Source organism: Flavobacterium sp. SH_e, from assembly GCF_025717045.1.
Lineage (GTDB): Bacteria > Bacteroidota > Bacteroidia > Flavobacteriales > Flavobacteriaceae > Flavobacterium.
Genome location: NZ_JAOVZN010000007.1, coordinates 1 through 57,671, shown reverse-complemented (window position 1 = coordinate 57,671; position 57,671 = coordinate 1). Strand labels below are relative to the sequence as shown.

Annotated in this window: 53 protein-coding genes and 1 tRNA gene; 21 read left to right on the top strand and 33 right to left on the bottom strand. The window is 33.3% G+C overall.

Annotated features, from left to right (window positions below):
- Positions 1-71: 71 nt before the first annotated feature.
- Positions 72-148: transfer RNA gene (locus OD917_RS17260), tRNA-Ala, on the bottom strand.
- Between the two features lie 104 nt (positions 149-252).
- On the opposite strand from OD917_RS17260, the gene OD917_RS17255 reads away from it, so the two are divergent.
- The 4 genes from OD917_RS17255 to OD917_RS17240 all read left to right on the top strand — a co-directional run bounded on the left by OD917_RS17255 (position 253) and on the right by OD917_RS17240 (position 2,600).
- Positions 253-1,017 (top strand): enoyl-CoA hydratase/isomerase family protein, encoded by a 765-nt coding sequence (locus OD917_RS17255; RefSeq protein ID WP_263524628.1) that lies wholly within the window; start codon positions 253-255, stop codon positions 1,015-1,017.
- Between the two features lie 90 nt (positions 1,018-1,107).
- Positions 1,108-1,284 carry a hypothetical protein gene (locus OD917_RS17250; RefSeq protein ID WP_204251683.1) on the top strand — a complete coding sequence of 59 codons (177 nt, stop codon included), beginning with the start codon at positions 1,108-1,110 and terminating at the stop codon, positions 1,282-1,284.
- A 33-nt stretch (positions 1,285-1,317) separates the two neighbouring features.
- Positions 1,318-1,770 carry a 6-pyruvoyl trahydropterin synthase family protein gene (locus OD917_RS17245; RefSeq protein WP_129746573.1) on the top strand — a complete coding sequence of 151 codons (453 nt, stop codon included), beginning with the start codon at positions 1,318-1,320 and terminating at the stop codon, positions 1,768-1,770.
- Positions 1,771-1,856: 86 nt separating this feature from the next.
- A complete protein-coding gene (locus OD917_RS17240) occupies positions 1,857-2,600 on the top strand; it encodes a UDP-2,3-diacylglucosamine diphosphatase (protein WP_129746572.1) in 744 nt (247 codons plus the stop codon).
- 1 nt (position 2,601) lies between these two features.
- Here the strand turns inward: OD917_RS17240 and OD917_RS17235 are convergent, their stop codons facing one another.
- From OD917_RS17235 to OD917_RS17190, 10 genes are all read right to left on the bottom strand, one after another.
- Complete coding sequence (locus OD917_RS17235) at positions 2,602-3,813, bottom strand: cytochrome c3 family protein (protein ID WP_263524627.1); 1,212 nt, start codon at positions 3,811-3,813, stop codon at positions 2,602-2,604.
- An 83-nt stretch (positions 3,814-3,896) separates the two neighbouring features.
- Positions 3,897-4,253, bottom strand: coding sequence for a hypothetical protein (locus tag OD917_RS17230; RefSeq protein WP_129746570.1), 357 nt, complete (start codon positions 4,251-4,253; stop codon positions 3,897-3,899).
- A gap of 87 nt (positions 4,254-4,340) precedes the next feature.
- Positions 4,341-5,204, bottom strand: coding sequence for a carboxypeptidase-like regulatory domain-containing protein (locus tag OD917_RS17225; RefSeq protein WP_263524626.1), 864 nt, complete (start codon positions 5,202-5,204; stop codon positions 4,341-4,343).
- Positions 5,205-5,327: 123 nt separating this feature from the next.
- The gene (locus OD917_RS17220) at positions 5,328-5,684 is read right to left on the bottom strand and encodes a hypothetical protein (protein WP_263524625.1); all 357 of its coding nucleotides are present in this window, start codon (positions 5,682-5,684) and stop codon (positions 5,328-5,330) included.
- Positions 5,685-5,815: 131 nt separating this feature from the next.
- Positions 5,816-6,730, bottom strand: a complete 915-nt coding sequence (locus OD917_RS17215) for an alpha/beta fold hydrolase (protein ID WP_263524624.1) — start codon at positions 6,728-6,730, stop codon at positions 5,816-5,818.
- Positions 6,731-8,014, bottom strand: a complete 1,284-nt coding sequence (locus OD917_RS17210; protein WP_263524623.1) for an MFS transporter — start codon at positions 8,012-8,014, stop codon at positions 6,731-6,733. It lies immediately after the preceding gene.
- A complete protein-coding gene (gene recJ / locus OD917_RS17205; RefSeq protein WP_263524622.1) occupies positions 8,001-9,704 on the bottom strand; it encodes a single-stranded-DNA-specific exonuclease RecJ in 1,704 nt (567 codons plus the stop codon). Before recJ ends, OD917_RS17210 begins: the two co-directional genes overlap by 14 nt.
- A 213-nt stretch (positions 9,705-9,917) precedes the next feature.
- Positions 9,918-10,262, bottom strand: a complete 345-nt coding sequence (locus OD917_RS17200) for a HopJ type III effector protein (protein ID WP_008465164.1) — start codon at positions 10,260-10,262, stop codon at positions 9,918-9,920.
- A 97-nt stretch (positions 10,263-10,359) separates the two neighbouring features.
- Positions 10,360-11,079 carry a 16S rRNA (cytidine(1402)-2'-O)-methyltransferase gene (rsmI, locus tag OD917_RS17195; RefSeq protein WP_250834968.1) on the bottom strand — a complete coding sequence of 240 codons (720 nt, stop codon included), beginning with the start codon at positions 11,077-11,079 and terminating at the stop codon, positions 10,360-10,362.
- A 42-nt stretch (positions 11,080-11,121) separates the two neighbouring features.
- Positions 11,122-12,165: a hypothetical protein gene (locus OD917_RS17190; RefSeq protein ID WP_263524621.1), complete on the bottom strand. Its 1,044-nt coding sequence runs from the start codon at positions 12,163-12,165 to the stop codon at positions 11,122-11,124.
- Positions 12,166-12,401: 236 nt separating this feature from the next.
- Between OD917_RS17190 and OD917_RS17185 the strand changes: the two genes are divergently transcribed.
- Complete coding sequence (locus OD917_RS17185; protein WP_263524832.1) at positions 12,402-12,992, top strand: thymidine kinase; 591 nt, start codon at positions 12,402-12,404, stop codon at positions 12,990-12,992.
- Between the two features lie 43 nt (positions 12,993-13,035).
- Positions 13,036-13,455, top strand: coding sequence for a hypothetical protein (locus OD917_RS17180; RefSeq protein WP_263524620.1), 420 nt, complete (start codon positions 13,036-13,038; stop codon positions 13,453-13,455).
- A gap of 61 nt (positions 13,456-13,516) precedes the next feature.
- Here the strand turns inward: OD917_RS17180 and rpoN are convergent, their stop codons facing one another.
- The 3 genes from rpoN to OD917_RS17165 form a co-directional block, all read right to left on the bottom strand.
- Positions 13,517-14,977, bottom strand: coding sequence for an RNA polymerase factor sigma-54 (gene rpoN / locus OD917_RS17175; protein ID WP_263524619.1), 1,461 nt, complete (start codon positions 14,975-14,977; stop codon positions 13,517-13,519).
- Positions 14,978-15,239: 262 nt separating this feature from the next.
- Positions 15,240-16,685: an asparagine--tRNA ligase gene (gene asnS / locus OD917_RS17170; protein WP_263524618.1), complete on the bottom strand. Its 1,446-nt coding sequence runs from the start codon at positions 16,683-16,685 to the stop codon at positions 15,240-15,242.
- A 197-nt stretch (positions 16,686-16,882) separates the two neighbouring features.
- Entirely contained in the window at positions 16,883-19,249 is a 2,367-nt protein-coding gene (locus OD917_RS17165; protein ID WP_263524617.1) for an efflux RND transporter permease subunit, read from the bottom strand.
- Between the two features lie 198 nt (positions 19,250-19,447).
- Between OD917_RS17165 and OD917_RS17160 the strand changes: the two genes are divergently transcribed.
- The 3 genes from OD917_RS17160 (at position 19,448) to OD917_RS17150 (ending at position 23,276) form a co-directional block, all read left to right on the top strand.
- Positions 19,448-20,209, top strand: coding sequence for a sensor histidine kinase (locus OD917_RS17160; RefSeq protein WP_263524616.1), 762 nt, complete (start codon positions 19,448-19,450; stop codon positions 20,207-20,209).
- A complete protein-coding gene (locus tag OD917_RS17155; protein ID WP_263524615.1) occupies positions 20,172-20,891 on the top strand; it encodes a LytR/AlgR family response regulator transcription factor in 720 nt (239 codons plus the stop codon). Before OD917_RS17160 ends, OD917_RS17155 begins: the two co-directional genes overlap by 38 nt.
- A gap of 114 nt (positions 20,892-21,005) precedes the next feature.
- Positions 21,006-23,276: a cation:proton antiporter gene (locus tag OD917_RS17150; protein WP_263524614.1), complete on the top strand. Its 2,271-nt coding sequence runs from the start codon at positions 21,006-21,008 to the stop codon at positions 23,274-23,276.
- A 227-nt stretch (positions 23,277-23,503) separates the two neighbouring features.
- Here the strand turns inward: OD917_RS17150 and OD917_RS17145 are convergent, their stop codons facing one another.
- The 3 genes from OD917_RS17145 to pyrH form a co-directional block, all read right to left on the bottom strand.
- Positions 23,504-25,996 carry a DUF5686 and carboxypeptidase regulatory-like domain-containing protein gene (locus OD917_RS17145; protein WP_263524613.1) on the bottom strand — a complete coding sequence of 831 codons (2,493 nt, stop codon included), beginning with the start codon at positions 25,994-25,996 and terminating at the stop codon, positions 23,504-23,506.
- Between the two features lie 118 nt (positions 25,997-26,114).
- On the bottom strand, positions 26,115-26,678 hold the full coding sequence (gene frr, locus OD917_RS17140) for a ribosome recycling factor (protein ID WP_263524612.1): 564 nt from the start codon (positions 26,676-26,678) through the stop codon (positions 26,115-26,117).
- A gap of 136 nt (positions 26,679-26,814) precedes the next feature.
- The gene (pyrH, locus tag OD917_RS17135; protein ID WP_111287076.1) at positions 26,815-27,522 is read right to left on the bottom strand and encodes a UMP kinase; all 708 of its coding nucleotides are present in this window, start codon (positions 27,520-27,522) and stop codon (positions 26,815-26,817) included.
- Positions 27,523-27,715: 193 nt separating this feature from the next.
- Between pyrH and OD917_RS17130 the strand changes: the two genes are divergently transcribed.
- Positions 27,716-28,333 (top strand): thioredoxin family protein, encoded by a 618-nt coding sequence (locus OD917_RS17130; RefSeq protein ID WP_263524611.1) that lies wholly within the window; start codon positions 27,716-27,718, stop codon positions 28,331-28,333.
- A 344-nt stretch (positions 28,334-28,677) separates the two neighbouring features.
- On the opposite strand, the gene OD917_RS17125 is transcribed toward OD917_RS17130, so the two are convergent.
- The 8 genes from OD917_RS17125 to OD917_RS17090 form a co-directional block, all read right to left on the bottom strand.
- A complete protein-coding gene (locus OD917_RS17125; RefSeq protein ID WP_263524609.1) occupies positions 28,678-29,976 on the bottom strand; it encodes a DUF2268 domain-containing putative Zn-dependent protease in 1,299 nt (432 codons plus the stop codon).
- A gap of 57 nt (positions 29,977-30,033) precedes the next feature.
- Complete coding sequence (truB, locus tag OD917_RS17120; RefSeq protein ID WP_263524608.1) at positions 30,034-30,720, bottom strand: tRNA pseudouridine(55) synthase TruB; 687 nt, start codon at positions 30,718-30,720, stop codon at positions 30,034-30,036.
- Positions 30,720-31,517, bottom strand: coding sequence for an undecaprenyl-diphosphate phosphatase (locus OD917_RS17115; RefSeq protein WP_263524606.1), 798 nt, complete (start codon positions 31,515-31,517; stop codon positions 30,720-30,722). The genes truB and OD917_RS17115 overlap by 1 nt, the downstream gene beginning before the upstream one ends.
- A 90-nt stretch (positions 31,518-31,607) precedes the next feature.
- On the bottom strand, positions 31,608-31,865 hold the full coding sequence (locus tag OD917_RS17110; protein ID WP_129746548.1) for a DUF3098 domain-containing protein: 258 nt from the start codon (positions 31,863-31,865) through the stop codon (positions 31,608-31,610).
- An 84-nt stretch (positions 31,866-31,949) separates the two neighbouring features.
- A complete protein-coding gene (locus tag OD917_RS17105) occupies positions 31,950-32,825 on the bottom strand; it encodes a cell division protein FtsX (protein ID WP_263524605.1) in 876 nt (291 codons plus the stop codon).
- Between the two features lie 221 nt (positions 32,826-33,046).
- On the bottom strand, positions 33,047-33,643 hold the full coding sequence (locus OD917_RS17100; RefSeq protein WP_263524604.1) for a molybdopterin-dependent oxidoreductase: 597 nt from the start codon (positions 33,641-33,643) through the stop codon (positions 33,047-33,049).
- Between the two features lie 11 nt (positions 33,644-33,654).
- Positions 33,655-36,213 carry a TonB-dependent receptor gene (locus OD917_RS17095; protein ID WP_263524603.1) on the bottom strand — a complete coding sequence of 853 codons (2,559 nt, stop codon included), beginning with the start codon at positions 36,211-36,213 and terminating at the stop codon, positions 33,655-33,657.
- A 227-nt stretch (positions 36,214-36,440) separates the two neighbouring features.
- Complete coding sequence (locus OD917_RS17090; protein WP_263524602.1) at positions 36,441-36,788, bottom strand: winged helix-turn-helix domain-containing protein; 348 nt, start codon at positions 36,786-36,788, stop codon at positions 36,441-36,443.
- 197 nt (positions 36,789-36,985) lie between these two features.
- Here OD917_RS17090 and leuS point away from each other — a divergent pair, with 197 nt between their 5' ends.
- From leuS to OD917_RS17070, 4 genes are all read left to right on the top strand, one after another.
- Positions 36,986-39,850: a leucine--tRNA ligase gene (leuS, locus tag OD917_RS17085; RefSeq protein ID WP_263524601.1), complete on the top strand. Its 2,865-nt coding sequence runs from the start codon at positions 36,986-36,988 to the stop codon at positions 39,848-39,850.
- 574 nt (positions 39,851-40,424) lie between these two features.
- Complete coding sequence (locus OD917_RS17080) at positions 40,425-41,270, top strand: alpha/beta fold hydrolase (protein WP_263524600.1); 846 nt, start codon at positions 40,425-40,427, stop codon at positions 41,268-41,270.
- A 5-nt stretch (positions 41,271-41,275) separates the two neighbouring features.
- Positions 41,276-41,749 (top strand): RNA polymerase sigma factor, encoded by a 474-nt coding sequence (locus OD917_RS17075; protein WP_111287437.1) that lies wholly within the window; start codon positions 41,276-41,278, stop codon positions 41,747-41,749.
- On the top strand, positions 41,736-42,332 hold the full coding sequence (locus tag OD917_RS17070; protein ID WP_263524599.1) for a hypothetical protein: 597 nt from the start codon (positions 41,736-41,738) through the stop codon (positions 42,330-42,332). Before OD917_RS17075 ends, OD917_RS17070 begins: the two co-directional genes overlap by 14 nt.
- An 81-nt stretch (positions 42,333-42,413) precedes the next feature.
- Here the strand turns inward: OD917_RS17070 and OD917_RS17065 are convergent, their stop codons facing one another.
- Entirely contained in the window at positions 42,414-42,812 is a 399-nt protein-coding gene (locus tag OD917_RS17065; RefSeq protein WP_263524598.1) for an MmpS family protein, read from the bottom strand.
- Between the two features lie 348 nt (positions 42,813-43,160).
- Between OD917_RS17065 and OD917_RS17060 the strand changes: the two genes are divergently transcribed.
- The 3 genes from OD917_RS17060 to OD917_RS17050 all read left to right on the top strand — a co-directional run bounded on the left by OD917_RS17060 (position 43,161) and on the right by OD917_RS17050 (position 46,401).
- Positions 43,161-44,993: an ATP-binding protein gene (locus OD917_RS17060; RefSeq protein ID WP_263524596.1), complete on the top strand. Its 1,833-nt coding sequence runs from the start codon at positions 43,161-43,163 to the stop codon at positions 44,991-44,993.
- On the top strand, positions 44,983-45,612 hold the full coding sequence (locus OD917_RS17055; RefSeq protein WP_263524595.1) for a response regulator: 630 nt from the start codon (positions 44,983-44,985) through the stop codon (positions 45,610-45,612). The genes OD917_RS17060 and OD917_RS17055 overlap by 11 nt, the downstream gene beginning before the upstream one ends.
- 102 nt (positions 45,613-45,714) lie before the next feature.
- Positions 45,715-46,401 carry a zinc metallopeptidase gene (locus OD917_RS17050; RefSeq protein ID WP_263524594.1) on the top strand — a complete coding sequence of 229 codons (687 nt, stop codon included), beginning with the start codon at positions 45,715-45,717 and terminating at the stop codon, positions 46,399-46,401.
- Between the two features lie 458 nt (positions 46,402-46,859).
- On the opposite strand, the gene OD917_RS17045 is transcribed toward OD917_RS17050, so the two are convergent.
- The 3 genes from OD917_RS17045 to OD917_RS17035 form a co-directional block, all read right to left on the bottom strand.
- On the bottom strand, positions 46,860-47,330 hold the full coding sequence (locus tag OD917_RS17045; protein WP_035681816.1) for an Lrp/AsnC family transcriptional regulator: 471 nt from the start codon (positions 47,328-47,330) through the stop codon (positions 46,860-46,862).
- Between the two features lie 236 nt (positions 47,331-47,566).
- Positions 47,567-48,316, bottom strand: a complete 750-nt coding sequence (locus tag OD917_RS17040; protein WP_109190797.1) for a uroporphyrinogen-III synthase — start codon at positions 48,314-48,316, stop codon at positions 47,567-47,569.
- Between the two features lie 14 nt (positions 48,317-48,330).
- Positions 48,331-48,999, bottom strand: a complete 669-nt coding sequence (locus OD917_RS17035; protein WP_111287041.1) for a DUF4271 domain-containing protein — start codon at positions 48,997-48,999, stop codon at positions 48,331-48,333.
- A 106-nt stretch (positions 49,000-49,105) separates the two neighbouring features.
- Between OD917_RS17035 and OD917_RS17030 the strand changes: the two genes are divergently transcribed.
- From OD917_RS17030 to OD917_RS17020, 3 genes are read left to right on the top strand one after another with little or no spacing between them, the layout of a single operon-like run.
- Positions 49,106-49,831 carry a polyprenol monophosphomannose synthase gene (locus tag OD917_RS17030; protein WP_263524593.1) on the top strand — a complete coding sequence of 242 codons (726 nt, stop codon included), beginning with the start codon at positions 49,106-49,108 and terminating at the stop codon, positions 49,829-49,831.
- Positions 49,832-49,841: 10 nt separating this feature from the next.
- Positions 49,842-51,182 (top strand): dihydroorotase, encoded by a 1,341-nt coding sequence (locus OD917_RS17025; protein ID WP_263524592.1) that lies wholly within the window; start codon positions 49,842-49,844, stop codon positions 51,180-51,182.
- 9 nt (positions 51,183-51,191) lie between these two features.
- Positions 51,192-51,680 carry a DUF4296 domain-containing protein gene (locus OD917_RS17020; RefSeq protein ID WP_263524591.1) on the top strand — a complete coding sequence of 163 codons (489 nt, stop codon included), beginning with the start codon at positions 51,192-51,194 and terminating at the stop codon, positions 51,678-51,680.
- Here OD917_RS17020 and OD917_RS17015 read toward each other — a convergent pair.
- A complete protein-coding gene (locus OD917_RS17015) occupies positions 51,675-52,676 on the bottom strand; it encodes an NAD-dependent epimerase/dehydratase family protein (protein ID WP_263524590.1) in 1,002 nt (333 codons plus the stop codon). The two genes, OD917_RS17020 and OD917_RS17015, sit on opposite strands and share 6 nt — an antisense overlap.
- A gap of 156 nt (positions 52,677-52,832) precedes the next feature.
- On the opposite strand from OD917_RS17015, the gene tyrS reads away from it, so the two are divergent.
- Positions 52,833-54,128: a tyrosine--tRNA ligase gene (gene tyrS, locus OD917_RS17010; RefSeq protein WP_263524589.1), complete on the top strand. Its 1,296-nt coding sequence runs from the start codon at positions 52,833-52,835 to the stop codon at positions 54,126-54,128.
- Between the two features lie 78 nt (positions 54,129-54,206).
- Here tyrS and OD917_RS17005 read toward each other — a convergent pair whose 3' ends face one another.
- The 3 genes from OD917_RS17005 to OD917_RS16995 form a co-directional block, all read right to left on the bottom strand.
- Positions 54,207-55,835, bottom strand: coding sequence for a CARDB domain-containing protein (locus tag OD917_RS17005; protein ID WP_263524588.1), 1,629 nt, complete (start codon positions 55,833-55,835; stop codon positions 54,207-54,209).
- A gap of 132 nt (positions 55,836-55,967) precedes the next feature.
- A complete protein-coding gene (locus OD917_RS17000; protein WP_263524587.1) occupies positions 55,968-56,948 on the bottom strand; it encodes an acyl transferase in 981 nt (326 codons plus the stop codon).
- A 207-nt stretch (positions 56,949-57,155) separates the two neighbouring features.
- Positions 57,156-57,497, bottom strand: coding sequence for a T9SS type A sorting domain-containing protein (locus tag OD917_RS16995; RefSeq protein ID WP_263524586.1), 342 nt, complete (start codon positions 57,495-57,497; stop codon positions 57,156-57,158).
- Positions 57,498-57,671 lie beyond the last annotated feature (174 nt).

The window sequence follows — 57,671 nt, the reverse complement described above, 5'->3', positions numbered from 1 at the left end:
AGTTTCAATTGTAATAGTTTAAGGTATTTTTTAAAAGAAAAAACCGTATCGCAAATAAGAGATACGGTTTATGGTGGAGAATACCGGATTCGAACCGGTCACCCCTTGCCTGCCAGGCAAGTACTCTAGCCAAATGAGCTAATCCCCCAAAGTGTTAAACAAATAAAGTCAATTAATTCTCAAAAAACAAATTTCAAGAAGTCCGAGTGAATTATTTTTCAAAAGCGTAACTTTACCTTTAAATCTTATTTTATGAGTTTAGAAAATGCTAACGGAAGTTTAGAAACTACCTTTCAAAATACAATTGCAACAGTACAATTTGGTCATCCAGCAAGTAATTCTTTTCCACGTCAATTGTTGGACGCGCTTACAGCAGAAATTAATTCTTTAAGTCGAAATGAAGACGTTTCGGTTATTATTTTGAAAAGTGAAGGAACTAAAACTTTTTGTTCCGGAGCTTCTTTTGATGAACTTTTGAAAGTAGAAAATGAAGAACAAGGTTTAGAATTCTTTTCTGGTTTTGCACATTTGCTCAATGCCATGCGAAATTGCAATAAACTAATTATTGGCTGCGTTCAAGGAAAAGCTGTTGGTGGAGGAGTTGGAATCATTTCGGCTTGCGATTATGTTTTTGGAACTCCGCAAAGCGAAATTAAATTATCTGAATTAGCAATCGGAATTGGACCGTTTGTGATAGAACCAGCAGTTTCTCGTAAAATTGGTAAAGCGGCAATGACCGAAATGACTTTGTCGGGACACGAATGGAAATCGGCAGAATGGGCGCTTCAAAAAGGACTTTTTTCTGTTGTGTGCGAATCTCGAAATTTGGATGCTGAGGTTGAAAGTTTTGCTCAAAAATTAAGTTCGTACAATCCTGAAGCTTTGTTCGAAATGAAAAAGATTATCTGGGAAGGAACAGAAACTTGGGAATCGCTTCTTTTTGAACGCGCAGCAATTACAGGAAGATTGGTTTTATCCGATTTTACAAGAAATGCATTGCTTCAGTTTAAAAAATAGATATGATATAAGTCATTAATTTTAAATAAACAGAAACATAGTTTTGGAAATATTTTAAAAACATTTTTTTTACTATCTAAATTATTGAATATGACTATCATTTCGTTGCTACAAAAAGTTGACATTGCAGAGAAAATAAAAGACGCTCCAGACAGCGGTTATCAAATTGGTGTAGTTATCGGATCTTTTATTCCGTTTCTGATTTTAGGCGGAATTGCTTTGTGGATGTATAACCGTGCTAAAAAAAGAGACAAAAACGGTTATTAATTTGTAAATTTGCAAGCTTAAAATTAAAGATCGATGAGTAATATCAGAATTACAAAACAATTTAGCTTCGAAACCGGTCACGCTTTGTACGGTTACGACGGAAAATGCAAGAACGTTCACGGACACAGTTATAAATTATCGGTAACGGTTATTGGCTCGCCAATTACAGACCGATCGAATGTAAAGTTCGGAATGGTGATTGACTTTTCTGACCTAAAGAAAATTGTAAAAGAAGAAATCGTCGATCAATTTGATCATGCAACTGTTTTTAATCAGACAACTCCACATGTTGAATTGGCTGCTGAATTAAAAAATCGCGGACATCACGTTATTTTAGTAGATTATCAGCCAACTAGTGAAAATATGGTGGTTGATTTTGCTGAAAGAATCGTTGCGAGACTTCCAGAAGGAATTTCTCTTTTCTCACTAAAACTTCAGGAAACAGAATCGTCTTTTGCAGAATGGTACGCATCAGATAATTTGTAAAAAAGTTAAAAGTGAAATGTGAAAAGTAAATTGTAAAATGCTTTTCATTTCACGTCTTACATCTCACAATTCACATCTTACATTAAATGAAAAAAATATATTTTGCTTCAGATCAGCATTTTGGTGCGCCAACTCCAGAATTAAGCCTTCCGCGTGAGAAAAAATTTGTGGCTTGGTTAGATGAGGTAAAAGAAGATGCAGAAGCGATTTTTTTATTGGGAGATTTATTTGATTTTTGGTTCGAATATAAAACGGTTGTGCCAAAAGGTTTTGTTCGAATTTTAGGTAAGTTGGCAGAAATTCGCGACAGCGGAATTCCTATTTATTTTTTTGTTGGAAATCATGATCTCTGGATGAATGATTATTTTGAAACCGAATTGAATATTCCGGTTTATCACGATAATAAAGAATTTACTTTTAGTGGAAAAACTTTTTTAATTGGTCACGGCGACGGAAAAGGGCCTGGAGATAAAGGTTATAAAAGAATGAAAAAGGTATTTACAAATCCGTTTTCAAAATGGCTTTTCCGTTGGCTTCATCCAGATGTTGGCGTAAGTTTAGCACAATATTTATCAGTCAAAAATAAATTGATTTCTGGTGCCGAAGATGTAAAATTTTTAGGTGAAGAAAATGAGTGGTTGGTTTTGTATGCTAAACGAAAACTAGAGACCAAACATTATGATTATTTCATTTTCGGACACCGTCATTTACCAATGATAATTCCTGTTGGAGAAGATTCTAATTATGTTAATCTAGGTGACTGGATTGGTTACTTTACATATGGAGTTTTTGATGGAGAAAATTTTGAACTTAAAAAATTCGAAAAATAATCTACTTTTTCAAACTTGGGTAAATTCCAATTTTGTGCGTTCTCAAAATATAATTTGATAATTGTTTGCTGTTTGAAAGCTGAAAACTAATGGCGTTTGAAGCTTTTTTCGGCATATGGCATTCTACACAATTATCGTCTAATAATTTTTCAGGCATTGTTTTTAGGGTCGTTTGATTGTGTTTTAAACCCTGATGACAGCTCATACAAATTTTAGAATAAGAAGCCATGTTCTTAGAAGCATTTTCATGCGGATTGTGACAAGTAATACAATCCATTTTTTCGCTATTTATAAAACATTTGCTTTGTGCCATTAAACGAAATTGATTGCCGTGAACATCAAATTTTGCGGTATCTGTAATACTTCTCGTTTCACGAAAGAATTCCGATAAATTATCTCCAGGTTTAAACTCAAAACGAGATTTTAATTTCATTCCGTCATTTCCTGCATGGCACAATGCACAAGCATCTAATTTTTGCTGTCTTGTAAGGGTTTTGAAACTTGTAATGCTATTGGCAACTTTTACATTTGGATTTTTCAAATGAAATTCTGCATGTTTTTTTGCAGGTCCGTGACAGCGTTCGCAGTCAATTCCGTAAACAATAGTTTTTTTATTGATTACGTCTTCGATATCCATTGACATGAAGTTTTTTTCCGCCGAACTCTGATCAACAGTTCGCGAACTGATATTTGAACTGTGACAAGCGTAGCAATCTTTAACGACCATTCTGTCAAAATAAGGTTTATCAGCTGGAAACCCTGGACTTGTTGCCCAATTGTTTATCGAATGATAAAAAGAAAGCGGTAATTCGTAAGTATTATTATTTTTCCAATAAACAGATGTCTGTGCGTGTTTGGTTCCAAATACAATTTCGAATTTATATCTTTCAGTTTCTTTTCCATTCTTATACAAAACCTGATACAAACTGTCGCCATGTTTTTCCATCACCAGTTTGGTGTCTATATCATAAATGAAAGTATGGTTTTTAGAATCAAAATCTCCAGAAACATTTCCTAAAATAGCTGGAGCTGTAGCTTTAAAATGCGAACTTTTGAATGCCATATCTGACTGTACTTTATGACATTGCACACAGCTTTCAGAACCTGCATAATCAGTTCCGCGCGGATCAATATATTCTTCAGATTTATTGTTGCAGCTGACAATGAAAATTGTCGTAAGAATAGTGGTGAATAGAAATACAGCTTTTTTCATTGCTGTAAATATACTTTTTTTTGAATTGAATCAAAATATATTTCAATAATGAAAAAATGTTGTTAAAATATTTGGAATGCTTCTTAATTCATACCGACTCCATAAACATATTCATCCAGTTCAATTTTGAATAAAGAGCCTTCGACCAAATCTTTAATCGATTTTAATTCGGTCATATTTACAGCTAAATCTATCGAATTGCATGGTGTTTTCAATAAAAACTTATGGCAAGAATATTTCATTTCGCAAGCTTCACAACAAGAGTTTTCAATCATACTATCTTCAATCAAATCGCAAAAATGATTCAATTCCTGAACTGTAAAATAAAAGCCAGTTTCTTTAAAAACTAATTGCACTTTGTCTGAAATTGTAGTGTTATGATCTTTCCAGTAAAAAGCTATTCCAAAGTTATTATGATATATTTGTTCAATTTCTCTCATCGTAAATCCTTTAATTTCAACAAATATAAATATTATTTAAATTAATTCTAAATAAAAAAATCATAAAAAAGAATAAAATTTTTCATTTTACTGGCACATCGTGTTGAGGTAAAAAGTCAAGCTTTGTCCGCTTCTAAACCAATTGGCCATATTTTTTTCTCTGTAAAAACTATTTTCGGTTGCAGATACGGCTGTAGAAATAGAGAAGAATTTGCTTTTTTCATTGTTTTTTATGCTTTCAATCCATTGAATTGTCACAGCAATATCTCCCATTTCTTTATCCAAATAAATATCGTAAGGTTTTAAATCGACTGTAAACAATCCAAGCTGGTTATCTTTTACTTCAAAAATAATATCTTTTTCAATTAAGATTTTGGAAGGAAAGCCGTTTTCAACTTTATAAAAGTTCAATCTGAATTTAACCAATTTAAACTCGTTTGAAGTAATATTGAAATTAAAACTCTCTACTTTGCAATCTTTTTTGATTTTAAATTCCATTCCTCTTTCGCGACTTAAATAATCATCAACCGTTTTGTCTAGAGCAGTAAAAAAATTAAAATGCATAAGACCAAGTCCTTTTGAACTTCTGCCGAATTGTTTTGGTTTAGGTTTTTTGAAAGAGACCACAACTTCCTTCAAAGAATTTTCAGAAGGAATCATTTCAATAACATTATGGTCAGATTTCAGTTGATTGACTAATATTTTTTTGGTTTCAAAACCAATATGAGAAAAGACAATTGTATCGTTAGGATTTACTTTTTCATTTAAATTTAATTTGAAAATCCCTTTCGAATTTGAAACAGTTCCAACATTTTTATTAGCAATTCCGATATTTACATAATCAAGTTCTTCGTCGTTTTGCGCATTTTTTAGTTTACCCGAAATAGCAGATTCTTGAGCGAAAATGTTAGATGTAAAAACAACAGAAAATAAAAATGCAGTATATTTCATTTGCTTGATTTTTAGAATAAAGAAATGAAATAAGATTAAGATTGAATATTCTTTTATTCAATTTTTAACATTTGAAAGAAACTCTATTACAACTATTTATGAAGAGTTGCAATGGAAGAAAGTTTAATTCATGCCTGCACCATGAATATATTCATTGAGATGAAGTCGAAATAAAGAACCATCAACCAAGTCTTTTATAGAAGTTAATTCAATTGGTGATATTTCTAAATCTATCGCAACATAGGGGGTTTTTAATAAAAATTTATCGAAAGCACGTTTTACGCCACTTGTATCATAATCATTGTGGTCTGTTACGCAATCTTCAATCAAATCGTGAAATTCATTTAATTCTTGAACTGAAAAATAAAATCCCATTTGTTTAAAAAGCAACTGAATTTTATCTGATATAACTTCATTGCCTTCTTTCCAATAAAATGAAATTCCAAAATCGTTTCGGTATATCTGCTCGATGTCTTTCATGACAAAATTTTTAGGCCACAAAGATACACTCGGTTTGTATTAATACTTGATTAATAAAAGCATAAAAAAAAGCTAAAAAAAAATATTATTATTTGATTTTTAGATGTTTATAGTTTTTTTTGGGGGGTAAGTCACTTCAGCCAATATTTTAGTTTGGAAAGAAATGCTGCCTGTTGGTCAACAAATAAATAATGCGAGCAATTTTCCAGAAAAGCGAAGTGTTTTCCTCCAGTTATTGCTTTAAGAGAATTAATTTGTGCCGATGAAAAAATACCGTCATCTTTTCCGTAAATTCCATAAATAGGAACTCCAGCAGATTTGATTTTCTTTAAAAAAGGTCTGCTGTCGATGTTATTTTGTTTTTCGTTTTGATAAAAAACTAATGGTGCATTTTTATTTCTAATATTGGTTTTATAAAATTCTCCAGCTTCGTAATGGGCGTAAAGTTTTTTAGATTCTGCGGTCGGATTTGGCATTTTAAAAAAGCCATTTTCTCCTGCAAGATCGTAACAACCTTTTCTATATTCGGCAGAGTTTTTATTTAAATTTTCTACAATACTGATTTTTTTCAATTGTTCAGAATCCCTATTGTATTTTTTCTTCAGCGTATTTAAAATGTGATCATAAGTTTCTTGCTGGGAAAACAAAGCGCCAGCCAAAACCAAAGCGCTCACATTTTGTGGATATTTATTGGTATAAAGTGTTGCCACCAAACCGCCAAAACTGTGTCCAAGCAAAATAGCTTTTTTTAAATGGTATGTTGCATAAATCGAATTTAAATCCTGAAAAGCTTCCTCGTAAGTAAATTTCGCATTTGGATCTGCAGATCTTCCTTCGCCTCTTCGATCATAAGCAATAACATAAAAACCTAAATCGGCCAGTTTTTGAGCTGTCGTTCCCTCAAACAAAGTTGCATTGCCACTTGGCCCGCCATGAATAAAAATTATGGTTTTATTCTTTTCGTTTCCGTAAGTTTTGATATAGAGATTTTGCCCATTTGCAAAAAAGGAAAATATAAAGAACAAAGAAAGAAAAAAGGATTTCATCTACTCTAATTTATGATGATCATCCATATCTTTTTTCAAATCTAAATTTCTAAAAGTAGGCGATTTCAATGCAGTAAAAACTACAGTTAAAAGTGTGATACTTCCTCCAAAAACAACAGAAGTAACGGCTCCCATCAATTTGGCAGTTGCACCACTTTCAAAAGCCCCTAATTCATTTGAAGATCCAACAAATATTGAATTTACAGCGCCCACACGTCCGCGCATATGATCGGGAGTTTTAAGCTGTAAAATAGTTTGGCGAATTACCACTGAGATTCCGTCAGCTAATCCGCTTAAAAATAAGGCAAAAACAGAGAGCCAGAAATAAGTTGATAATCCGAACAAGATGATGGATAAACCAAAAACAAATATGGCAATTAAAAGTTTCTTTCCTGCATTTTCATACAAAGGCACATAAGCAGAAACTAACATTGTGATAAAAGCTCCAACCGCAGGAGCGGCTCTTAAAATTCCGAAACCTTCAGAACCAACTTTCAAGATGTCTTGGGCAAAAACAGGCAATAATGCAACAGCACCTCCAAAAAGTACAGCAATCATATCAAGAGATAATGCACCGAGAACGATTTTGTTTTTAAAAACGAATGTCAAACCTTCCATAAGACTGTCTTTTATAGATTCTCCCATTTTTGGATTTACAATCGGTTTTTGGCTGATTTGTGATAGGGCAATTAACGAAAGAATTGAAAATCCAAAAACCAAACACATTGACCAGTGAACCCCAATCCAGTTAATTGAGAAACCTGCTAATGCTGGTCCCATAACAGCTCCAATCTGCCAAACTGAACTGCTCCAAGTCGCAGCATTTGGATATACTTTTTTAGGGATAATCAATGATAAAAGCGAGAAGATGGTTGGCCCCATAAAAGAACGAACGATTCCTCCAAAAAATACTAATGCGTAAATGGAATACAAAATAAGATGTGTAGACCAGCCTCCAACTACTTTTGGCCAAGTCAACAAGAAAAGCCCGAAACTAATTACTGAAAATCCTAAAATACATTTTACCAATAAGCTTTTCTTTTCTCTTTGATCTACAATATGTCCAGCAAATAAAGACATTGAAACAGCTGGAATAATTTCCATTAAACCAATAATTCCTAAAGAAAGCGGGTTTTTAGTTAAACTGTAAACTTCCCATTCAATAACAATAAATTGCATTGACCAGGCAAAAACCATCGCAAAACGCAATAATAAAAATACGTTGAATTCTCTATATCTAAGTGCCTGATAAGGATCTGGCTTATTTGATTTAATTTCTTCCATTTGTTCTAATGTCTTTCAGCATAAGCTGTGTTGAAACAGTTCCGTTCCATTCGTTTTCTGCAATGCAATACGCCAATTGAAACGGATTTTGATTTTGTACAATATTTAATTTTTTTCCGAGTCCAAAGCCAATTGCGGCAATTCCGTCAGAATTATGTTGTTTGGCAAAAAGCCTTAAATGTTCTTCTTCAGCGCCTAAAGTTTTGGCATAACCAGTATCTATTGCATCAGAAGTCATAAAAACGGGTGTCATATTTTGCGGGCCAAAAGGTTCGAATTGTTTTAAAATCCGAATGAGTTTTGGCGTTATATCAGAGAAATTGATTTCAGCATCGATTTCGATTTCTGGAGTTCGCATTTCTGGTAAAATGGTTTCCGCAACTTGTTTTTCAAAAGCCTCTTTAAAATTTTGATAGTTTTCTGCTTTTAAAGTCATTCCTGCAGCGTACATGTGGCCTCCAAATTGTTCCAAATGTTCGGCGCAGGCGTCTAATGCATTATAAACATCAAAACCTTTTACAGATCGGGCAGAAGCGGCATATTTGTCACCACTTTTAGTAAAAACCAAAGTCGGACGATAATAAGTTTCAATTAATCTCGAAGCCACAATTCCGATAACACCTTTGTGCCAGTCTTCCTGAAAAACGACAGTCGAAAAACGCTCTTCTTCATTATTTTCTATAATTTGCTGAAAAGCTTCTTTCGTAATTTTTTTATCTAAATCTTTTCTGTCGGCATTATATTGTTCAATTTCTGAAGCAAATTGCTGTGCTTGTTCAAAGTTGAATTCAGTTAAAAGTTCAACGGCATGATTTCCATGTTTGATTCTTCCTGCCGCATTAATTCTTGGTGAAATTATAAAAACGACATCAGTAATATCGAGAACTTTCTTTTTTACTTGATGGGTTAAAGCTTTGATTCCGGGTCTTGGTTCACTGTTAATGACTTTCAGTCCGAAATAAGCTAAAACACGATTTTCTCCCGTAATTGGAACAATATCGGCGGCAATTGCAGTAGCAACCAAATCAAGGTATGGAACTAAATCTTCAATAGTTTCATTTCGATTTTGGCCCAAAGCCTGAATCAGTTTAAAACCAACTCCACAACCGCACAATTCATCATAAGGATAAGAGCAATCTTCTCTTTTTGGATCTAAAACAGCAATGGCATCTGGAAGAATTTCTCCAGGACGGTGGTGATCGCAAACAATAAAATCGATGTTTTTTGCTTTCGCGTAAGCGATATGATCAATCGATTTGATTCCGCAGTCGAGAGCTATAATTAGAGAAATTCCGTTGTCGTCGGCATAATCAATTCCTTTATAGGAAACTCCATAACCTTCTTCATAACGATCTGGAATGTAAGTTGCAATATTTGGATAATGCGATTTTAAATACGAAGAAACCAAAGAAACTGCTGTTGTTCCGTCGACATCGTAATCGCCAAAAACTAAGATGTTTTCTCCATTTTCTATTGCTTGTTCAATTCTTGCAACAGCTTTATCCATATCTTTCATCAAATACGGATCATGAAGATGTTCTAATGACGGACGAAAGAAATTCTTCGCTTCATCAAAAGTCTCAATTCCACGCTGAATTAGCAGTGATGCTACAAAATCTTCTACATTTAAAGCTTGCGCTAAATGTTTAATTTTTTCTTCAGAAGGTTTTGGTTTTAAGGTCCAACGCATGGGTTGATTTTAAATTTTAGATTTTAGACTTCAGATCTGTGAAATCGTTTAATCGGATTGGTAATTTTTTTTGCCACTCCCGATAGCTATCGGAATAAAGGATTTAAAAAGGATTTTTAATCTGTAGTAGAGATATTCACTTTTTAACTTTGACAAAGTTTTTTAGAATGTAGATTTCAGAAATCTAAAATCTACATTCTAAAGCCTAAAATATTATTTTGCTTCTAAAGCATTTCCTTCAAACTGAATTCCGTCCCAACCTAAGTTGATGAAATTTCTAATGTTTTGGTGATTCGTTCCGTTTGGATCGCCTAAAACTTCTTCAAAGTAAAATGCTCCAAAACAAGCTAAAGTTTCTTCTTTGCTTAAGTTTTGCAATTTTGCGAAAGAAAATAATTTGCAAGAACCTGAATTTTCACCAGCTGCATTATGCTGTGTTCCGTTTTGAAAAGCTGTTGGAGTAAAATTGTAATTTTCTTCAATTACGGCAATAGTTTCAGGAAATGTGATTTGAGTTGGAGTTTGTTTTACTTTTTCTAAAAAGGCTTGTATGCTCATGATTTTGATTTATTTTTTTGCCACAGATTAAAAGGATTAAAAAAGATTTTTTAAAATAATCTGTGAGAATCTTTTTAATCTGTGGCTGTATAATTATTTATTCCTCTTCGTCTTTAGAATATTTACTTTTCTTGGCTTCTTTTTCTATTGTTTTTCCTGCAACTACAACGACTATTTCGCCGCGTGGAGCTGTTTTTTCAAAATGTGCTAAAACTTCTTTTGCAGTTCCGCGTACATTTTCTTCGTGCAATTTTGATAATTCTCTCGAAACGCAGACTTGTCGGTCTTCTCCAAAATATTGTACAAATTCGGCTAAAGTTTTAACGAGTTTATGCGGAGAAACGTATAAAATCATCGTTCTAGTTTCTTCGGCTAAAGCCAAAAAACGAGTCTGGCGTCCTTTTTTATCAGGAAGGAAACCTTCAAAAACAAATTTATCGTTTGGGAGTCCGCTGTTTACTAAAGCAGGAACAAAAGCTGTTGCTCCTGGAAGACATTCCACCTCGATTTTATTTTCAACACAAGCGCGAGTCAATAAAAATCCAGGATCTGAAATAGCTGGAGTTCCAGCATCTGAAATCAAAGCAATGGTTTCGCCAGCTTTCAAACGAGCAATTAAATTTTCAGTTGTTTTATGTTCGTTGTGCATATGATGGCTGTGCATATGCGTACCAATTTCAAAATGCTTTAAGAGTTTTCCGCTTGTGCGGGTGTCTTCCGCCAAAATCAAATCGACTTCTTTTAAAACCCGAATGGCTCTAAAAGTCATGTCTTCAAGATTGCCAATTGGCGTTGGAACGATATATAATTTGGACATAGTTGTTTATTCGTAAAATTTAGGATGTGAAATATGAAACCGTTAAGCGAATTTTTTCTCAATAATCCCCATAAAACGCTCGGTATAATCTTCTTTTCCATCCCAGTTATTATAATCTGGTTTTACCATGTTTTCGATAAAATCTTTAGCTTCGCTATAAGAATCAAAAGTCATTAATTGGTTTAAAACACGGCTGTAATCTTCTGTGCTGTTTCCGAAAAGGTTTTTGGTAAAAGCAATTCTGTCATTTAAATCAATATGAAATCCTCTTGACAGTTTTTCATTTAAACTTACTGCTTTTGGTTGTGCAGGAGTTTCAAGAATTGCTGTTTCGATTTTTTTCTCTTCCTTTTTTTCTTCTTTAAAATCATTAATCGAAGGAGTTTTTACAGGAGGAACGGCTTCAAAACTATCTACTTTTACAAATTGGGCATCGGCATAATTGACACCGAAATCTTCAAATTGTATTGTCGGAATTGAAGAAATTGGAGTTTTTGGTTCTTCTTTAACTTCATCTTTGATTTCTTCAACTTCTAATTCAAAAGCAGGTTTAAAATCAGGAATTGGTTTTAAATCGTTTACAGTTGTAAATGAAAGTTCATCACTTTTAATTTCTTCTACCTTTTCAATTTCTGGTTCAATTACTTTTTCAGCAACGATTGGTTCAATTGTTTCTTCAATAATTGGTTCCTCAATTTCTGCAACAATAGGTTCAATAGTTTCTTCAACTTCTTCAGCAATTGGTTCAGCAGTTTCAACAACTTCTGCTGGTTTTTCTTCTGAAATTTCAGGTTCGTAAGATTCTTCAAGTGCAATTACTTTTTCTACTGTTGGAGCTTCATTTTCGATTAAAGCTGGAATTGCACTTTCTTCTTTATCGAAAATAGTTTCCAATTCAGCATTAATTTCAGTTTGTCCGATTGTTGGTTTTAAGGTGTCGAAATTTTCGTCAACAAATTTTAATACGGCTAATTTCTCATATAATTTCTGAGTTTCAAGGTACAATTGATTGATATCGGATTTGTTTTTAAGTTTCAAAATTCGATGTGCAATGCTGATTAAATCAGCTTCCAATTTTTTTTTCATAACTGTTGAAAATTATAGTGAATAAGGTATTTTAGTGTATTTGATGTCTGAATGTCTCTATTCTCAAGGAAATTCAAAAGATAATTTTTTATTTCTGTTAATAAGCTTTCGCTAATATTTGATTTGATAAAAATTTTCTACTTTTGAAAAAATGTAAAACAACACATTTTTACGTCGATTTATTACCAGTACAAAGTAATAAAAACTATTCATTTTTAAAGGCAGAAAAATACAAAATGTTTCTCGAAAATACAGTAAATCACAAAGAACAATTTGGTTGGATTGAAGTTATTTGTGGATCAATGTTTTCGGGTAAAACCGAAGAGCTGATCCGAAGATTAAAGCGCGCCCAATTTGCCAAACAAAAAGTCGAAATTTTTAAACCAGCTATTGATACTCGTTATCATGACGAAATGATAGTGTCTCATGATGCCAACGAAATTCGTTCTACGCCAGTTCCTGCGGCGGCTAATATCTTGATTTTGGCACAAGGCTGTGATGTGATTGGTATTGACGAAGCGCAGTTTTTTGATGATGAAATTATCACGGTTTGCAACGATTTAGCAAATCAAGGAATTCGCGTAATTGTGGCTGGATTGGATATGGATTTTAAAGGAAATCCGTTTGGACCAATGCCAGGACTTATGGCAACTGCCGAATATGTAACTAAAGTTCATGCTGTTTGTACGCGAACTGGAAATTTAGCCAATTATAGTTTTAGAAAAACTGCAAATGACAAATTAGTTATGCTTGGCGAAACCGAAGAATATGAGCCGTTAAGCCGTGCGGCATATTTTAATGCAATGAAAAAAAATCAGGAAAAATAGATTTTTAAATTCCACTTATAAGCCTTAATAAATAATACAAAGTATGAGAAAACAAAATATTTTATTATTAGTTGTAATTGGAATTGCAGTGGCTTTAGCTATTTTTTTTCAGTTTTATCTTTCTGAAAATGCTACTGAAGTAAAAACAGAAATCACAGAATTAGTTGAAAAGTACAATAAAAACTGTCCGTTAAACATTCAGGAAGGTATTCGATTAGATAGTGTGACTTTGGGTGAAGAAAGAGAAGTTCAATACAATTTGACTTTATTGAATGTCGTAAAAGAAACTGCTGAGGTAAACGTGATTAAAGATGAAATTGGAAAAAGTCTAATCAGTACTGCAAAAGCAAATCCTGGACTTCAAGTTTTTAGAGACAATGATTATACGTTGATCTATCATTACAGTGATAAAAAGAAAATATTTTTATTTGATGTGAAGATTTTGCCAGATCAATATAAATAAAATTAAAAGCAAAAATAAACCCGACAGATTTTAAATTTGTCGGGTTTTTTATTTGTGAAAATTAAATCTTCTTTCTCATTCTCGCTACCGGAATATCAAGTTGTTCACGGTATTTAGCAATTGTCCTTCTAGCAATTGGATAACCTTTTTCTTTTAAGATTTCAGCCAATTGATCGTCTGGAAGCGGTTTTCTCTTGTCTTCATCCTCAATTGTGTTTTGAAGAATTTTTTTGATTTCAAGAGTTGAAACATCTTCACCTTGATCGTTTTTCATCGCTTCAGAGAAGAATTCTTTAATTAATTTCGTTCCATAAGGAGTTTCAACATATTTACTGTTTGCAACACGTGAAATCGTCGAAATGTCCAAACCAACCATATCTGCAATATCTTTTAAGATCATTGGTTTTAGTTTGGTTTCGTCACCGTCTAAGAAATATTCTTCCTGATAATGCATAATCGCATTCATCGTTACAAAAAGCGTTTCCTGACGTTGTCTAATCGCATCGATAAACCATTTTGCCGAATCCAGTTTTTGTTTGATAAACTGAACCGCATCTTTCTGTGCAGTCGATTTATCACGAGATTCTTTGTACGTCTGCATCATTTCCTGATAATCTTTAGAAACGTGCAGGGAAGGAGCATTTCGTCCGTTTAAAGTCAGTTCTAGTTCACCGTCAACAATTCTGATGGCGAAGTCTGGAACCACATTTTCAGTAACTTTATTATTTCCAGTAAAAGATCCGCCTGGTTTTGGATTTAGTCTTTCGATTTCGTGAATAGCTTTTTTAAGCTGTTCGTTTGAAATGCTGTATTTCTGTAATAATTTATCGTAATGTTTCTTCGTAAAAGCATCAAACTGATTTTCGATAATGTCGATTGCTAAATCAACATATTCAGTTGGTGTTTTATGTTTTAATTGAAGCAACAAACATTCCTGCAAATCACGCGCACCAACACCCGAAGGTTCCAATTCGTGAATGACCGTCATCATTTTTTCGACCATTGCTTCATCAGTGTAAATTCCCTGAGTAAAAGCCATATCGTCAACAATATCCGGAATGCTTCTGCGGATATAACCCATATCATCAATACTTCCAACAAGGAATTCAGCGATTTCGCGCTCTTCATCATTCAAAATGAAAGTATTCAGCTGATTGATCAAATCCTGATGAAAACTTATCGGAGCCGCAAAAGGTGTTTCACGTTCCTCGTCGTCACTGTAATTGTTTACCTGAGTTTTGTAGTCAGGCGTATCGTCGTCGCTTAGATATTCGTCAATGTTAATGTCGTCTGCTTCAATTCTGTCAGATTCTGCATCATCATAATCGTCGTAATCTTCATTAGCGTATTCATCAGCTTCGTAATCGTCTTCTTTTCCTGCTTCTAGAGCCGGATTTTCGTTCATTTCTTCTAATAAACGCTGTTCAAAAGCTTGCGTAGGCAATTGAATTAACTTCATCAGCTGGATTTGCTGTGGAGATAATTTTTGGGATAATTTTAAATTTAAAAATTGCTTTAGCATAGTTTGGGTTAAGAGTTTTGAGTTTTAAGTTATGAGTTAAGTGTTAGAGGTTATGAGTTGTTGCTGCATAAAATCTTTTACTTGTGAACAAGTTGTATCACTTAATTCATAAAAAAAACTAATAACTACCATATTAATTAAAGCTAAAAGTTTGGTTTGACGCCTAACTTATAACAAATAACATTTAACTTTTTTATTTCTTTTAAATGATATGAGTTAAGGTTTTACGCTTAACTCATAGCAAATAACTTATAACTTTCTATTAAAATTCCGCACTACCAGGAGTTCTTGGGAAAGGAATTACGTCTCTAATGTTTGTCATTCCTGTTACAAACAATACTAAACGCTCAAATCCTAAACCAAAACCGGCGTGCGTTGCAGAACCAAATCTTCTAGTGTCTAAATACCAGTATAATTCTTCTTTATCAATTCCAAGTTTTTCCATTTTCTCAACCAGAACGTCGTAACGCTCTTCTCTTTCAGAACCACCAACGATTTCTCCAATTCCTGGGAAAAGGATATCCATTGCACGAACTGTTTCTCTTCCTGGTTCTGTGTTGTCGTTCAAACGCATGTAAAACGCTTTAATGTTTGCTGGGTAATCGTATAAAATTACCGGACATTTAAAGTGTTTTTCAACCAAGAAACGCTCGTGTTCTGACTGTAAATCAGCTCCCCATTCGTTGATTAAATATTGAAATTTCTTCTTTTTATTTGGAGTTGAATCTCTTAAAATATCAATTGCTTCAGTATAAGAAACACGTTTGAAGTTGTTTTCTAAAACGAAGTTCAATTTCTCTAACAAAGCCATTTCGCTTCTTTCAGCTTGTGGTTTTGATTTTTCTTCTTCAAGAAGTCTTCCTTCTAAGAATTTCAAATCGTCTTTACAGTTGTCTAAAGCATATTTAATTACATACTGAATAAAATCTTCAGCCAAATCCATGTTGTCATCCAAATCATTGAAAGCAACCTCAGGCTCGATCATCCAGAATTCTGCCAAGTGACGAGAAGTGTTTGAGTTTTCTGCTCTAAACGTTGGTCCAAAAGTATAAATCTGACCCAAAGCCATTGCGAAAGTTTCTCCTTCTAACTGTCCAGAAACTGTTAAGTTGGTATGTTTTCCAAAGAAATCTTTTTTGAAATCAATGTTTCCTTCTTCATTTTTTGGAAGATTATCCAAAGGCAATGAAGTAACTTGGAACATCTCTCCAGCACCTTCAGCATCAGCTCCAGTAATAATTGGCGTATTTACGTAAACAAAACCTTTATCTTGGAAATATTTGTGAACTGCATAAGACAACACCGAACGCACACGCATAATGGCACCAAAAGCATTTGTACGTACACGCAAGTGAGCGTTTTCACGTAAAAATTCTAGAGAGTGTTTTTTAGGCTGCATTGGGAATTTTTCAGCATCAGAATCTCCAAGAATTTCCAATTTAGAAACCTGAATTTCATATTTCTGACCCGCACCTTTACTTTCAACTAAAGTTCCAATTACAGAAACTGCCGCTCCAGTAGTGATTCTTTTTAAAGTCTCTTCTGGTGTATTTTCAAAATCAACAACACATTGAATATTATTAATTGTAGAACCGTCATTTAAAGCGATGAACTGATTATTTCTAAAAGTTCTCACCCAACCTTTTGCATTCACTTCCTGTAACGTCGTCGTACTGTTTAATAAGTCTCTAACTTTTGTGTGTTTCATTTTTATATATAATTGATATTAAATAATATTCGTTTTGAACAACTGCAAATATAATCGATAATAATTAATTTTTGAAGCTGTTTCGAGTTCCTTTTATTGTTCTGATAATTGTTAGTGTAAATTTATCCGCCACGAATTCACGAATAAAAAATAAATAATTCGTGAATTCGTGGCGAATATCTTTTATGACAAAAAAACTATTTATCCAAATTCTCCAATTCCTCTTTCTTAGTTTTCTTCTTTTCAAAAGTCAAAACCAAAGAAGGCAATACAACCAAATTCGCAAACATTGCAAAAGCCAAAGTACAAGAAATTAATCCTCCCAAAGCAATTGTTCCGCTAAAGCTTGATAACGTGAAAGTCGCAAAACCTAAAATCAAAACTACAGATGTATAAAAGGTACTGATTCCGGTTTCTCTTAAAGCACTGAAAACCGATTTTTTCACTTTTCCGCCGCTTTGAAGCAAATCATGTCGATACTTCGCCATAAACTGAATGGCATTATCAACTGAGATTCCGAACGCGATACTGAATACTAAAATAGTAGATGGTTTTAATGGAATTCCAAAATACCCCATTAATCCAGACGTAATGCAAAGCGGTAAAATATTCGTAATTACCGATGCCATTACCATTTTGAAAGAACGGAATAGATACAAAATTAAAACTGCAATTGTCAAAATTGCGAAAATCAAAGATTCGATTAAGTTGTCAACTAAGTATGATGTTCCTTTTTGAAAAACTAATGCTTTTCCGGTAACGGTAACTTCAAAACGGTCTTTCGGGAAAATTTCATCAATTTTTGAATGCAATTTTTTCTCCACTTTTGCCATTTCATCGGTTCCAATATCTTTCATAAAAGTAGTGATTCTGGCATATTGTCCAGTTGAATCCACATACGCTTTCATTAGATTTTCTTTGCTGTTTTTTGTCGCATTTTTAGCATAACTTAAAATAAAAGTCTGCTCTTGCGAAGTTGGCAATTGATAATATTCAGGATTTCCGTTGTAGAAAGCTTGTTTCGAATATTTAACCAAATTCACAACAGAAACTGGTTTTGCCAGTTCAGGAATTTCAGCAATTGTATTTTGCAATTCGTCCATTTTACGAATTGTAGAAGCCTTCATAACACCTTTTTTCTTTTTGGTGTCAATCATGATTTCCAAAGGCATAACGCCGTTGAATTCTTTTTCGTAAAACAAAATATCTTTAAAGAAAGAAGCGCTTTTTGGCATTTCGCCAATTAAACTTCCTGAAACTTTCATTTGTGAAACTCCAATTACGCTGAAAACCAAAAGTAAACCATAAACAATATAAACGATTTTACGTTTCGATTTTACCAAATCTTCAACAACATTCAATAAAGTCGAAATGTATGTTTTAGTTAAATGGTATAAGTGTTTTTCTTTTGGTAATGGCATGAAACTGTAAATAATTGGCACGATAAAAAGTGTCAATAAATAAACAGAAATCACGTTGATTGATGTCACCATTCCAAATTCGAAAAGAAGATCATTTCCAGTAATCATAAATGTTGCAAAACCAATCGCGGTAGTCAAATTCGTCATCAAAGTCGAAACTCCAATTTTAGAAATAACACGCTGTAAAGCTTTTGCCTGATTGTTATGTAATTTGATTTCCTGCTGGTATTTATTGATCAGGAAAATACAGTTTGTAATTCCGATTACAATAATCAGCGGTGGAATAATTGCTGTTAAAATTGTGATTTTATATCCAAATAATCCAAGTGTTCCAAATGACCAGATTACGCCAACAATCAAAATACAAATTGAAATAAAAGTAGCTCTGAACGAACGGAAAAAGAAAAAGAAAATCAGAGAAACAGTCAGTAAAGCCGCACCAATGAAAAGTCCGATTTCGCCTTTCATATCGTTTGCATTGATTGTTCTGATGTATGGCATTCCAGAAACTTTAAGATCGATTCCTGTTGTTTTTTCGAATTTATCGATTTTCGGAACTAAATTTTCAAGGATAAAAGTTTTTCTTTCTGGAGTATTTACTAAAGCTTTATTGATATAAATCGCAGAGCGAACACTTCCACTTTCTTTATTGAACAATAATCCTTCGTAAAAAGGCAAGTTGTTGAATAAGTCGTGCTGAACGCTTTTTAAATAGGCTGGATCTAAAACTTTGCTTTGGTCGATAAATGGAGTTAAAACGAATTTTTCGTTAACCGTATCCTTTTCTAGTTTTTTCAAATCATTTAAAGAAACTACTAAATCAACTTCTTTAGACTTTTTTAAACCTGTCATTAACTCATTCCAAGCGGCATAATTTTTAGGCGTAAAAAAGTTTTTATCCTGAAAACCAATAACCACAAGGTTTCCTTCTTCACCAAATTTATCTAAGAATTTTTGGTATTCTTTATTTGCAATATGATCTTTTGGAAGCAGGTTTGCTTCGGTATATGTCATAGAAAGATTTTTCCATTGGTAACCAAGGAAAATAGTTAAGGCAGATAGGATAACCAGAATTGTTATTCTGTTTTTAAGTATAATTCGGGCCAACTTCTCCCAAAATCCAACTTGAATAGTGTTTTTCATAAAATCTTTAAAAATGGTTGCAAATGTAGTGAAAAGTGCTCGAAATCATAAACAATCGTTTGTATTTTACTTAATGTTAACACAAATTTGCCAGCTTTTGGTTTGTGATAATTTTCTTGTTTTTTGTTATAGAACCAGTAGCTTTTCCCATATTTGTAGTGAATTTATAACTGATTAATACAATTCAAAACAAGCTTAATGCAACAAAACAATACAACAACTTTTATTTTTCTGGCAATTCTGTTGCTTCTAATTGTCATCATTTGTTTTATGGTTTACCAATTAATGCAAACCAAAAAAGCGAAAGATGATGCCGAGAAAAGTTTTTATGCTTTAGAATCAAAAGTAAATGACTTACAGCTGGAAAATCTGGAATCAAAACTGAATCCGCATTTGTTTAAGAATATTTTAAACTCGATTCAGTCGCACGCTTACCAAACTTATTTTGCTTTGGATAAACTGGCGAATGTTCTCGATTATATTTTATACGAAAGCAAAAAGAAATTTGTAACCGCTAAAGAAGAAATTGATTTTGCTTTGAATTTAATCGAAATCAATAAAATCAAGATTAGTCCGCTTTTTGAGTTGAAAGTAAAAACTAATATCAACGAAGAGGACAAATTGTACGATCAGCCTTTACTGGCGCCTTTAATTTCTATTGATTTAATTGAAAATGCCTTTAAACATGCTGATCTTCAAAGTGCAGATGCTTTTATTTCGGTTGTTTTTGAATTTAAAGACAATGCTTTTTTTATGACGGTTTCGAATAAAATCTCAGATAAAAAGGTTTTGAAAAAGGAAAGAAGTGGTTTTGGCCACGCCACACTCGAACATCGTCTCCGCATTATTTATAAGAATAATTTCAAACTCGAAAAGTTTGTAGAAAACGATGTTTACATTGCTCATCTAAAAATTGATTTACTTGAATACAAAACTGAAATGCTTGCTTCTGGACGATGAACTTCCAGGATTAACGTACCTAAAAATGCTTTGCGAGCAAATTCCTGAATTGGAAATTGTAAAAACGTGCAACGATCCTGAGAAATTGCTGTCTGATTTTTCGAATCTTGATTTTGATTTGTTGATTTCGGATATAGAAATGCCCGGAATCGATGGTCTTCATCTTGCCGAAAAACTGCAGGATAAATTGGTGATTTTTTGCACGGCGTATAAAGAATATGCTGCCGAAGCTTTTAATATTGATGCAGTTGATTATATCACAAAACCTGTGAAATTGGAACGTTTGCAAAAAGCAATTACGAAAGCATCTGAACGTTTTGAAAAATCAAATTCGGCTAAAAAATTTATTCAGTTAAATACTGATAAAGGAAAAACGCTTTTGTATTTTAGTAAAATTCAATATATAAAAACGGCTCTGAGTGACAGTCGTGATAAAGCTGTTTTGCTTACAGATGGAAGTTATCTGAATTTAAAAAATGTAAAATTTGACACTCTTTTAAACGAATTGCCAGATGCTGATTTTTGCCGAATAAACAAAAAAGAAATCGTAGCCGTAAAAGCAATAAAGTTCTTCAATCATAACGAAATTGTTCTGCATCACGCAGAAGAAAACAATAAAAATGTAACGCTAATTTTAAGCGAAACTTACCGAGCTGATTTCTTAAAGAAAGTTAAGATCTAAAACTTATTACAATTTTTTCCAGACTTGTTACATGCGATAAAAATTAACAACTGAATTTCTTTTTCACTAAATTCACAGTGCGGATATTTGCGCAATAATCTAAAGAACAAGTTTATGAATAACATTAGGAATTCCTTATTCTATGTTACAATCATTGGTGGTTTTACTGCACTGATATACTGGGTAATTTCAAAAGGTGCCTCGTTAGAAGTAGGGCGTAATATTGTAAAGAAAAGTGTTGAAAGTAATCATTGGAAAGATTTTTTGCACTCGATGGTAGAAAATTTACAGCACCCATTGGCAATTTTACTGGCGCAAATAGTTACGATCATTTTAGTTGCTCGTTTGTTTGGATGGTTTTTTAGAAAAATTGGACAGCCGTCGGTAATTGGCGAAATGATCGCTGGAATCGTACTTGGGCCGTCTTTAGTAGGAATGTATTTTCCGGAATTTTCTGCAGCTTTATTTCCAAAAGAATCTCTAGGGAACTTACAGTTTTTAAGTCAAATTGGTTTAATCCTTTTCATGTTTGTAATTGGGATGGAACTGGATTTGAAAGTGCTAAAAAATAAAGCACATGATGCCGTAGTAATCAGCCATGCTAGTATTGTAATTCCGTTTGCTTTAGGTTTATCATTGGCTTATTTTATTTATGAAACGTATGCTCCGCTGGGAGTTGAATTTTCTTCATTCGGTTTGTTTATGGGTATTGCGATGAGTATTACAGCTTTCCCAGTTTTAGCGAGAATTGTTCAGGAACGCGGCATGCAGAAAACAAAGCTAGGAACCATTGCGATTACTTGTGCTGCGGCAGATGACATCACTGCTTGGTGTATTTTGGCAGTTGTAATTGCGATTGTTAAAGCAGGTTCGCTTTCTAGTTCGCTTTATGTAATTGGAATGGCGATTTTGTATGTGATTATCATGTTGAAAATTGTTCGCCCATTCTTGAAAAGAGTAGGAGATTTAAATGCAACCCGCGAAAGTTTAAATAAACCAGTTGTTGCCATTTTCTTTATTACACTTTTAATTTCTTCTTATGCATCAGAATTAATTGGAATTCATGCTTTGTTCGGAGCTTTTTTAGCTGGAGCTATTATGCCTGAAAACAATAAATTCAGAAACATATTTATCGAAAAAGTTGAAGACGTTTCAATAATCGTTTTATTGCCATTATTTTTTGTGTTTACAGGTTTGCGTACGCAAATAGGATTGTTAAATGATCCTGAATTGTGGAAAATTACGGGTTTGATTATTTTGGTTGCAGTAGTTGGTAAATTCTTCGGAAGTGCTTTGGCAGCCAAATTTATGGGGCAAAACTGGAAAGACAGTTTGTCTATTGGAGCCTTAATGAATACGCGCGGTTTAATGGAATTAGTAGTTCTGAATATTGGTTATGATCTTGGAGTTTTATCAACTGAGATTTTTACCATGATGGTAATTATGGCGCTACTTACTACTTTTATGACGGGGCCAGCATTAGACTTTATCGGGTTTATTTTTAAAGATAATATTACGGCCGTACAGCAAGAGATTGGAAGTAAAAGCAAATTCAAGATTCTGCTTTCGTTTGCAACTCCAGAAAAAGGAAAAAAGTTGCTTAAAATTGCAAACAGCCTTGTTAAAAAACAAGCAGATAATTCGGTAGTAACGGCAATGCATATTTCTTTAAGTACAGAAATACATTCGTTTGATGTGAAAGAGCATGAACGTAAAATGATTGGGCCGGTGGTTGAAGAATCACAGTTGCTGAATCAAAATATGGTTAGTTTGTTTAAAGTTTCTAATGATATCGATTCGGATATTATTGATACCGCAAATCATGGAGAATACGACTTGCTTTTGGTTGGTTTAGGACAATCCATTTTTGATGGAACTTTATTGGGTAAAATACTTGGTTTCACAACTCGAATTGTAAATCCAGATCGTTTGATTGATAAGTTTACAGGAAAAGAAGGTTTGTTTGAAAATAATCCGTTTGATGAAAGAACGCGTCACATTATTACTAAAACAAAAATGCCAGTCGGAATTTTTATTGATAAAAATCTAGAAGAAGTCAACCAGATTTTTATGCCCGTATTTAGTAAAGAAGATGCTTTTTTGATCGATTATGCTAAAAAATTAATCAACAATAATGGTTCTCAAATTACGGTTTTAGATGCAAGTGGCGAAGTTAGAAGTACACGAGAAATTCAGGAAACAATTCGTTCGATCGAACAGATTGCGCCAAATCATATCATGATTATGAACGACAGAACATTGAAAAAGGAGTTTTTAGAAAGTCAGGATTTAATGATTATTAGTCTTGATAGCTGGAAAAAATTAATAGAATCACAAAGTATCTGGCTGAATAATTCGCCTTCGGTTTTGATTCTTAAGCCATAAGGTTAGAAATTTTAAAATTTTAAAATCCCAAGTTCCAATTCTTGTTGGAGTTTGGGATTTTTACTTTTTACTATTCATCTAGTTTGTCATTCTGAGGAACGTAGAATCGCATTAGAAATTCCTTGCGGTTATTCTACAAAAAAAATCGCCAATCTTTGTTTAGTTACGAGTGTGATCCTTCGTTCCTCAGGATGACAAACGAGTGTTGGAATTTGGAATTTTAACTCTTAAAGTCCCAAATCTAAGACATAAGAAATCTTAACAGCAACATTATCTTCAAACTTCATTAGCTGATTTGGACCATAACGATAGAATCCTCCCAAACCAAAACCTTTAAAGATTCTGTTTAATTCAATTCCCGATTCAAAGTAGCCTTTGTCAAGTGTTTTGTAATCTGGACCAACATGCTGTTCGGGTTTTTCCATATTTCCCCAAGCCATTCTCGTTACTAAAACTAAAGAAGGTCTAACTTTTTTGAAAAGTGTAATTCGGTCAAAACCATGTTTTATTTGGAACATTAAATATTGACTTGAGAAAAATTCATTGAAAAACATGGTTTCAAAAGCATTTCTTCCCGCAAAAGTAATACGCTGAATAACAGTTTCCTTTGTTAAATTATTTGGAGAAGTATTGTACAAATGCGTAATAGGAACATCTCCCATTGCATAACCTGCTTGCAAAAGCAAACTCGTTTTCTGACGGTTTAAATATTGCTTTTCGTATTCGGCTTTAAAATCTATTTTGCTAAAAGTAAAATCGTTGTCGAATACATTTGGTAAAGACTGCGTATATTGAAAAGTAAATCTCGGAAATCTTTTATCACTTTCATTTCTTCCAGTTGGAGTTTGCATAAAATTGCTAAAAGGCGCCCAAACAATCGAAAGCATTGCTGTAGTCATAATATAACTCGAATACAATTTCCCATTTAGATTAAAAAGATAATCAAATTTCGGTTCGATGTAATTTCTTGAAAGCTCTAAAACAGCTTCGGTTTTCGGAATAAATTTGGTTTGAATGTTTCCTCGCCATCCCATGTATTCATAGAATGTGCTAATGTTAATTGGACGTGGATCATAAATTTTGAAAACACGTTTATCAACCGAAAAGACAGTACTTGCAATTTCTCGAACGTCATCAGCATAATATCCATTAAACCAAGTGTTAGTGTGTTTGTCTAATAAAACGCCACCTCCGACACTGTATTTAAAAACACCATCTTTTGTTCCGTAAGCGGTATAACCTTCAAGACGGAAGTTTTTTGACAAACGATCGTTTGTAATTCCTCCGATACCAAGACGGAAACCTTCGTAATTATTATAACTTATGATTTTTTTCAAGTCCAAATCGACTGGGCCAATTGGATAAAATCCGTTAATGATTTTACGGCCAATTCCTAAACGTTTTTCAATTCTATTGCTCACAGAAAGACTATCCAGTAATAAGTACGTTTTTTGGCTTTTTAAGTCAAGATTTTCCTTTCGATAGGCTTCCCAGAAACTTTCAGGTTTTTTTGCCGCGTCGTCTTTAATTTCGATATAAAGCGAAGGATTTTTAATTGGATTATTGGTGTTAACACGAATATCGAAGCTATTACTCTCAGAGAGTAGATAAGTGAAATCTGACGCCACCTTTTTTCTAGGTTCGAAATTTTCTTCAACGTCTCCATCAAATTGAATAGTTCCACCTAAAATTCTGATGTCATCGTCATTTTTTCCTTTTACAATTTTAAAAGTCGTATTGCTTTGAAACCATATTTTTTCTTTCGGAATATATTCAAATTCATGAATACCACTAATGTCCAAAACACCTTTAATTCGCATTACCGCTTTCGCAACAGCAAAATTTTCCCTATCGATATATAAAACACCTTCTAGACCAGATGTTTTTCGGTTTGACTTATTTTTAAAATAAATCATGTAAGTGTCACGACCTCGAATGCTTACAGTATCCAGCAATTTATAATTGTAGGTTGAAGGAGCATTTTTTGAAATCGGGTTTTCATATCTGGTTTCGAATAATTCGTAATTCGAATCGTAAATAGAAATCGACTGAAGGTTGAAAGCCAGAACTTCATAAATAGGCTGTTTGAAACCCGCTATTTTAGTTCCTAAAACTGTTTCTTTTAATTTGTTGTTTGCGAATTGATATTCCGAAACTTTCTCGGTTTGAAACAAATGCTGTTTGCTTACAATTTCTTTAAACTTGTAATCGGAAGAATCAATGATGATTTTTTTGTTTAAATCTTTATACGCTGCCGAAGTATCGATACGTCCGTCAATCGAGTCAGGATTTGCGGTTACAATAAGTTTATTATAGGTTTTGTATTCAAAACTGTTGAGTTTTTTCTGCGGATCATTTAGCGATTTATTGGCAATAACTTTTTTGATGATTGTTAAAGCTGGATTTTCATTAGAAACTACAACTTCTTGCAAGTCGTCAGTCTTCTGCGAAAGTGAAACCGCATAAAAAGTTTTGTTGCTGATTAAAGCTACAGTTTTGGTTTGAAAACCGATATAAGAAACAGTAAGTGAGGTTGCAGATGAGCTGATTTTGAAAATAAATTTTCCATCGACATCTGTAATTGTGTTATTGTTTTCTGAAGTCGTAATTGTAGCAAACGGAAGAGGTTTGTTGTTTGAATCGGTTACGATTCCGTTTATTTGAATTTGCGCTTGAAGTGTAAGCGTAAAAAACAAAGTCAAAAAACAAAATAGCTTCATACAGAATGATATAGTTTCAAAAACGAAAAGAATTTAATTTTCGTATGCAAAAATAGTAATAAAAAAATCCGTCTGGCGCTAAACCAGACGGATTTTTGCTTTATATCAAATCTCAATCTTATACTTTCATGATTTCAGCTTCTTTCGCAGCCAATAATTCATCGATTTTTTTGATGTAAGAGTTTGTTAAGTTTTGAACTTCCTCTTCAGCTGATTTACAGATATCTTCAGAAGTTCCTTCTTTTTCTAATTTTTTGATATCAGTATTAGCGTCTTTACGAGAGTTACGAATACCAATTTTAGCGTCTTCAGCCTCAGATTTTGCTTGTTTTGCTAAATCGCGACGACGCTCTTCTGTCAATGGCGGAACACTAATGATAACCATATCTCCATTGTTCATTGGGTTGAAACCAATGTTTGCAATTAAGATTGCTTTTTCAATTGCTTGCAGCATATTTTTTTCAAATGGCTGTAATGTAATTGTTCTAGCATCTGGAACACTGATTTTAGATACTTGAGAAAGCGGAGTTGCAGATCCGTAATAATCTACAAACACACCTCCAAGCATAGCTGGAGAAGCTTTTCCTGCACGAATATTAAGAAATTCTTTCTCTAAGTGTGCAATAGTACCATTCATTGATTCCTCAGTACTTTCTAAAATAAAATCTATTTCTTCAGTCATTTTGTTTAGATTTTTAGATTCTTAGAAGATTAGATTTAATTTCTTCTAATTTACGAACTAATGTTATTTTGTTTTTTTGATTGCCTTAAGGTTGAGAAGAATTTAGAAAATCTAAAATTCTATTAATCTAAGCAGTCTATATGTTTACTACAGTTCCTATGTTTTCTCCGTCGCAGATTTTCAATAAGTTTCCAATTTTGTTCATATCAAAAACTACGATAGGCAATTTGTTTTCTTGGCTTAAGGTAAATGCAGTAGTATCCATTACATTTAATCCTTTTTTGATTACATCGTCAAACGAAATAAAATCAAATTTTACTGCAGAAGCATTTTTTTCTGGGTCAGAATCGTAAACACCGTCAACACGAGTACCTTTAAGGATAACATCAGCATTGATTTCTATACCTCTTAAAACGGCAGCAGTATCAGTTGTGAAATATGGATTTCCGGTTCCAGCACCAAAAATTACGATTCTTCCTTTTTCAAGGTGGCGGTCAGCTCTTCTCTTAATATAAGGCTCTGCAATAGATTCCATTTTTAGAGCAGTTTGAAGACGAGTTTTCATTCCTTTATCTTCAAGAGCGCCTTGTAATGCCATTCCGTTAATTACAGTTGCAAGCATTCCCATGTAATCGCCTTGAACTCTGTCCATTCCTGAGCTTGCTCCTGCAACGCCTCTAAATATATTTCCTCCTCCAATAACAATTGCAATTTCTACTCCTTTGTTGTGAATTTGCTTAATTTCATCTGCATATTCGGCTAATCTTTTTGGGTCAATACCGTATTGTAAATCACCCATCAGCGCTTCGCCGCTAAGTTTTAGAAGAATTCTTTTATATTTCATGTGTGTGTCGCGTTAATTTGTGCAAATATAGACATATTCTGATTTTTAAAAATAATGTTTGCAAAAAATTAATTATTGGATCAAAATTAGATTTTTAATCATTTTGAAATAGTTTAATTCAAATGTGACAAATGTCATTTCTTCGTCACTTCAAAATTTCGTATTTTTATTGTATCCTTAAAATCAAACTAATATGAAAAGCATCGTAGCCAAATCATTATTCAATAGTCATCCTTATCTTGAATATAGAAAAATAGTAACCGATTTATTGTCTGAAGGAAAATCAACTGGAAGCGAACAATCAGAAAGTCTTACCAATTATTCAAAATTGAATGAAGCAAGAATGAACCGTTTGGAGAAAACGATTACCATTTCTGATAACATTGCGACTAAACTTCAAAACTTAGACAATCATTATATTTGGCTGGTGCTGTCGGAAGGCTGGTGCGGAGATGCAGCGCAGATTCTTCCAATTTTAAATAAAATGGCTTTGGCTTCCAATAAAAAAATCGAACTAAGAATTGCATTTCGCGATGAAAATGATGATTTAATGAGCCATTATCTGACTAACGGCGGAAGAGGAATTCCAAAAGTAATTGTAATTTGTAAAGAAGCTGGAATTGTCCGTGCCGATTGGGGACCAAGACCAAAAGGTGCAACCGAATTAATGGCAAAACATAAAAGAGAAGTTGGCGCTATTGATGAAAAAATCAAAACAGATCTTCAGTTATGGTATTTGGCAGATAAAGGAATTTCGGTTCAGGAAGAATTGGTCGAAATAATGGAAAACATCAAATATAATCGCCTTTAATCGGATTAATGTGTTGATAAACAGATGATTTGTTGATAAAATTATCTTAAAGTCTTTTTGACTTCAATAGAATTTTGTAACTTAGTGATGCTAACCCACGTCTATTATAACTTTCTGATTTACTCTTTTTATTGGTGTTTTATTTAATGTTTAATAATTAAAAGTGCACTATTATGAAAAAGTTATTCGAAAGGTTTTATGATTTCTTCTCTCAATTTTTATTCGGAGGAAAAAATGTGCCTCACTATTGAATTTAAGTAAGTATGAAATAGGATTACTTATTTAAGAAAGAGCCTGGCACATTACTGAATAAAAAAGTAATGTGCTTTTTTTATGCTCAGATTTTATTCGGCAGTTTGAAATTCTATCAAATAAGATTTTAATCTTGTACCATTTTGCTTTCTGAAATTATTGGTGATTAAGATCTGATATTTTTTATTGGGTTCTAAATCGGCCTTAAAAGTCCATGATTTTTTATCAGATGACCAATTTCTTTCTGGTTTTATTTTAGGACAAAATTCTTCGCCTAATGGACCAAAATCCAATCCTGTGTTATATCCGTTTAAAGGTTCAGAAAAAGTAATGGTAAATTCTGTTAAACCAGATTTTACTTTTTTATCTCCATTTTTAAAAGGAGAAATTGCCGTAACTTTTGGGCGTTGTTTTTCGTAATCGCTTTCAAGCTGCTTTAAACTTTTTGGGAGTAATTTTGAAGCATCGACAATTTTTTCAACTTCTTTGTCATTAGCAAAATCTAGCTGAATTAATTTTTTTACGGCTTCCGACTTATTCTTCGAAGCATTGTAATAACGCTCGCAGATTTCGTAACCAATATAATATCCTAAATCTCGAACTTTTAAATCATTTCTGTTCTCGCCCCAAAGCCAATTGTAATTATTACTCATAATATACAAGTCAGAAACAAATTGATCGATTACTTTTTTCTCGTTGTTTTTTCCGAATTCAATTGCCGGACTGTTCGATTTTTTACCTGTTACTTTACAAGATACAAATTCTGCAACTCCTTCGTAAAGACACATCAAAAGAAGGTTTTCTGAAAATTCTTTCTGCTGCGTATGGATATATTCATGCGTACACAGCAAAGCAATGTTTTTTCTCGGATTGTATTCTTTATAAAATGCTTTTCTCCATTCTGGAAGCTCATCAATAAAAGTGTTTTCGTCTGCTAAAGACAATTCTGAGCCTATTAAAATTCGATCTTTTTGCGTGGTTCCGTTTGTTCTGAAAGCTCCAATTGAGAAGTAAATCGTCGAAGGCTTTAATTCGGGATAGGCTTCTTTCAATTTGCTAATATCTGTTTCGATTTCTGAATAAATAGAATTGAGATTTGTTGTGTTAGGTTTTAAGGAATTCCAAAATTTAGGATATTTAGTAATAGCGCCAAGAAATTCTTTAGGGGTATAATGGCGGACTTCAATCAAGCTTTTTAAACCAGGAGAAGCTTTTTCTAAATAAAATTCATTTAAAAATCGCAGTTGCGAAATACTGTCATTTGTAGAAATAATTTTATCGTACGCATTCCAAAAATTATCAATATCTGTAGAAATAAATTTCTGATTTGCTGTCTGACAATATGATGATTTGATGAAAATCAAAAATAATGCTAAAAGGAAATTTCTCATTTTCTGTATTTTAAAAGCACGCCTCTAAAATACAAAAAAGGAAATATAATCTAATCCTTAGAGATTTTCTTCGAATAAAGTAATATCAATCGCATTTTTTACGTCATAATCGCCAATTTTAGTTCGGCGTAAAACAGTTAAATGCGAACCTGAATTCATTGCTTTTCCAAAATCGTAAGCAAGAGAACGAATGTAAGTTCCTTTAGAGCAAACTACTCTAAAATCTACTTCTGGTAATTCGATTCTAGTGATTTCAAATTCGTGAATAGTAGTTTTTCTGCTTTCGATTTCGATAGATTCTCCAGCGCGAGCGTGTTCGTATAAACGAACTCCGTCTTTTTTAATTGCAGAAAAAATAGGCGGTTTTTGGTCAATTTCTCCTAAAAATTGTTTTAGCGTTTCGTGAATCAAAGCTTCATTAATATGTTCAGTTGGAAAAGTCTGATCGATTTCGGTTTCTAAATCGTATGATGGAGTAGTGGCTCCAATATAAAAAGTTCCAGTATATTCTTTTGCCTGACCTTGAAGTTCTGAAATTCTTTTAGTGAATTTTCCTGTGCAGATTAATAAAAGTCCAGTCGCTAAAGGATCTAAAGTTCCAGCATGACCAATTTTGAACTTTTTTGGAAGTCCAACTTTATTAATTAAAAGGTATTTTAATTTATTGACAGCTTGAAATGAACTCCATTTTAATGGTTTGTCAATCAATAAAACTTGTCCTTCTAAATATTCTTCAGGTGTCATTATATAATCGTAAGCGGATGAATGAAAAAGTGAATCAACAATAAAATGATTCCAGCAATGATTCGGTAATAACCAAAAACTTTAAAACCGTTTTTAGTCAAAAATCCGATGAAAGTTTTAATTGCTAAAAGTGCTACGGCAAAAGCAACAATATTACCAATTACCAACATGTTTACTTGGTCGTGAGACAATTCAAAACCTGCTTTATAATAATCATAACATTTTTTTGCAGTTGCGCCTAACATAGTTGGAACGGCTAAGAAAAATGAAAATTCTGCGGCAGAAGTTCTAGTCAGTTTTTGAGCCATACCTCCAACAATACTTGCTCCGCTTCGAGAAACACCAGGAATCATGGCAAGACATTGGAATAAACCAATTTTTAAAGCTTTGGCATACGTAATTTCAGTTGAAACTTCTGGATCATTTGGTTTGTTAAACCATTCGTCTACTTTCAATAAAATTAAACCTCCAATTAGAAGTGAAACGGCAACTGTAACAGGGTTTTCTAACAAACCATCAATAAAATCGCTTAATAATAATCCTAAAACAACTGCAGGAATAAAAGCGACTAAAAGTTTAAAGTAGAAATCAAAAGTTTGAAAGAAACGTTTGAAGTATAAAATTACAACCGAGAGTATTGCGCCAAGCTGAATTACAATGGTAAAAAGTTTAGTGAAATCGTCATGTGCGATTCCGAAAAAAGAAGAAGCAATAATCATGTGTCCTGTAGAAGAAACAGGCAAAAATTCTGTAATTCCTTCAATAATGGCAAGAACAATAGCTTGTAATGTATTCATTTAGAATTTTAGATTTTAGATTTTAGATTTTAGATTTGTCACCCTGAGCGAAGTCAAAGGGCATTCGGATTAAAAATCTATAAACCTATATTATTTAGATTTTTTGAAGATAGAATATATCGTGATTCCAAAACCGATTAAAACAGTCGTTGGCGCTAAACGAATACGTCTAAAGCTGAAAATGTCTTCATTAAAAACATTTGGATCTTTACTTCCTCCACCAGACATTAAAATAAATCCTAGAGCAATTACAGCAATACCAATCAATAAAATTTTATAATTGATGCCGTCAAAAAGGAATTCCTGTTTTTGAACTTGTTGTTCTTCTTTATTATTGTTGTTTTTCATTTTTATCTGTTTGTCAGCCTGAGCAAAGTCGAAGGCATTTTTTTTTAAATCTAAAATCTGCAATCTAAAATCTACAATCTACAATTAGTAAAGATCGTCAGTTCTTAAATTCAAGAAACGTTGCGTTGCAAAATGCGTGCTTACCCAAGTAATTAGAACTCCTAATCCGAAAACAGCAACTAAAACTAAACCAGTCAAAGCTTTGTCTTCTAGAATTCCTAAACCAGGAAAATTAGTGTCTACATATAATAAAAGCGCGATTAAAGCAATAATGGCTAAACCAGCACCCAACATCCCAAGTTTTACACTTCGCATTACAAATGGTTTACGGATAAATGCTTTTGTAGCTCCAACCATTTGCATGGTTTTGATAATAAAACGATTTGAATGTATAGATAAACGCAATGAACTATTGATTAGTAAAACTGCAATTACTGTCAAGAAACCGCTAATAATCAGAATCCACATACTTACTTTTCTGATGTTGTCGTTTACTAGATTTACCAATTGTTTGTCATAAACAATATCTGAAATCATAGCATTTTTGCGGAAACGGTTTTCAATTTTTACGATGCTGTCTCTTTCTACATAATCTGCTTTTAAGTGAATATCGTATGAATTCAATAACGGATTTTCTCCCAAAAAGGTTAAAAAGTCTTCTCCGATAATATCAGTGTGTTCTTTTGCGGCTTTTTCTTTGGTTACATAAACGAAAGATCTCGCAAAAGGCGCTCTTTTAAGTTCGGTGTTAAATGCTTTGATAATACTATCATTTGCTTCATTTTTAAAGAAAACCGTCATTGCGATTTTTTCTTTAAAATCGTCAGCCAATTGTTTAGAATTAATGATGAATAATCCCAGTACTCCCAAAAGGAATAAAACCAAGAATACACTTAATACAACCGAAAAATAAGAGGAAATTAACCTGCGCTTTTGAAATTTATCAAAGTTAGAACTCATAGATACTTAAATTATGTGGTAAAAATAATAAAGAATTTCTTTATTTAAAGTTAATAACAAACTTTTATACTTAAAAGTACGATTTAAATCTTGAATAAAAAGTTTATTTAACCGCAAAGCACGCAAAGCTTTGTGTTGATAAAGCTTTGCGTACTTTGCGGTTTTATTGAAAATTACTGAGTAAAGAACCTTGCGAACTTTGCGGTTAAACAATTAAGGAATTACTTCGCCTTGTAAACTTCAATACTTTTTAGCCAATACACATGACGTGGACCAGTTCGAAAATCATTTCTGCAGATGGCAATCATTTCACCATTTTTAATTGGTTTTCCATTTTCTTCAAAAAGAATAAATGCGTTATCTCCCGTAGGATTGTTAAAAAGTTCTGCCCATGAAAATGTAGCTTTATAATCGTCTGAAGCTCTTTCGACAATATAAAAATTTCGGTCTTTATGATCGTCTTGTTTTATTTTGGCTTTTTCTAAAATGTCTTTCAGTAAAATACCTTTGCAGGTTTTGACTTCTCGTTTAACTTCTCCGTTTTTGCCTAAAATTTTAAAATTGTCAATTGTGGTAACTTTCATTTTTTTCAAAGAATCGACAGTCAATTGTAATGGAAATTCTACTTCGCCTTTTACTTCAATATAATGGTTGACTAATTTGAGACTATCTTCGGCTGTAAGAACAGGATGTTCATGTTTCTTAATTTTTGAATTTTGTTCTGTAGAAACGGTTTCTTTTTCTTCTTTTTTTGATGAATTGCACATTGTACAAGAAAAAGCAATAAAGAAAATAAGAATGTAATTTTGAGTTTTCATAAAGTTGTGTTTTAGAATTTGCTGGTTTCCCAAACTAAAGATAAATAATATAATCCGCCAATTGATGGTCCGCCGAGAATAGAAGTATAAGGTTTGTTCAAAATATTTGTTCCGCCTAATTTTGCCGAAATGCCTTTTTTGAAACCGTAATTTACCTGCGCATCCATTGACCAATATGCCGGAACAGTTCCGCTCACAAGGAAAGAAACATAATCAAAATTGTTTTGATAACGGGCCGTAACGCTTGCGCCAAGATTTTTCCAGATATTTTGAGCAATCAGAGTTCCGTTTACGTTAAATTCTGGAGTGTTGAAACCGTCTTCCAAACCATCTTTATCGTCAGTTCGGTCAAGTTTGGTATAAGTAAGATTGGTTAAAGCACTGAAAGTATTATCAAAACGGTATTTCAAACCTAAACTTCCTCCGTAATTGTAAATTTTGCTTTTAGAATTGGTCCAAAGTCTGTAGCGGTTTTGAGTGTTCTTGGAATATAAAGCAGTCGGAATCAAATTTGGATCTGTCGTATTCGGAATGCTGGCTTCAACTTGTGCAATAAAATTTTTATAAGAGTTGTAATAAAAATCGGCGTCAATAAAAAGGTTTCTATTTAAAGCCATTCCTCTAAAACCAACTTCAAAAGATTTTACAAATTCTGGTTCCAGATATGTATAAGGATTTTTCTGAATCGTATTTTTATTTTTTTCAATAGCCTGCGCCTGAGGCAAACCATTTGTATTGACATCGGTATTTACCTGTGCTTGAAATTTATCAATTGAAGCTTTGGTGTAGGAGTTTTCAAAAACGCCATCTGACATAATTCGCAATCCGCCCACACGTTTTACACCGCCTGAATTTACATTTGAGAAACCTTCAAAAATACTTGGGAAACGATAACCGTTTTGATACGAAGCTCTAAAATTCAAACTTTCTTTTGGCGAATAAACCGCTGTAAATTGAGGCGTAAATTTCGCATCAAAATAATCGGCTTTATCCATTCTGATGGTGGCGCCTAAACGTAATTTGTCTGAAAAGAAATCTTTTGTCACTTGCGTAAAAGCTCCCGTTTTTTGATACGTCAGATTTTCATCAGCATGAACAGGATTGATGAAATAGTTTCCGTCGGGAACAATAATGTAATTTCTGTAATCGAAACCGCTTAAAAGTTTAGCATCGATTTTTTCAAAGAAAGAAACAAAAGCTTTATCCCAATTAAATAATCCTTCGCCATGAACCAAAGTAGATTTTACGCGCAAAGCCGCACCAATATCCCAATTATTAATATCGATCAATTTCTTTTTCTTCTCTTCGTAAGCTTCGGTTCCGGGTAAAAATCTTCCTGCATCAGATTGTGTTCGGGCAATTCTGTGTGCATCAGCAACGCTTGCTCCGCCAGCAACGGCATTTTTATAAGCTGTGCTGTAATCGGCAAACCATTTATCATCCGATTTATAAGCGCGATCCATATTTTCTGCCAACGAACGCATGTTGTATGAATCTCCAGTATTTTCAGTTGTTGCGTAGGCTTTTACCTGAAAAATTGGTGTATGATAATCAGCAGAAAATTGATTTAAAGTATAATTGTCTAATCGAAATCTATTTGAACGCTGGTAAATTGTGTTTATTAAAGCTGTTTTATAAGTCAAAGAAAGTTCTTGATCTTTTTTTGGTCGGAAATACAATCCAAAATCAGCTTTGTAATTTTTGATTTCGTAATCAGAAATATCCGTTTCGCGATAACCCGTTCTTGCCACGACATAATTTTTGCCATTTAAGTTTAATGTTTTTCGGTTTGCCGATTCATTTCCGTAACCGTTTACTTCGTCGTAAGCCGGATTATCAGCGCCAAATAAACCTGTTGAAGCATTTGCGTTTGGAGCTAAATCGGTTCTGTCGTCAGCAACCCAATCCGTTCCTCCAGTTGTTGAAGCATTTACTTTGAACGCCAATTTTTCATTGAAAGCTTTGGCAATCCTCAAATTAAATTGAGAATATACTTTCGGTGAAAACCGATCAATATTTCCAACATGATTTACACCTGTTAATTGCTGTATGGCGATTCCCTGATATTCAAAAGGATTTTTGGTTTGAATATTAGCCAAACCATTTATAGCGTTCATTCCGTACAAAGCGGCTGCAGTTCCGGGAATAATTTCAATTTTATCAATATCGAGATCATTTGCGCCTAAAGCGTTTGCAATTGGCGCACCCAAATGTGGTGCCTGATTATCGATTCCATCCACTAATTGCGCAAATCGAACATTGGTAGAATTGGCAAATCCTCTCGTATTTATAACTTTAAATCCTAAACTTGGCGTAATAATCTGTACGCCTTTTACATTTTCAAGTGCTTCATAAATACTTGGCGATCCCATTATTTTGGCTTCCGCCGATTTTAATTGCTCGATGCTTATTGGTGAACGCATTATTTTTTCGGAACGACGAGATGCGGTAATTACAATTTCGTTTAGTTCTTCTTTTTTGATGCTGTCTTGTTTTGTTTTTGAATTTTCGATTTGAGAAAAGCTTTTCAGGCTTATAAAAAGAAATAAGAGATATAATTTTTGGTTCATGGTTTTGTTTCAGTATGTTTTAAAATGAATACTGATAGTTAAAAAAATATTTTTGTTTTAGTTGGATGTTTTTTTAACAGATAGAAACATAGTTTTTTTATTCTCATAAAGATTGTAAAAAAGAAACTAGTTTCTAAAACATAGTTCTGCTATGTGTATTAATACGAGTGAAAGGACTTTTTTTACATTGCTAAAAATCTATGTTTCTATGTGTTTAAATATTTGTTTTAAAATTTCAATCTCTGAGTTTCTTTTGCTGTAAACTCTTTAATACGTTTTTCAACTTCATAAAAAACAGCAATGGCTCTTTCTCCAGCTTCGGTCAATCGAGCGCCGCCTCCGCCTTTTCCTCCAAGAAGCTTTTCAACCAAAGGAGATTCTGCACGCTGATTCATTTCTTCAACCAATTGCCAAGCCTGTCTATACGCCATTTTCATTTCTTTGGCAGCATTGGTAATTGATCCTGTTTTTCGAATATTTTCTAAAAGCCAGATTTTTCCAATTCCAAGAAAAGCGCCTTCCGTTTCTTCAATCCAAACGCGTACTTCGATCTTGTATTTTTTGTTTTCAGACATACTAGAGAAAATAATTACTTAAGTTGTGAATTGCAATAATACGTATTTTTACGTAATTAAAAATAAGTAATTTGTTATTTTATTTGTTTGTCAGTGAAATAGCTTTGGTACAAACAACAATAAATGTAAATTTGCGGCTAAATTAATTTAGTGAAAAGCTTAGAGCCTTAGTAACTTAGAATCTTAGTCGCTTAGAAATGAAGTACAATCCAAACGAAATTGAAGCCAAATGGCAAAAATATTGGGCAGAAAATCAAACTTTTGCAGCAAAAAATAACTCCGAAAAACCGAAACATTATGTTCTCGATATGTTTCCTTATCCGTCTGGAGCAGGATTACACGTAGGACATCCGCTGGGTTATATTGCTTCAGATGTGTATTCTCGTTTCAAGAGACATCAAGGTTTCAATGTTTTACATCCAATGGGTTACGATAGTTTCGGATTACCTGCAGAACAATATGCGATTCAGACAGGTCAGCGTCCAGAAGATACTACACGCGTAAACATTGACGGTGGTGTTGACAAAGAAGGAAAACAAATTGCTGGTTACAGAAAACAACTAGATAAAATCGGATTCTCATTTGATTGGGCGCGTGAAGTGCGTACCTCAAATCCGGATTACTATAAGCATACACAATGGATTTTTATCCAATTATTCAATTCTTGGTATTGCAGAAAACAAGGAAAAGCTTTTGATATTTCAGAGCTTGTAACTGTTTTTGAAGAAAGTGGAAATGCATTGGTTGAAGCAGTTTGTGACGATAACGTAGCGATTTTTACTGCTGACGAATGGAAATCTTATTCTGAAGATCAAAAAGAAAAAATCTTGTTGCAATACAGAATGACGTATTTGGCAGAAACCGAAGTAAACTGGTGTCCAGGTTTAGGAACTGTTTTGGCAAATGACGAAATTGTAAACGGAGTTTCAGAACGTGGAGGCTTCCCTGTTATAAGAAAAAAAATGACACAATGGAGTATGCGAATTTCTGCTTATGCCGAACGCTTGCTTGAAGGTCTAAACAATATCGATTGGAGTGAGTCAATTAAAGAATCACAAAGAAATTGGATCGGAAAATCGGTTGGGGCTTTGGTAACTTTTAATGTGAAAGATCATAATGAAGTAATCGAAGTATTTACAACTAGACCTGATACTATTTTTGGAGTAACTTTTATGACTTTGGCGCCAGAACACGATTTGGTGGCAAAAATTACAACTCCAGAGCAAAAAGAAGCTGTTGAAGCATACATCGAAAAAACAGCAAAACGTTCTGAGCGTGAGCGTATGGCCGATGTGAAAACTATTTCTGGTGCATTTACAGGGGCTTATGCAGAACATCCGTTTACAAAAGAACCAATTCCGGTTTGGATTGGTGATTATGTTTTGGCTGGTTACGGAACAGGCGCTGTTATGGCGGTTCCTTGCGGAGACGAAAGAGATTACGCTTTTGCTAATTTCTTTAAAGGTCAAAACGGAATGCAGGAAATCAAAAATATCTTCGCAAATGTTGATATTTCTGAAGCGGCGCACGGATCAAAAGATAACGTTGAAATCGCAAATTCTGATTTCTTAAACGGATTAGATTATAAAGAAGGAACTAAAAAGGCAATTGCTAAATTAGAAGAAATCGGACAAGGAAAAGGTAAAACAAATTACCGTTTGCGTGATGCTGTTTTCTCTCGTCAGCGTTATTGGGGTGAGCCATTCCCAGTTTATTATGTGAATGGATTGCCTAAAATGATCGAGACGCAACATTTGCCAATTATTCTTCCAGAAGTAGAAAAGTATTTGCCAACTGAAGACGGTTTGCCTCCATTAGGAAATGCAGCAGTTTGGGCTTGGGATACCAAACAAAACAAAGTTGTTAATACCGATTTAGTTGATAATGCAACGATTTTTCCTTTAGAATTGAACACTATGCCAGGTTGGGCGGGAAGTTCATGGTATTGGATGCGTTATATGGATGCGCACAACGAAAATGAATTTGCGTCTAAAGAAGCTTTGGCTTACTGGGAAAATGTCGATTTATATATCGGGGGAAGCGAACACGCAACAGGGCACTTATTATATTCTCGTTTCTGGAACAAATTCTTAAAAGACAAAGGTTTTGCTCCAACCGAAGAACCATTCAAAAAACTGATCAATCAGGGAATGATTTTGGGTACAACGGCTTACGTTTACAGATTGGAAGGAACAAATACTTTTGTGTCTAAAAATAAAATTGACGGTCAAAATGTACAGCCAATTCGTGTTGATGTTCATTTTGTTAATTCTTCTGACGAATTAAATATCGAAAAGTTCAAAGCTTGGAGAGAAGATTTCAATACAGCAGAATTTATTTTTGATGAAAACGGAAAATACATTGTAGGTCGTGAAGTAGAAAAAATGTCTAAATCATACTACAACGTAGTAACTCCAGATGATATCTGCGCAGAATATGGTGCTGATACATTACGTTTATACGAAATGTTCTTAGGGCCATTAGAGCAGGCAAAACCTTGGAATACTGCTGGAATTTCTGGTGTGTTTGGTTTCTTGAAGAAACTATGGAGATTGTATTTTGATGATAATGGCTTAATCGTAAACAACGACGAACCAACAAAAGACAATTTAAAATCGTTACACAAAACCATCAAAAAAGTAGCAGAAGATATCGAGAATTTCTCTTTCAATACTTCAGTTTCTCAGTTTATGATTTGTGTTAACGAATTGTCTTCTCAAAACTGTCATTCAAGAGCGATTTTAGAACCATTAGCAATTTTAGTTTCGCCTTATGCACCTCACATCGCTGAAGAATTATGGTCAAAATTAGGACATACGACTTCAATTTCTGAAGTCGGTTTTCCAATTTTTGAAGAAAAACATTTAGTTGAAACTAATAAAGAATATCCAGTTTCTTTCAACGGAAAAATGCGTTTCACCATCGAATTGCCTTTGGATTTAACCAAAGAACAAATCGAAGAAATCGTGATGAAAGACGAAAGAACTCAAAAACACTTAGATGGAAGAACTCCAAATAAAGTGATTATCGTTCCTGGAAAAATAATTAACCTAGTCGGTTAATTATTTTAAAATCCCAATATTTAAAATTCCAAGTTCCAATTTTACGATTGGGGTTTGGGATTTTTTTTATTTTTTTTCGCCACGAATTCACGAATTTTATTTTTAAAAACACATAGTTTGTCATTTCGACGAAGGAGAAATCTTCACAAGTAACTCTACAAAGATTGGCGATTTTGATTGCGGAGCTTCTTGCGTGGTCTTCGACTTCGCTCAGACTGACAATACGCACAAGTTTGTCATCCTGAGGAACGAAGGATCACACGCGAAACTCGACAAAGATTGGCGATTCAGTTTGCGGAATATCTTCTGTGATCCTTCGTTCCTCAGGATGACAAGATTAGGGGAAAACTTTGGGACTTAGCGTCTTTGCGAGCAAATAACCTAGCGTTCTTTGCGAAAAACCTTTGCGTACTTTGCGGTTAAAAACCCGCACCAACATTGGAATTTGGAATTTTTTTATTGAATTTTTCATTTCTGTTGTAACATTTTAATAGTTGCCGTATCAAAAGCATGGATCCGATTTAATTAACAATTTATTGCTATTAGAATTTTAACAACTTATAAACTATTAAAAATGAAAAAGTATATCATCTTAATTATCGCATTCTTATTCTCAGCATTATGTCTAAATGTTTTTGCACAAACAAAACAATTTCCTTTTGAAGTTTTAAAAACTGGAAATGGAGATCAAACTATTATATTTATTCCAGGATTTGCATCTTCTGGAGATGTTTGGAATGAAACCAGAGCTACATTCGAAAATCAATTTACCTGTTATACACTTACAATGGCAGGTTTTGCGGGAAGTAAACCACAATTAAATGCTTCATTTGAAAATTGGAAAACAGGAATTGCCAGTTATATTAAAGAAAATAAAATTGAAAAACCAATCTTAATTGGGCACAGTATGGGTGGCGCACTCGCACTTGCCATCGCAGCAGATTATCCAGATTTGATTGGAAAAATTGTGGTTGTGGATGCGCTTCCTTGTCTGGCGGCGATGACTGATCCTGCTTTTAAATCAAAAGAAAATAACGATTGTTCTGCAACTGTAAATCAAATGACAGCTATGAATGAAACTCAGTTTTACGATATGCAGAAACAAATGATGCCAAGACTTTTACAGGATTCTTCAAAATTAGAAACAGTAGTTAGCTGGAGTGTAAAATCTGACCGAACCACTTTTGGACAAATGTATTGTGATTTTTTTAATGTTGATTTGAGAGAAAGAGTCGCAGCGATAAAATGTCCGTCGTTAATTTTATTAGAATCTTATTTTATAAATTTAAAACCGACTATCGAAGATCAGTATAAAAATTTAAAAAAGGCTAATTTTCAATATGCTACAAATGGTTTCCATTTTATTATGTACGATGATACAGCTTGGTATTTAGAACAATTAAGCACTTTTTTAAAATAGTAAAAATGGAATTTGAACAAATTTACAAAACGTATTGGGATCGAATTTTCAGGCTTTGCATGGGTTTCGTAAACGATTACGACGCTGCGCAGGATTTGGCTCAGGAAACTTTTATAATTGTCTGGCAAAAACTGGAAACTTTTAGAAATGAGTCGGCAATTGGAACTTGGATTTTTAGAATTGCGTCCAATAATTGTCTGAGGCAGATCGAAAAACAAAAACGTTTCCCAAAATCAGAACTTCCCGTTCATCTTTCAGAAGAAAAACAAACCTCATTAGAACCTCAGATTCAATTCTTGTACAAATGCATTGCTGAGCTTCCAGAAACCGATCGTATTATAATTTCGTTAGAATTAGAAGATATCAAACAAAATGAAATTGCTAAAATCGTCGGACTTTCTGAAGCCAATGTTAGAGTGAAAATTCACAGAATAAAAGAAAAACTGACTCAAAAATTTAAAGAAAATGAACAACGATAATAATATAGATTTTAAAGATTTGTGGAAAAAACAATCCGTAAGTCAGCCCGATATTCAGGATTTATTGGCGAGAGTTGGGAAATTCAAAAAAGCAGCTTTGCGCAGTTTATGGCTTAGTAATATTCTACTTTGTTTAACCAGTGCGTTTATAGTTTTTATTTGGATTTACTATCAGCCGCAATTTATTTCGACAAAAATCGGAATTGTTTTAACGATTCTTGCTATGGTGATTTATTTGTTTGTGTACAATAAATTATTACGCAGTTATAAGAATATCGATGCAACAGCAACGAATCAGGAATATCTTCAAAAGTTGATTTTTATAAAAAAGAAACAGCAATTTATGCAAACCAAAATGATGAGTTTTTACTTTGTATTTCTAACAATTGGGATTTGTCTGTATATGTATGAATACGCAAGCAGAATGAGCGTTTTGGGCGCAACTTTAACTTACGTAATAACTTTACTTTGGATGATGTTTAATTGGTTTTATATTCGTCCAAAACAAATTAAAAAACAGCAGGATAAAATAAATGGTCTTATTGAGAAGTTTGAAGAAGTAAATCATCAATTAGAGTCATAAATAAAGAAAAGCTTCGTAAATAAATACGAAGCTTTTTCTTTTACCAAAAACAAAAAAATTTAAATTCTAAATTTTTATAAATTATTGTCCAAAAACAAAAGAGCCTGGAGCGGCTACGATAATGCCATCATTAGTTGCTGTTGCAGTAGTTTCTTTTTCTACTTTTCCGCCAACAATAATTTTAACAGTTAAAGTTTGGCCTTGTGTTCCGCCATATCCACTTACTGTTATTCCAGCTCCATAAGTATCTGCAGAAGCAGTAAATTCTTTACTCCAAGGCAATGAAGTAATATCTACGTTTTGTCCTCCATTACCAGATTCAATATAAGTAGCGCTAAGAGTTCCAGCATAATTTCCAGAAACTTCATATTTTATATCTCTTGAAGACGCTCCTCCATTATCATCATTATCACTGCTGCAAGAAACTGCTGTAAAAGCAAGAGTCATTACAATTGCTAAGGTTTTCAAAATTGATTTCATAATATATTCTTTTAATTAATAATCTGATTCATAACAAAATTAGACCCTAACTTACGGGATGGCAATACCTGATAAAATGTATTTTTTATTACCTGATATCAGGTAAAAGCACGAGATTTCTTTTTGAAAGTCATTAAGCTTTAATAACTTTGAGTAAATGCCACATTTATGAAGAAACTCTACGCCTTTTTATTTTTTTTATTTTTTTCTGCAATTTCCCATTCACAGGTAATCCTTTCATTAGATGATGACACTGTTTATATTGACAGTATTGTTAAAATCACAAAAAACACAAAATCCGACAGTGTCAAAAGTTTGAATAGTTTCAGATTGTCAAAACTATTTTTGATGGCACAGGATGCAAAAAAATCCAAAGAATATCTTGAACAGGCAAATAAACTTAAAGTCAAATTTCCTTTTTTAAAAGATGCTTCTATTTTCTATAATGCCTACAGTTTTATAGAGAAAGGTGATTTGGAAGGCTTTGAAAAAGCTTTGCTCGAAGCCAATACTAAACTTAAAAAATATCGAAATAAAGAAGCTTATAAACTTCGTGCCGTGATACTTCAGAATTACGGTATTATGCAGCAGCGAAAGAATAACGAAAATGCTTATATGAAATTATTGGTAAATGAAGCTATTCCGATTGCTAAAAAAAGTGGGGATTATGAATTAATTAGTGCATTGAATAAAGCAGTCGCAATTATTTTTATGAATAATGATGAACGCGAAAAAGCGGCAGAATATCTAGATCAAGCACAGAAATATATTGAGAGTGCCACAAAAAAATCTGCAACTTTAGCAGAGTCTAAGATGGAAACGTATATTATAAATGCAGAAAATCTGGTTGAACTGAAACATTTTTATGATGCTAAAGAAATTCTAGATAAAGCTTATGCGACTTTGGAAAATTATCCAGAATCAAACTTAAACGATTCTTATTTTTATTCGGAAGGGCTTTATTATTCTAAACAGAATAAACACAATGAAGCATTAGTGAGTTTTGAAAAAGGAATTAAATCGGCAGAAAGCCATCAGAATGCTATTGCAGTAAATCGATTGAAATTTGCAGAATATGAAGTGCTTTTTAAACTGAAAAATTACGATAAAGCCAAAAGCAATTTAGAATATCTAATCGCGAAAACGCCTTTTATAGTAGATAAAAAGAATTATTATAAAGAGCTGTCTAAGATTTATAATGCGACTAAGGAATATCCGAAAGCCTATTATTATTCGAATAAATACAATGTAATAAACGACAGTCTTAATGATGCTAAACTGAAAAGCGAAATTGTTGAACTTGAAGCAAAATATAAAAAAGCGGAAAGTGAAAAGAAAATTGGCTTGTTGCAATCAGAAAATGAAAAAGCGGTTTTGCAGGTTAACAATAATCGCTTGAATATGATGCTTTTTGCGGTGCTTTCGTTTGTTTTGTTTTTGACGGTTTTGTTTTTGTGGAGCTGGAATAATTATCAGAAAAAAATAAGTTTTCAAAAGGAAGTAAATCATAAGCAGGAACTTGAAGCATTAGAGAATCAGCAAAAATTATCCGTGTCGAATGCTTTGATTGAAGGGGAAGAAATCGAACGTAAAAGAATTGCCAGAGATCTGCACGACGGACTCGGAAGTATGCTTTCGGGACTTAAAATGCATTTAAATCTTGCAGATCGAGAAAACAATGAAAACGCTCTAAATATAAACGGAATGCTAAACGATTCGATAAAAGAGCTTCGCAATATTTCTCAGAATTTAATGCCTGAAAGTTTGATGAAATTAGGTCTTGAACATGCTCTTCGAGATTTATGCGCTTCGCATTCGACTGCAGAAACTACGATCGAATTTCAGTATTTGATCAAAAAAACAACTTTGCCACAGCATTTTAAAATTATGATTTTCAGAATCATTCAGGAGCTTTTGAATAATGCTTTAAAATATGCCAAAGCCTCTCAGATTCTAGTTTCTTGTTCGCAAAATAAAGATGTGTTTTTTATTACGGTTGAAGATAATGGAATTGGTTTTAATGTTGAACATGCAGAAAAAAGAGATGGAATGGGACTTCGAAATATTAAAAACCGCGTTGCTTTTTTAAATGGAAAATTAGAAATCGATTCTATTCCTAGTAAAGGAACTTCGACTTATATTGAATTAAAATACAATCCAAATCATGATTATGAAGTATAAAACAGTAATAGTAGACGATCATCCGATTGTGATTTCGGGAATTGCAGGTTTGTTATCAGAGTTAGATAATATAGAAATTGTAGAAAAATTTGAATCAGGAATTGCGCTTTTAGATTATATCGAAGACAATAAAGTAGATTTGATTTTAATGGATATTTTTCTACCCATAATAAATGGAGTTGATTTATGTAAAACAATCAAGCAAAAGCACCCTAAAATTGTAATTATCGGGATGAGTAGCCAATCTGAAAGAAGTTTGGTAATGCAGTTTATCCAGAATGGCGGAAACGGTTATATTCTTAAAAATGCTTCTTTTGATGAATTTAAAGAATGTATTTATAAGGCTATTGATGGCGAAATTGTTTTTAGCGAAGAAGTAAAAACGATAATTAGCCAGCCATTGTCTGAAGATTTAGAAAAAATTCCAGGTTTGAGCCGCAGAGAACGCGATATTGCATTATTGCTTTCGCAGGGAAAATCGACTCAAGAAATTGCTGATGATTTGTTTTTGAGTTTTTTAACCGTTCAAACGCATCGGCGAAATATTCTTCAAAAATATAAGATGAAGAATGTGGCAGAATTGATTGCTTTTTTGCTGAAGAACAATATGCTGAATTAAGCCAAAAATGGTTTAAAAATGTCAAAATGGCATTTTGTTAAAATGGTTCATAATTTGATGTTTGTTTTGTAAATTTAAAAATCAATCTAAAAACAGAAAAAAATGGGATCAGGATATTTAATTATTGTTGGAGCTATAATGTTGTTCAGCTGGCTGGTAAGCTCTCAGCTGAAGAGTAAGTTTGAGTTATATTCGAAACTACAATTAAGAAACGGAATGAGCGGTCGCGAAATAGCTGAAAAAATGCTTGCAGATAACGGAATTACAGATGTTCGCGTTATTTCTGCAGCAGGTCAATTAACAGATCATTATAATCCTTCAGATAAAACAGTAAATTTAAGTGAGGCAGTTTATAATCATCGCAATGCGGCAGCGGCGGCAGTTGCGGCGCACGAATGCGGTCACGCAGTACAGCATGCAATTGGTTACGAATGGCTTACAATGCGTTCTAAATTAGTGCCAATTGTAAGTGTGGCTTCAAATTTTGTACAATGGATTTTGATTGCAGGAATTCTTATGATTAAAGTTTTTCCTGGATTATTATTAGTCGGAATCATCATTTTTGCGGCAACAACTTTGTTCTCGATTATTACACTTCCAGTAGAATATGATGCTAGTAATCGTGCTTTGGCTTGGTTAGAAAACAAACATATGCTAACGCAAGAGGAGCAAGCAGGAGCAAAAGATGCTCTAAAATGGGCTGCAAGAACGTATGTAGTAGCTGCAATTGGTTCTATTGCAACGTTGTTATACTATATCTCGATTTATTCTGGAAGCAGAAGAAACTAATTAGTTAATTGAGATAATTAGTCAATTAGATAATTATATCTAACCCGACAGGTTTTGAAAACCTGTCGGGTTTTGTGTTTTGTTAAGTTTATCTGGCTGAGCTATGTCGAAGCCTTTATGCATTTGTGAAAATTATCGAATTAATTAGATAGTCGTAAAAACAGAAAAAGTATTACCCAAATTCCAGATATAATGTAAATAGAATTTAAGTATTGCTTTTCTTTTGATTTGTAATATTTGAATAAAAATATCAAGGAAAGAATAATACTTGTCGGGATTGAAAGCAAAAACAGTAAAAATCCTCCACCAGGAGTACAAACGCCACTTGGTACTGTCTTTTCTGCAATGAAAATTATAATAAAATAGAAAATAAAAAAGAGTATTGTTTTTATTTCGGTTTGAATGTTAAACATAAAGTTTTGAAATTATCTAATTATCAAATTGGCACATTCTCTAATTTATAACTGAATCTGCCTGTCAATCTGCTGATCTAGCGAAATAAAAGTTTCGGTTCTTGAAACTCCTTCAATAGCTTGGATTTTTGTATTAAGAAGCTGCATCAAATGTTCGTTGTCTCGGCAGATAATTTTAATTAATACTGACCAGTTTCCTGTTGTATAATGACATTCTAAAACTTCTGGAATTTTCTTCAAATCTTTTACAGCTTCTGAATTTCTTGAAGCTTTGTCTAAATAAACGCCAACAAAAGCCATTGTATTATAGCCTAAAACTTTTGGATTAACGGTAAACTTAGATCCGGAAATAACTCCCGATTGTTCGAGTTTTTTTAATCTCTGGTGAATTGCGGCTCCAGAAATACCAATTTTATTAGCGATTTGCAAAATCGGTTTTCGGGCATCATCCATTAAGTAACGAAGGATTTCCTTGTCGATTCCGTCAATTTCAATTAAAAGGGAGTTGATTTTCATAACTTACAATTTGAAACTTTTTTTAGTGATTTGGGTTTAGAATAGAAATCAAATGTAGTTAAAATGCTGTACAAAAGAAAATCCCAATATTGAAATTCCAAATTTGGTTATTTTGAATATAGCCCGTGGCTTCAACCACGGGAAGCCAACGATGATAAAGATTAATAAAAACAAAAAATCCAAATTCCAGTGGTTAAGTTGGAATTTGGATTTTAAATATTTTTTCTTGGTCAGGTTTATTTTCCTTTGTTTGCCTCGGCAACGTATTTTTCTAAAGCCATTGTCATAGAAGGAGTTTCAGGAGTTGGAGCAAGAATGTCAATTCTTAAACCATGATCTAAAGCCTCTTTTTGAGTTGTGCTTCCGAATACGGCAATTCTGGTATCATTTTGTTTAAAATCTGGGAAATTCTTAAACAAAGATTTGATTCCAGTTGGACTGAAAAACGCAAGAACGTCGTAATAAACGTCTGCTAAATCAGATAAATCACTCATTACAGTTCTGTAGAAAATAGCTTGTGCCCAATCTACTTTTAGACTGTTTAATGTTACAGGAGCATCTGCATTTAATTGGTCAGATGCTGGAAGTAAGAACTTTTCGTCTTTGTACTTCTTAATTAGCGGAGATAAATCTGCAAAATCTTTTGCTCCAACGTAAATTTTACGTTTTCTGTACACAACATACTTTTGAAGGTAAAAAGCAACAGCCTCAGATTGACAGAAATACTTCAATCCTTCTGGAACTTTGTAACGCATTTCATCAGCAACTCTAAAAAAATGATCTACAGCATTTCTACTTGTTAAAATGATCGCAGTGTAATGATTAAGATCGATTTTTTGTAATCGAATCTCTTTTGCGCTAACCCCTTCCACATGAATAAATGGTCTGAAATCAATTTTTATTTTGTGTTTTTGTTGGAGCTCAAAGTAAGGAGAATTCTCCACTTTAGGTTCAGGCTGTGACACCAAAATTGTTTTCACTTTCATATTATAAACATTTTCTAAGCACTCCCTTTTGTTATCCAATAATAAAGAAAATAATAAGGGGCTATTTCAAGAGCGCAAAGATATAAAATAAAATAAAATAACTTGCCGATTATTGCGTTTTGATACGTTTTAATTGAAATAAAGTAGGAGTATACACTAATACACAGCGAAATACCTATGATTACAAGGGGTACAATTTGCGGAATATTATTGTAATAAAACAAAACTGCGTTGATTGGAAGGATCAAAACGCCAATATATGTTCTGTAAGTAACTTTTTGCAAGTTAAAAAGCTCTACAAATTCGTCGATATTGAAAGAAGTTGCTACAATTTTTTCGATTAAATATTTCCCTAAAATAAAATAAAGAAGAAAAGTAGCGATTTGAATAAACAAAATCCAGTCGGTTTTTGAGGCGTAACCAAAAATATTCATCGTAAGCAAAATGAAAAATGCAAACGATACAACTTGCACAAAAAATAAACCAACTGTAAAGCTGCTTTTCATGTGGTTGTTATCGCGATAAATTTTGGCGTATTTATCAGAAAAAATAAGTTTACTAAATTCACTGAATCGTGTTTCATAAGCCGATTTTGTCATCGCAACAACAGCAAAGGTCAGCACAAATAAAAGTGTTGCCCAGTCTTTGTTTTCAAGAATTCGAGGATGTAATTGTTCAATCATAGCGTTACAAAATTAGTAATTTTTTGATGCAATACTTTTATTATATATTTATTATGAATCAAATGCTATAAAAAGTTTACTTTTGCGGTGAAATTACCGTAAAAAAATGAATGATAGTATTGTCATAATTCCCACTTATAACGAAATTGAAAACGTAGAAAGTATAGTAAGAGCTGTGCTTTCGCAACATAAACCTTTTCATCTGCTGATTATTGATGATAATTCTCCCGATCATACTGCTAAAAAAGTAATTGCTCTGCAGGAAGAATTTCCAGGGAAACTTTTTCTAGAACAAAGAGCAAAAAAATCTGGCTTGGGAACGGCTTATGTTCATGGCTTCAAATGGGCTTTGGAGCGCGACTATCAGTTTATTTTTGAGATGGATGCCGACTTTTCACATAATCCAAATGATTTAGAAAAATTGTATGATGCTTGTCATTTTGGCGGAGCAGATCTTGCAATTGGATCTCGTTATGTAACTGGGGTAAACGTTGTAAACTGGCCTTTAAGCCGAGTTTTAATGTCTTATTTTGCATCTGTTTATGTGAAATTTATCACTGGAATGAAAATTCACGATGCAACTGCTGGCTTTGTTTGCTATAAACGAGAAGTTTTAGAAAAAATCAATTTGAATAAAATAAAATTTGTTGGGTATGCGTTTCAAATCGAAATGAAGTACAGAACTTACTGCGCCAAATTTCAAATTACCGAAGTCCCAATTATTTTTACCGATAGAACAAAAGGAGTTTCTAAAATGAGTAATGCTATTATCAAAGAAGCTATACTTGGAGTGATTTCGCTTAAATTAAGAAAACTAGTCAATTCATTATAAACCAACCGAAATGAACAGGATTTTAATAAAAAATGCCAAAATTGTAAACGAAGGGACAATTTTTGAAGGTGATGTTTTAATTGAAAACGATTTGATTGTTGAAATTGCAGACAGCATTTCATTAAAAACTTCAGATTGTATCGTAATCGATGCTGAAGGAAATTATTTAATGCCAGGCGCGATTGATGATCAAGTACATTTTAGAGAACCGGGATTAACGCATAAAGGCGATATCGAATCGGAATCTCGTGCAGCGGTTGCGGGCGGAATCACGTCTTTTATCGAACAGCCAAATACAGTTCCAAATGCGGTTACACAAGAAATTTTAGAAGATAAATATCAAATAGCATCTCAAAAATCATTTGCGAATTATTCGTTTATGATGGGAGCAACAAATGATAATTTGGAAGAAGTTTTAAAAACAAATCCAAAAAATGTTGCAGGAATTAAAATTTTCTTAGGTTCATCTACAGGAAATATGCTGGTTGATAATGAAGCTGTTTTAGAAAAGATTTTTTCTAGCACCCCAATGTTGATTGCGGTTCACTGCGAAGATGAAACGACTATCAAAAATAATCTTGCAGCTTTTAAAGAACAATACGGTGACGATGTGCCAGTTACAGCTCATAATTTAATCAGAAGTGCTGAGGCTTGTTACATTTCTTCTTCAAAAGCAGTAGCTTTAGCCAAAAGAACAGGTGCGAGATTGCATATTTTCCATCTTTCTACTGCGAAAGAAATGGAGTTGTTTACAAATAAAATTCCGTTAGAAGAGAAAAAAATTACCGCTGAGGTTTGTGTGCACCATCTTTGGTTTACAGATGAAGATTATAAAACAAAAGGGAATTTCATAAAATGGAATCCAGCTGTTAAAACGGCTGATGACCGTGCAGAACTTTGGAAAGCTTTAAACGACGGAAGAATTGATGTAATTGCTACAGATCACGCTCCTCATACTAAAGAAGAAAAAATGCAATCGTACTTAAATGCGCCTTCTGGAGGTCCGTTGGTGCAGCATGCAGTTGTAGCGATGTTTGAAGCGCATCATCAAGGAAAAATTAGTGTGGAGAAAATCGTGGAGAAAATGTGCCACAATCCAGCTAAGCTTTTCAAAATTGAGAAAAGAGGTTTTATTAGAGAAGGTTACCACGCCGATTTAGTAATCGTTAATCCGAGTTTGCCTTGGAGCGTGAAACCAGAAAATATTTTATACAAATGCGGATGGTCTCCGTTTGAAGGTTATACTTTCAAATCAAGAATTACGCATACTTTTGTAAATGGAGAATTGGTATATAATAATTTTAAAGTAAAAGATACCAGAGCAGGGAAAAGATTATTGTTTGACAGATAAAAAACAGCTATGAAGAATTTTATACTAATAATATTGGTTTTGTTTCTTTCTATAAGCTGTAAAAAAGATCTGGTAAAACAGCCTGCAAAGCTTATTGAGAAAGAAAAAATGATTGACATTATATACGATTTGTCTATTCTGGAAGCAATGAGATATCAAAAGCCATTATCTTTAGATTCGATAGACAGTGATGCAACTAAGTTTGTTCTAAAGAAATATAAAGTAGATAGTCTTCAGTTTGCACAGAACAATATGTATTATGCTTCAGATTATGAAAACTATGCAGCTATGTTTGCTGAAGTAAACAAAAGAATAGCCGTCAATCAAAGAGCGGCTGATTCGCTGGCTAAAATTGACGAGAAAAAAGCAGCTAAAGAGAATAAAAATAAGCCAAAAGAATCAAAAGAAGCTTCAAAAGATTCAGTTAAAAAAACAATTCCGAAGATTAATATTGATTCTATAAGAATGGCACAAAGAAAGCACAGAAGAAACTTATAGTTTAGAGCTTTCTAAAATATATTGATGAATATCAGTAAAAACCGTTCCTAGAGCGGTTTTTATTTTTTCATTACTATATAAATTCTTCGAATAAGAAGCTTTTGCCGTTGCTTTTGTAATGCTTCTTTTTCTGAAAAATAAAGTAGAAAAGATTCCATCTGCAATCCACAATATATTCATCAAAAAAGGTTTGGCGTGAATGTGAGGTCTTTTTACTTTTAAAGTATCGGCAACAGTATTCAAAAGATCCTTAAAAACGATATTATCTGAGATAAGAGTGAAACGCTCATTTTTAACTTCACTTTTCATTAATTCAAAACTAATTTTTATCACGTCATCAACGGTAATAAACCCAGTGCTTCCTAGCGTGTAAAAGGATAATCCGTTAGAAACTTTTCTGTAGATTTCGCTACTGCCTTCGTCAAAAATATGTATCATTTGTGGCGGACCTAAAATGACTCCTGGATTTACAATAATAACATTTAAGCCTTCTTGCTGTCCGCGCCATACTTCCATTTCGGCACCGTATTTAGAAATGGCATAATCGCTATGTGGTTTTTCTGGATTCCAGTCTGTTTCTTCTGTAATGTGGGTTTCGTGCGGGGCAATATCTCCTAAAGCAGCAATCGAACTGATATAGCAGAATTTTTCTACCTCTTTGGCAATTGCAAAATTGACCATATTGGCAGTTCCTTCGATATTGGTTTTTCTAAGGATTTCTTCGTCTTTAGGCTCAAATGATATAAAAGCAGCGCAATGATATACTTGCTTAATATCGACAAAAACATTTTCTAATGAAGGAACATCTAAAATATCGGCTTCAAGCCAATTGATTTTTTCAAACAAATCTGTTTTTTTATAAAAATCAAAAACCGCTTTTGTTTTTTCTATCTTATTTTGACTTCTGTAAATAGCCCGAACATTTTCTCCATTTTCAATTAAATGAAGTAATAAATGCGCGCCTACTAAACCAGTTCCTCCAGTTACTAATATCATGTTGTAAAGATAAGTTTTTGTTGTAAAGGTGCAAAGGTTTTTTGAAGGTGCAAAGGTTCAGAGTGGCAGAGGTTCAAAGTTTTTATGTATTGATATGTCATTGCTTTTTGATATTGCCATTGCCATTGACTATATTTGCGCAAATTATTTAAAAAAATGAAGAATCTAGTTGAAGAATTAAAATGGCGCGGGTTATACCATGATAGTATGCCTGGAACGGAAGAACAATTGCTAAAAGAAGCAACCACTGCCTATATCGGTTTTGATCCAACGGCAGATTCACTGCACATCGGAAGTATGGTTCAGATTATTTTATTGGTTCACCTAAAGAATTTTGGTCACAGACCGATCGCTTTAGTTGGTGGAGCAACAGGAATGATTGGAGATCCTTCTGGTAAATCTGATGAAAGAAACTTGCTTGACGAGGAAGCTTTGGCTAAAAACGTAGCTGGAATCAAAAGTGTCTTGTCTCGTTTCTTAGATTTTAATTCAACCGAAGCAAATGCACCTGTAATGGTGAATAACTACGATTGGATGAAAGAATTCTCTTTTATCGATTTTGCACGTGAAGTTGGAAAAAGAATTACCGTAAACTATATGATGGCTAAAGATTCTGTAAAAAAGAGATTTAGCGGTGAAGGTGAGGGAATGTCTTTTACAGAATTTACATATCAGTTAATTCAAGGTTACGATTTCTATCATTTATATAAAAACAACAACTGTATTCTGCAAATGGGTGGTTCTGACCAATGGGGTAATATTACCACAGGTACAGAATTAGTGCGCAGAATGGGAGGTGAGAATGCTAAAGCTTACGCCTTAACAACTCCTTTGATTACAAAGGCTGACGGATCTAAATTCGGTAAATCTGAAGGCGGGAATGTTTGGTTGGATGCTGATAAAACTTCTGTTTATACATTTTACCAATTTTGGTTGAAAGTAACTGACATTGATGCGAAGAAATATATCAAAATCTTTACTTTTTTAGATAAAGATGTAATAGATGCTTTGATTGAAGAGCATGATAAAGCACCGCATTTATGGATTTTGCAGAAAAAATTGGCAGAAGAAATTACGGCTTTTGTACACGGAAAAGAAGCTTTAGAGAAAGCAATTCAAGCTTCAAATATTTTGTTCGGAAGTTCTACTGCAGAAGATTTGAAAAAATTGGATGAAGCAACTTTCTTAGAAGTTTTTGACGGAGTTCCGCAAGCTGAAATCGCAAAAGCTGATTTAGAAAACGGATTGGATATTATCACTGTTTTAAACGAAAAAACAGGTTTTTTTAAATCAAACGGAGAGGCGAGAAGAGCTTTAACAGCAAATTCAATTTCTGTAAATAGAGAAAAAATAAAAGAAGATTTCGTTTTAACAGCAAATGATTTAATTAACAATCAATTTGTGTTATTGCAAAGTGGAAAGAAAAACTATTTTGTGATTCGTGTTGTATAGTTTCGGAAACAAAATATTTTTAATTTGAAATAAAAAGGCATCCTAAAAAAGGATGCCTTTCTTTTTGTAATAGTAAGATTATTTTTTTAGAACTTTTCTCGTCTCGCCTTTTGATTTGATGATGTAAATTCCAGTTTTTAAAGTATCAAGAGATTTGTCCTCTTCTTCTTTAGAATTAACTTCTTTTGTCAATACTTTCTGTCCATCAAAATTATATACATTAATAGAGTATGGTTGAGGAACTTCCTGAGTGTCTGAACTTGTTTGTGCTGTTCTTGCAAAAGGATTAACAAAGGTTACAGGTATAGGCGTTACATTGTTATTTTCATTTGATTCAGCGTTTGTCTTAGAATCATCTACTGAAATAAGGATGTTTCGATTTCCGGTAACTGTTAAGCCTCCAAAATCAGAAGAGAAAATGGATTTAGATACAGAAATTGAACCTCCAGGGTTTATTGCGCCTATTGAGATGGCGCTAGCTGTAGATTTTATATCAGCTGAATCAAGGACACCGTCAGAAGACAAATAAAACTGAAGGGTAGAAGGAACTGAAGCGGCGCTTCCTGTATTTTTGATTGTTATTGATTGTAAATTGATAATTCCAGATTGATTGTTTATTGTGTGTCTTTTGCTACCTAAATCACTTAAAGCGGCACTGCAATCAAAACAATTGCTGAAAATAATCGTGTTGGTTGGATCAATAACTAAATCTGGTTTTCCTGCTGGTGTTGTTATTTGGTTAATAATGAATGATGATGTAGATGAAACGATATTATTGCTAGTATTTGTCTCTTCACTATTAACTAATTGCATAATAGCATAGTAAATACCGCCACTAATATTTGCAGGAATAGTTATGGATGGTGTTCCATATTTAATTTCATTTGGATTCAACGGATCGATAGTGATATCTTTAATTAATATATCATCAGCACTTAAAGTTGAATTGCCTTTAGAAAAGTAAATTAAGCAATGAGATGGTGAAAAAGCTCTGCCACCAATGTTTTTCAGTGAATAAACTGCTGTGAAAGTTGTTCCAGTAGTCATTGTTGCAGACCCGCAATCTACAGCGTTAGCTTGTAAGTCTGGTTTTGGGCAGTTTAATGTAGCAAGAGAAAAAATAGTATTACTGTTTGTCGGATCTATTTGATATTCGCTATCGCCAGCTTCAATACTTGCACCAGTAATCAAATAGTAATTGGCACCTTTTCCGAAGTCCATAAAATAAACTTCACCTATATTTAAAGGTTTTTGAGTTTTTACATTTACTCTTTCTCGAGTAGTGTTGGCAGTTAAATTTGCGCAATAATTACTTTGAGCTTGTTCTAGGGTTGATCCTAATAATATTGGTCTAATATATTTCCATGACAATGCATTGCACAAGTCTGGAATTAGCTCAAAAGGAGCTGGTTCATCTATATCACTTCCTTTGTCAAGATAATAGTTTTCAGCACGTAGTACTCTGTAATAATTCGATCCAGAGATTGAGCCTAAAACAAGATCTGATTTGTAAATTTTGCCAACCTCGAGTTTGAAGCTTTGATTTAGATTAACATCTCTCGTTGTAGTAGATATAGTGTGAGCACATCCTTTAGAAATGGCAATCTCGATGTTTGGACCTAAATCTTCTAAAGTGTGAAATTTGTAAGTCTGGGACCATCCTGTGATACTCAGAAGTAATAAAAGTAATAAAGTAATTTTTTTCATGATTTTATATTTAAAATGTTAACCTAAAGTACATTTTAAACACAAATGAAGTATTTTTCCTATATTAAATATTGGTTAATAAATTGTATATATTCTTACAAAAAAAAAGGTTTGATTACTTGAAAAAATCTTTTACAGTACCATCAAATTACACCCACGAATATCAGAATTATCAAAACGTCCCAATACCTCAAAAGAATTGTTGGAATATTTTTTGCCTAAATCTTGCGTAGCAATAAAAGAACACGAATTGATATTAGCTAAATCAATAACATTAATTCCGCCCGTTTTTCCATCATTCACGTAAGTGAGAGCATCTTCCGGATCGCGAACTAAAATATGCATCCAAGAAGGACATTCAAAAATACCTTCGCCTAAAGAATACGCTTGAGCTAAAAGCTCTGTCATTCCGTATTCTGAATGAATAGAAGAAACGCCAAAACCTTTGCATAAAATATCGTGCAATTCTTCACGAATTATTTCTTTGCGTTTTCCTTTCATTCCTCCAGTTTCCATAATAATGGTATTTTGAAGATTGAATTGGTGTTTTTCGATTAAATCTAACAAAGCATACGTAACCCCAATTAAGATTACATTTTGACCAGCTTCGTCCAATTCAAGAAGTTTTTTGATGAGGTCGTCATGATTGTGCAAATAAAATCCGCTTTCAGGCTGATTAGAGAGTTTTATTAGATCTTCGACCATATAAATTAACGAAGAGCCTTCGCGTTCTAAATAAGACGGCAAAAGGGCTAAAACAACGTAATCCTCGATATTGCCATAAAACTGAGAAAATCCTTTGCGGTAACTTTCCTCATATAGGGAAACATCGGTCACTAAATGTCTGCTGGTAATCATTCCGGTTGTACCGCTGCTGGTAAAAGTTACTTGTGCAGAATCTGTATTAGAAACGACATCATGACTTTTGAAAAATTGAATGGGTAAAAAAGGAATTTGCTGCAGTGATTTTACCTGCTGCGGATTTATTTTTAAAAAATCACAGAAATCGCGATAGACTTTGTTGTTCTCGTGCTGAAAACGAAACACTTTTAGTGCTATTTTTTCAAATTGTTTCTGACTTGAAATGGTAAAGATATCGTTGGCTGTGATCAAAACTTTTTTTTTTGCAAAGATATTATATTTAGTGTTCAGTCGCAGTATCCAGTCGCAGTTTTCAACAAAGTACATAAACTGAAAATTGTGAATGTAATTGGAAACTAAAAAAGTGTTCAGTCACGGTTTTCAGTTGCAGTATTCAGCAAAGTAGAAAAACTGAAAACTGAGACTGAAAACTAAAAAAAGCTCCAAAGGAGCTTTTTTTTATCGTATAATGAGTTTTCGTGTTGCCGATGCATTCTGTTCGCTTATTCTGATGATGTAAACACCAGGAGGCAACTCTGAAACATTTAATTCTTTTGATACTAAATGTGCTTGCAATACTTTTTTACCTAAAATGTCAAACACAATAATTTCTTTCTCTAAATCGTTCTTAGATGATATGTACACTTTTCCGTTAGTCACGGGGTTAGGATACAAGCTAAGCCCCTCAATAGAAGTAGAAGATTCTTGAGTTTTTGGTAATTGCTTGCTGTCCTGCGCTGAAACGCTTACAGTAAAGAAAAATGCCAATAAGAAAGTAATATAAAAGTAGTTTTTTGCCATCGCGTGTATTTGATTAATGTAAATATACAAAAAAAATTACAAAAATGACGCCAAAAAAAAACATCCTGAATATTTAGGATGTTTTTAACATTGTGTTTTCGAAGAGATTAGGAAAAAGTGTGATTTTACGGGCGCTAAGAATTATAAAATAAAAAAAGCTGTCTGAAATATTTC

What these genes read in the sequence shown, in the direction of transcription:
- tyrS (WP_263524589.1), top strand. Translation starts at nt 52,833, where the DNA reads ATGAAGAATCTAGTTGAAGAATTAAAATGGCGCGGGTTATACCATGAT.
- OD917_RS17145 (WP_263524613.1), bottom strand. Translation starts at nt 25,996, where the DNA reads ATGAAGCTATTTTGTTTTTTGACTTTGTTTTTTACGCTTACACTTCAA.
- OD917_RS17105 (WP_263524605.1), bottom strand. Translation starts at nt 32,825, where the DNA reads ATGAGTTCTAACTTTGATAAATTTCAAAAGCGCAGGTTAATTTCCTCT.
- OD917_RS17185 (WP_263524832.1), top strand. Translation starts at nt 12,402, where the DNA reads ATGTTTCTCGAAAATACAGTAAATCACAAAGAACAATTTGGTTGGATT.
- OD917_RS17040 (WP_109190797.1), bottom strand. Translation starts at nt 48,316, where the DNA reads ATGAAAGTGAAAACAATTTTGGTGTCACAGCCTGAACCTAAAGTGGAG.
- OD917_RS17100 (WP_263524604.1), bottom strand. Translation starts at nt 33,643, where the DNA reads ATGAAAACTCAAAATTACATTCTTATTTTCTTTATTGCTTTTTCTTGT.
- OD917_RS17240 (WP_129746572.1), top strand. Translation starts at nt 1,857, where the DNA reads ATGAAAAAAATATATTTTGCTTCAGATCAGCATTTTGGTGCGCCAACT.
- OD917_RS17130 (WP_263524611.1), top strand. Translation starts at nt 27,716, where the DNA reads ATGAAAAGCATCGTAGCCAAATCATTATTCAATAGTCATCCTTATCTT.
- OD917_RS17225 (WP_263524626.1), bottom strand. Translation starts at nt 5,204, where the DNA reads ATGAAATATACTGCATTTTTATTTTCTGTTGTTTTTACATCTAACATT.
- OD917_RS17190 (WP_263524621.1), bottom strand. Translation starts at nt 12,165, where the DNA reads ATGAAAAAAAAATTGGAAGCTGATTTAATCAGCATTGCACATCGAATT.
- OD917_RS17210 (WP_263524623.1), bottom strand. Translation starts at nt 8,014, where the DNA reads ATGGAAGAAATTAAATCAAATAAGCCAGATCCTTATCAGGCACTTAGA.
- OD917_RS17065 (WP_263524598.1), bottom strand. Translation starts at nt 42,812, where the DNA reads ATGAAATCAATTTTGAAAACCTTAGCAATTGTAATGACTCTTGCTTTT.
- OD917_RS17050 (WP_263524594.1), top strand. Translation starts at nt 45,715, where the DNA reads ATGGGATCAGGATATTTAATTATTGTTGGAGCTATAATGTTGTTCAGC.
- recJ (WP_263524622.1), bottom strand. Translation starts at nt 9,704, where the DNA reads ATGCGTTGGACCTTAAAACCAAAACCTTCTGAAGAAAAAATTAAACAT.
- OD917_RS17030 (WP_263524593.1), top strand. Translation starts at nt 49,106, where the DNA reads ATGAATGATAGTATTGTCATAATTCCCACTTATAACGAAATTGAAAAC.
- OD917_RS17095 (WP_263524603.1), bottom strand. Translation starts at nt 36,213, where the DNA reads ATGAACCAAAAATTATATCTCTTATTTCTTTTTATAAGCCTGAAAAGC.
- OD917_RS17235 (WP_263524627.1), bottom strand. Translation starts at nt 3,813, where the DNA reads ATGAAAAAAGCTGTATTTCTATTCACCACTATTCTTACGACAATTTTC.
- OD917_RS17015 (WP_263524590.1), bottom strand. Translation starts at nt 52,676, where the DNA reads ATGATATTAGTAACTGGAGGAACTGGTTTAGTAGGCGCGCATTTATTA.
- OD917_RS17115 (WP_263524606.1), bottom strand. Translation starts at nt 31,517, where the DNA reads ATGAATACATTACAAGCTATTGTTCTTGCCATTATTGAAGGAATTACA.
- OD917_RS17075 (WP_111287437.1), top strand. Translation starts at nt 41,276, where the DNA reads ATGGAATTTGAACAAATTTACAAAACGTATTGGGATCGAATTTTCAGG.
- OD917_RS17215 (WP_263524624.1), bottom strand. Translation starts at nt 6,730, where the DNA reads ATGAAATCCTTTTTTCTTTCTTTGTTCTTTATATTTTCCTTTTTTGCA.
- rpoN (WP_263524619.1), bottom strand. Translation starts at nt 14,977, where the DNA reads ATGCTAAAGCAATTTTTAAATTTAAAATTATCCCAAAAATTATCTCCA.
- OD917_RS17055 (WP_263524595.1), top strand. Translation starts at nt 44,983, where the DNA reads ATGAAGTATAAAACAGTAATAGTAGACGATCATCCGATTGTGATTTCG.
- OD917_RS17090 (WP_263524602.1), bottom strand. Translation starts at nt 36,788, where the DNA reads ATGTCTGAAAACAAAAAATACAAGATCGAAGTACGCGTTTGGATTGAA.
- OD917_RS17255 (WP_263524628.1), top strand. Translation starts at nt 253, where the DNA reads ATGAGTTTAGAAAATGCTAACGGAAGTTTAGAAACTACCTTTCAAAAT.
- OD917_RS17070 (WP_263524599.1), top strand. Translation starts at nt 41,736, where the DNA reads ATGAACAACGATAATAATATAGATTTTAAAGATTTGTGGAAAAAACAA.
- rsmI (WP_250834968.1), bottom strand. Translation starts at nt 11,079, where the DNA reads ATGTCCAAATTATATATCGTTCCAACGCCAATTGGCAATCTTGAAGAC.
- OD917_RS17060 (WP_263524596.1), top strand. Translation starts at nt 43,161, where the DNA reads ATGGCACAGGATGCAAAAAAATCCAAAGAATATCTTGAACAGGCAAAT.
- OD917_RS17160 (WP_263524616.1), top strand. Translation starts at nt 19,448, where the DNA reads ATGCAACAAAACAATACAACAACTTTTATTTTTCTGGCAATTCTGTTG.
- OD917_RS17250 (WP_204251683.1), top strand. Translation starts at nt 1,108, where the DNA reads ATGACTATCATTTCGTTGCTACAAAAAGTTGACATTGCAGAGAAAATA.
- truB (WP_263524608.1), bottom strand. Translation starts at nt 30,720, where the DNA reads ATGACACCTGAAGAATATTTAGAAGGACAAGTTTTATTGATTGACAAA.
- frr (WP_263524612.1), bottom strand. Translation starts at nt 26,678, where the DNA reads ATGACTGAAGAAATAGATTTTATTTTAGAAAGTACTGAGGAATCAATG.
- OD917_RS17180 (WP_263524620.1), top strand. Translation starts at nt 13,036, where the DNA reads ATGAGAAAACAAAATATTTTATTATTAGTTGTAATTGGAATTGCAGTG.
- OD917_RS17165 (WP_263524617.1), bottom strand. Translation starts at nt 19,249, where the DNA reads ATGAAAAACACTATTCAAGTTGGATTTTGGGAGAAGTTGGCCCGAATT.
- OD917_RS17150 (WP_263524614.1), top strand. Translation starts at nt 21,006, where the DNA reads ATGAATAACATTAGGAATTCCTTATTCTATGTTACAATCATTGGTGGT.
- OD917_RS17125 (WP_263524609.1), bottom strand. Translation starts at nt 29,976, where the DNA reads ATGAGAAATTTCCTTTTAGCATTATTTTTGATTTTCATCAAATCATCA.
- OD917_RS17045 (WP_035681816.1), bottom strand. Translation starts at nt 47,330, where the DNA reads ATGAAAATCAACTCCCTTTTAATTGAAATTGACGGAATCGACAAGGAA.
- OD917_RS17200 (WP_008465164.1), bottom strand. Translation starts at nt 10,262, where the DNA reads ATGAGCATACAAGCCTTTTTAGAAAAAGTAAAACAAACTCCAACTCAA.
- OD917_RS16995 (WP_263524586.1), bottom strand. Translation starts at nt 57,497, where the DNA reads ATGGCAAAAAACTACTTTTATATTACTTTCTTATTGGCATTTTTCTTT.
- OD917_RS17035 (WP_111287041.1), bottom strand. Translation starts at nt 48,999, where the DNA reads ATGATTGAACAATTACATCCTCGAATTCTTGAAAACAAAGACTGGGCA.
- OD917_RS17020 (WP_263524591.1), top strand. Translation starts at nt 51,192, where the DNA reads ATGAAGAATTTTATACTAATAATATTGGTTTTGTTTCTTTCTATAAGC.
- OD917_RS17005 (WP_263524588.1), bottom strand. Translation starts at nt 55,835, where the DNA reads ATGAAAAAAATTACTTTATTACTTTTATTACTTCTGAGTATCACAGGA.
- OD917_RS17220 (WP_263524625.1), bottom strand. Translation starts at nt 5,684, where the DNA reads ATGAAAGACATCGAGCAGATATACCGAAACGATTTTGGAATTTCATTT.
- OD917_RS17080 (WP_263524600.1), top strand. Translation starts at nt 40,425, where the DNA reads ATGAAAAAGTATATCATCTTAATTATCGCATTCTTATTCTCAGCATTA.
- asnS (WP_263524618.1), bottom strand. Translation starts at nt 16,685, where the DNA reads ATGAAACACACAAAAGTTAGAGACTTATTAAACAGTACGACGACGTTA.
- OD917_RS17245 (WP_129746573.1), top strand. Translation starts at nt 1,318, where the DNA reads ATGAGTAATATCAGAATTACAAAACAATTTAGCTTCGAAACCGGTCAC.
- OD917_RS17110 (WP_129746548.1), bottom strand. Translation starts at nt 31,865, where the DNA reads ATGAAAAACAACAATAATAAAGAAGAACAACAAGTTCAAAAACAGGAA.
- pyrH (WP_111287076.1), bottom strand. Translation starts at nt 27,522, where the DNA reads ATGAAATATAAAAGAATTCTTCTAAAACTTAGCGGCGAAGCGCTGATG.
- OD917_RS17230 (WP_129746570.1), bottom strand. Translation starts at nt 4,253, where the DNA reads ATGAGAGAAATTGAACAAATATATCATAATAACTTTGGAATAGCTTTT.
- OD917_RS17025 (WP_263524592.1), top strand. Translation starts at nt 49,842, where the DNA reads ATGAACAGGATTTTAATAAAAAATGCCAAAATTGTAAACGAAGGGACA.
- leuS (WP_263524601.1), top strand. Translation starts at nt 36,986, where the DNA reads ATGAAGTACAATCCAAACGAAATTGAAGCCAAATGGCAAAAATATTGG.